Genomic DNA, 42,748 nt, shown 5'->3' with positions numbered 1-42,748 from the left:
TACTTAACGGTTGCGGTTCTTGAGGAAGATTAGTATAAAAATTTCATTTTGTAGAAAAGGGGAATGGATATGAACATCAAAACGCAATTAGAAAATATCGTTTGGCACATCCAAACAAACAGGGATGTCATAGGGGATAAACAAACACTGGATGATGTATTGATCTCCTTAAAGAGAATGGTAAGGGATGAAGAAAGTAAAAGAGCAGCTAGCAAAATCTAACTGCTCACCCAAGAAAAACAGAGGAAAGATAACCATGTGTCTACAGTATTGACGGAATATTGAGTTTTATTCAGGGGGGGTAGAGGGAAATGAAAGTAAAAGTAACGTTTGAATATGAGTTAGAGGATAAACAAAGGGAACAATTCGAGGACGTAAGAGCTGAAGAAGGTGAGGAAGCGGCGTTTTATTTCATAGAGGATTTAGTAAGGAAAGAAATAGAAGTTGCTGAGGCTGTAGAAGCGGAATATAAGGAGGACTCAAAATGAAAGATGTAAAAATCGAATATATTGGTGAAAAAGCACGCATTACAGTTGATGGACAAGAAATAGCGGTTGCTACTCACATTATGGCGAAATCAGTAGCAGAAAGTTTGTTAATAAGTTTAGATCAAGCTGGAGCAATTAATCTATCAATAGAAAACTAAACCAAATAATCCTTTGAATAGAAAGCGAGGTTAAAAGAATGGAAGATAACATGATGCTATTAGGCGCAGATGGAATGTGTGGAATGGAGTTTACGGGGAGTAAGGTCAATGTATATAACGATGCAGGATACGTGATGGAGAGTATGACAACAAGGGAGCATGTTCAAGAAGTTATTGATTTTCTTGAAGAGTGTAAAGGACAGATGGAATAGAAAGTGAGGTTAGGAGAAATGAAGACAGTATTTAAATGCGACAACGTTAAAGAAGACTATATGGAAGTAGTACAAAAACCAGGACAAATTAAATTGGAAGTAGTTAATGGAAACACCGAGAACTGGATATGGCTATCAGAAAAGAATGCTAAGAAATTAGCTAAAACGATAAACAAAATGTTAGGAAGAAATGACAATTGATTAAAAATAGAAAAACAAAAGCACGTAAAAAGAAAGCTCCGAAGATTAAGAGCAATCCAATCATGATTGATGGTATACAGTTTGATTCCAAAACTGAGTCGGAGTATTACATGCACTTAAAAGGCAGGGGTGACGTCACTCGTATAGAGTGCCACCCTAGCTATATATTAATCCCTTCTTTTGAGATTAAGAGCAGCATAACGAAGTCAGGGAAGTCGAAAAAGGCAGCAATGAGGTTTACACCTGATTTTAAAGTAACGTACTCAGATGGGCATGTAGAGGTCTGTGATGTTAAAGGACATAAGAAGGCAATCAATGAAGGATTTCCGATACGTAAGAAGTTATGGGAGTACTTGAATAAACAGGAGTTAATCGTTGTGATATGGGACAAGAAGTTAGGTGAATGGACAAGATCATAAAAGGGAGATGAGTAAATGATTCCAAGATACAAGGGTACAAGAGAATTCATGCTGTATATGAAAGAACCAGGTTTCGGGAGCAATCAGTATGTTTGGATATTCGATGTATTTAAGTATCATGAGTTAATGCAACATTTAGAAGAAGGTTGGGCTATCCATGACGAGGATAAGAGAGCACTAGCTTTACAGAGAACAACAGCTTAATGGATAACGGAACAATGCTTCACAGTGTGGTGGGGGCTGTATTGTAAGCATCGTTCCCTTATTCAACAATGAGATATTAAAATTTCACGTACCTTATGTGATGTTAAAAAGACAAATTCGAAGTAGGGGGATTACAGATGGAGCAATTAGCATTCTTTCCAGAGATTGACGACAAGACGCAAAAAACAATTGAAAAAGAGGTGATAAAGGTGCTAAAGGAATACCGCGCCTTAAAAATCAGAATGGAGAACCAACAGGAAAACAAACTGGAAGGAATCAGCTTATTCCCTGAAATTAGAGATACAAGAAAGATAAGTGACATTAAGTTCAGACAAATAGATAAGGCACTAACGTATTGTTTAGACGAAGATGAGGGCGAGATCATCAGGAAGAAGTATCTAAGTAATAAGAGGTTAAAAGACGAGGTTATATATGAAGAAATTGGGTTGTACAAGAATGCGTACTACGCGAAGAAGAGAACAGCATTGCGTTTAATTGCTACATCATTAGGAATGATCTAAATAAGAAAGGAAGATGTGAAATGTTATATAGACACTATAAAGGCGGTTTGTATCGTACATTATCAGAAGTTGCTTGCCACAGTGAAACAGGAGAAGAGATGGTTGTATATATGTCTGTTGAAACAGGTAAAGTTTGGGTTAGACCTTCTAAAATGTTTCATGAATCAGTTATTGATGATGGTTCAATAGTACCGAGATTTAGGGATTTAGGGAGGTTTCAAAGTGAAAAAGTGGGAGAAAAATAGGACAAAATTAGAGAGGTTTTTAGAGAACTTTGACAATCAAATCAACGGTATTCTTAATGTACAAGCCCTTTGACAACCGCATATCGAAGAGGATTAGTACACCTATAAGTGAAACGTTCTTATGCGAGAATGTCACGGTAACGTATACCGCATAGTAGGGCGGGCAAGGCGGTAAGAACCCGCGTTAAGACGAAAAGACCAATGAATGTATAACAATGACATATTCCAGTGTGGCGGGTGTGAGATAACTCGCATTCGTCATGCTGTTTCTAATTTGTATCAATCGATCAGTACAGAATCCACCTTCTGTATTGAATATTGATATAAAAATCAGTATTCCTGTTATGTTGATTTCTAGAATGGGGGGTTGCTCATGATTGAGTGAACTCGTTCTAAAAAGTCACACGTTATAAAATGGTTGTATACGTAACTTGAATTATCACCTATAGTAATTACTCACGATTTTTACTATTGGGATAAAACAGGGTGTAAAGAGACTAGTCACCTCTTTACTCTAGATAATAAGACGGATAATTCCCCTGTCCGCGTGTCCCCCTACTAATCTTGTTATCTAGAGTAAGGCGGTGGAAAAAAGGTAATAACCGTCTTGATTTAATTATAAAGATTGATTCCCTTTATATTTGATAATATTTATATTTCATCTGTCACGGGACGAAATATAACAAAAACGGTTTGCGAAGGCGATAAGCTGAAGTATTGACCACTTACACAACAGAAGGTAGGCACCATGTTCACGAAACACGAACGCAAAAGACAGGGTTCGACTCCCTAATGCTGTTGTGACTCTATGGAGTATAAACGAGAAATGGTTTCGACTGTTTCTCCTTGGTTCAATACAATTATCACTCGAGCTTATAGGAATGATAACTCCGCGGTAAATATCTTATAAGGGTAGTTATATTGTCCAAGGAGAAGCTGTTGATATCAGCTAAAGATTATAAAGAGCATATTCTTGCTCTTCTCCCAGTCACCGACACAGGGCGTGTAGCCATACTAGTTGATGCGGTGGCTTGGAGAAGGTTGAGAGTACCTCACCTCAATCTTGAATGAAGAGATACTTATTGCCATTTGTTTTCTCTCTTTTCTCCCATCCCCTTGAAAGCTGTCACTTCGGTGATGGCTTTTTGTTTTGGTTAATTAAGGAGGAGAGAACATGCACAAAAAGGATATAAGACTATCAAGAAGATACTTAGCAAATCCATATCAAAAACAATCGTTTTTAGAACGACTTAAAATAAATAACTCAATTGATCTTAGAAACAATAAGGTTATTACTGATTTAGGAAATGGATATTCAGAGATCATACCTATAGACATTAATAAACGATTTACCAATTAAGCATCCATAACGGGTGCTTTTTTCTTTGTTATATAGAAATTACACATTAAACGTGAATATGAATGAAATGGATATTTGATTAGGAGGATGAATGATGGCTAATCATCCTTCGCATGTATTATCGATATGTTACAAAACAAACGAACACAACGAACGAAAGTAGAGGAGGGTAATAGTGGAATTATTAAAATGTGATAATTGTGAGAAAGAAATGACACATAACGATAGCTTTTTCGAAATGAAATGGCATCCCGAACGTTTCTTTGGTCAAGTTACAGATACTGAGAGATATTATAATTTCATTGATGGCGGTCCTCGTATTTATCATTTTTGTGATACGAGATGCTTATCTGAATGGGCTAACAAGGAAAAGTAGAGGGGTGAAACAGATGGACTTAGAGTTATTTAAAGAACAAGTTAATAAGAGAATGATTGAAAAGCATAGGATGATGCTGTTTGATAAAGACGGGTGGATAACTTTTATGTATGAATGCCTTTCTGTATATAACGAGAACCGTGAAAAAGAAATATGTAAGTCTGTTGCAAAAGAGATGCGAACTGCACAAAAGTATAGATAGTTAACAATGTGAAGTTTATGCAAGAAATAAGGAAAAATGAGTGGTAGAAATACTGTTAAATCAACGATGTATAAAATGTGTATAACGGTATAAAACAAGAATCGCTTAACCATGCGTATTTCCCATGTTAATGACTGTCATATAATAACTATTATGTAAACTAAAACTGTAGGGTCTATTCATTTCCCTGTATAAATTAATTACATCTATAAAAATTTAAAAATAAGATTCTTTTCATGGTATTCTTGAAGAAAAGAGGTGATGTTGTGGACATAACACAAGACATCGATAAAATCATTGTTGAGGGTGAAGAACTTCCGTTTGTTAAAGTTAAAACTTTACATTTGACTGTTGACCATTCCGTAGTTGGAATAATCGTTAGAACGCATGAGAAGATTAAGAAGTTTTATGATGCTCTTTGGTCGCAAGATGAAGTAGCGCTTACGGTTAATTACAAAAATGGTTCGTTTCATTACAAAGTATCTAAAATCATAACAATTAAAGATGGAATTAATGGACAATATGAATATCATTTCTTTGGAGTATGATGTAAACGAGGTGATTATATGCTGATTTATACAGTAATGAAGTGTAATTATGATGATACTGATATTGAATTGGTGACTATTAATAAAGAAGAGGCGTTAGAAAAGTTTAAATACTGTTTAAAAGCATTTAGTTATGCTGATTTTACTTTGCAAGTTTGGGAAAACGGCAAAAAGTTAATGGACATTTGGTATTCGAAGGAAAAAGGTGAGTATCAAAAATATAACAATCAAGAAAATGAACTATTTAAAGAAATAGTAAAACAATTAAAGTAGCCTAAAATCTGCTTTTTATTTTATAAAGGGATTACCGTAAGGAGTGAGACGAATTACTTCCTATTAATATAGAAGGTGGTGGGTGATGTGAAGTGAAACAAAAACACGAGTTAGCTCAAGAAGATTACATGCAAGGCATGAAGTATAAGGAACTGGCTGAGAAATATGAGGTCAGTATTAATACAATTAAGTCCTGGAGAAAAAGGCACGGTTGGAATCGGAAAGGGGTGCACCCAAACGATGAAAAGGGATGCACCCAAACCAAGAAAACAGGTGCACCCATTGGCAATAAGAATGCGGTGGGTAATTCGGGCAATAAGAACCCGAAGTATGGGAATAAGAACGCTGTTGGGCATGGTCCGCCAAAAGGAAATGACAATGCAGTTACTCATGGTTTCTTCCGCAAACACTTCCCAGAAGATGTTGCTGATTTAGCTGCTGAGATCATGGAGAAGAATCCAATTGATATGTTATGGGAAAACATAACGATTCAATATACGGCTATTATTAGGGCCCAACGATTAATGTTTGTTAAAGATCAGGAAGACATGAGCAGAGAGATTAAAAAAGAAACAGATATGGGTACCGAGTATGAAATACAATTCGCTTGGGACAAACATGCTAACTTCCTAAACGCTCAATCAAGAGCAATGAGCACGTTATCTTCTCTTATCAGAGACTTCGATAAGTTAGCTAATATAGATGACGAGAGACGTGCTAAATTGAATCTGATGAATGCTCAGATAGATAAGTTGAAAGCTGATATAAATAAAGAAGATAAAGATGTATTGAAAGTACAGATTATCGATGATGTACCACGGGATGATGACGATGCATAACGTTATTAGTACCAAAGAACTTATTGGCGGTGGATACAATCGCTTCTGGCATTGTAAGAACTTCTATAGAGTTTGCAAAGGTTCTCGTGGTTCTAAGAAGTCTAAAACAACTGTATTAAACTTTGTTAAACGAATCATGCAATATCCCTGGGCTAACTTATTAGTAGTTCGCAGATACTCCAATACATTAAAACAATCTTGCTACACTGATTTAAAATGGGCCATTAATCGATTAGGAGTAAAAGACCTATTCAAGTTCAATGAATCTATGCCGGAAATAACATATAAACCTACTGGACAGAAGATATTATTTCGTGGATTAGATGATCCGTTGAAAATAACATCTATTACTGTTGATGTGGGTAATTTGTGTTGGGCGTGGTTTGAAGAAGCTTACGAAATAGAAGACCAACATAAACTCGAAACTGTTGTTGAGTCTATTCGTGGTTCTTTTGATTCTCCCGACTTCTTTAAACAGATTACAGTTACATTTAACCCTTGGAGTGAAAACCATTGGCTTAAATCTTATTTCTTTGATGAAGCTACACAAGCCTATGATACATTCGCTATTACTACTACTTATAAATGTAATGAGTGGTTAGATGAACAGGATAGAGCACGTTATGAGAGTTTGTATATAAAGAACCCTAGACGTGCAAGAATCGTTTGTGATGGTGAATGGGGCGTTGCTGATGGTCTTGTATACGATAACTTCCAGGTACGAGACTTTGATGTTGATGAAATAAGACAAAGAAGAGATGTGCAAAGTGCATTCGGACTCGACTTTGGTTATACAAATGACCCAACTGCATTAACTTGTTCTTTAGTTGATGTGAAGAATGAAACTATTTATGTATTCGATGAGCACAGTCAAAAAGGCATGAGTAATAAGAAGATAGCCTCAATGATTGAAAAGAAAGGATACATGAAAGAACGTATTACAGCAGACTCAGCCGAGCCGAAGAGTATTGATGAACTTGAATCACTTGGCATCAGAAGAATTGAAGGAGCGCGTAAAGGTAAAGACTCCATTAACAATGGTATTCAATTCATTCAAGGTTTCAAGATTGTAATACATCCTTCTTGTGTCGAGTTTATAAAAGAAATCAATAACTACATTTACGATACAGATAAAAAGACAGGGAAACGTCTTAATACTCCTATTGATGACTTTAACCATCTAATGGATGCATGGCGTTATTCTCTTGAAAGATTCTTAGTTAAATCTGGCGTGAAAGTACTTAACATTTAAGGAGGTGAGGAATTGCGAAGTGAGTTATATGCGAATAACAACGGTATTAAACTTACTACAATGCAAGAGAAGAAGCATTTGTATAAGATAAGGAACAATGCGTTTGATCCGAATGAGTTCATTAAAGATTTCATTGATATCCGAAACGAACGATTACGTAAATACAAACAATATACGACTGAAAAGAATGCTATTGATAACAGGGAAAAGCCTGACAGTGATTTAATTAAGGTTTGGAACAAAATACACAATAGTTTCTTTAATTTAATCGTAGATCAGAAGGTTGGTTATGTATTTGGTAATCCTATTTCTTATCAGATTGAAGAAGAAGTATCCGACAACGAAAGAGAATGGGTAAAAGAATATCTATATAACCAAGATGTATTCCTTAAAGATATCGAAACAGGTACTCAGCAAGCTGCATGCGGTGTTTCTTATCGTTTATTAGATATACAAACACAACTGATACCAAGCGCGTTAGAAACAGTAGCTAATTTGAAGAATGTTAACTCCTGGGATGCTTATGTATTAGGTCATAAAGAAGCTGCTATTGTCTTATCTGAGGATTATACAGACAAAGGACATACACAGATACTTACACTCTACACAAAAGATTTAATCCTTGAATATCATTCTGCAGCAAGTGAAGTAAACGGAATGATAGGATTTGATATTGCTGGCGGCATAAGTAATTTACTTGGTGTTGTTCCTGTTTTTGAGTTTAGAAACAACCAAGAGATGCACAGCGACTTTGAAACTGTAGAAGATCTTAACGATGCATACGATAGAATGATTTCTTCTGGTGCTGATGAAGTTGAACAATTCCGTTTGGCTTATATGCTTATTACCGGCGTTGATATTGAAGAGGATGAAGCTAAAGCATTATTTAAGAAAGAGACAGGTATTCTTAATATACGTAATCCTGAAGGTAAAGCAGAGTTCTTAACTAAGATGATGCCTAAAGAGTTCTTTGAGTACTTTGTGGGACTACTCGAAAAGAACATATTCCGTTTCTCGAAATCAGTTGATGTGAATGACGAAGCCTTTGCTGGTGGTAATGAATCTGGTGAAGCTCGTAAATGGAAACTGATTGCTCTTGAGTTCAAATCTAATCTTACTGAATCATGGTTCGAAAAAGGATTACGTGACATGTTTGAAGGGATTGTTGCTTATATGCGTATTAAACAAGGTATGAATAGCATTGTAAGTTCAAACATATACGCTGACTTTACTCGTACATTACCAGTTGATTTAGGTTACTTAGCTGATACATTAACGAAATTAACAACTATCTTATCCGAACGTACCGTACTCGGAATGATTCCTGCTATTGATGATGTAGATGCAGAGATTGAGCAGAAGCAACACGAACGGGAAGAGAAGATGAAAGAGATGGACAGTTTCGGTGATTTTGGGCAGGTGAATACAAATGACCCAGGACAAACAGGAAAAGTACTGGACGATGAGAAAGAAACAGATAATAAAGGTAGCGGACAAACACGTTGATGATGGTTTATTACTGTATCAAGCATTCTTTCAAGAAAAGTTAAACGAAATAGAACTGCTTATCCAGGACTATTACGATAAATACGGTAAGAATAACGTAATTGAGTATTATAAGTTGATGCAAGAAATGAGTGTAAGTGAAAGAAAAGACTTATATTCAAACTATCAGGATCTTATCGCTAGGTATCCGCAGCTTAATAACTTTACAGAGATTCGTTATAGCTTCTATAAGTTACAAAGATTAGATGGCCTTATGGTTAATATAATGTACAAGCTCTATGAAATGGGAGCTATGGAAGAAGAAATACTAAAAGACAAGCTATCTCTTACTTACCAGGAAACATATTATCGTAATCTATATGACAATGCTATGTATTACGGAATGACTGGCACTTATCATGCTGTTAGTGAAGAAGTATTGCGAGCAACGTTATATAAGAAGTGGGTAAAGAATCAAAACTTTTCTGATCGTGTTTGGGGCAATACAAAACAATTAACTTTATATCTGCAAGATGAACTCCCTAAAATGCTTTCTACTGGCACAAGTTATAAGGAAGTAACTAAACAACTCCGTAATAACTTTGATGTTAAATGGCATGAAGCAGAGCGGTTATCAAGAACAGAGAGTGCATTTATCACTGAACATGCTACACAAGATGCTTATAAACGAGATGGTATTAAACAGTATCGTGTCTTATCTACATTAGATAGAAGAACATCTAAGATATGCCAAGATCAAGATGGTAAAGTATATGATCTCGATAAAGCGGTTGTCGGAAAGAACTATCCACCGTTTCATCCTCATTGCAGAACAACTACAATTAGCGCTACTTCTAAGATTGAATATAGAGCGATGAATATAAATAGAGGATATGAACGCGTTCCTGATATGACTTATAAGAAGTGGGAAAAAACGTATGTTAAAGCAGCCTAATAAGGTTGTTTTTTATTTTGGAAAGGATGATATAAATGAAAAACACAATTACACAAGAAGATATTAATAGTATTTTAGAAAAGACACATTGGACAGTAGAAGAGTTTCATGGCAAATGTACTGTAGTTGTAGCTAAATTACCAAATGGATTCATTCTAACTGAATCAAGTGCATGCGTAGACCCTGCTAATTACGATGTGAATATTGGTATTGAATGTTGTAAAGAGCGAATTGTTAATAAGATTTGGGAACTAGAAGGATATCGTTTGCAATGCGAACTATCTAAATAATAATTTGACCTAGATAAGTCACTAAACTGTCTATTTATTATGAACAAATACCGAACTATTGGGGCTTGTACTCAATGGGGCGATAGGAGGAAATACACATGTTTAAGAAAGAACAAGAATTACCATATAGATTGAATTTACAATTCTTTGCTGAAGGTGAAGAAGGTGGCGAAAATCCTGGCGGGGGCGAAGAACTCGGTGGGGAAAAAGCTCCAGAATTCACATTAGATCATTTCCAAAGTTTCTTAGATACAAATGTTGATGCGCAAAAGGTTGTTCAATCCCGTGTTGATAGTGGTGTATCTAAAGGCGTTGAGTCATTCAAGACTAAAACAATGCCGGACCTTATTCAAAAAGAGATTGCGAAGCGTACAGAAAAAACACCTGAGCAAATTGAAATGGAAGAAATGAAAAACGAAATTGCGAAGATGAAATCAGAAAACATTCGTAAAACTATTGAAACAGAAGTTGCAAAACAAGCAGATAAATTAGGTATTGATGCTGACTTTGCCCTTACTTTCTGCATTGATCCAACTTCACTAGATAACACAATTAAAAATGTAACTAAGTTCAACGAATATGCAGAAACATTAGTTTCTGAGCGTGTTCAAAAGAGCGTAGATGAACGTTTTGCTAACAATTATGCAAAAGGTGCTGATTTAACATTACCTAAGACAAATGAAATAGGTAATACAAGTAGCCTATCCATTATCCAAAAACAAATGATTAAACAATAAGGAGTCGATAATATATGAAAAAAACTGCTGATTTACTTTCCGTAGAGAAAATTGATTTATCTGAGGCTATTGCTTACGCTTCACCAATGGATACACCATTTACAACATTACTATTACAAAATGGTTTAACTGCCGATTCAACAAGCACTGAAATCTCTTGGAGAGAAGCCGCTCTTGATTCAAATCGTAAAGGCCCTCAATTAGAAGGTGCAGATGCTATAGGAGCAAACAAAACAACTCGTGAACTAATTAAAAATAACCAACAAATTTTCCAACGTACTGCTGAAGTATCTGGTTCATTAGAAGCTGTAAAAGTTCCTGGTGTTCCTGGTGGAGAAATGGCTTCAGAAATTAATGATCGTATGATTGAAGCGAAAGTAGATTTAGAATGGTATGCCTTGCAAGGAACGAAAGCTGATGAATCAGGTGCAACGCCTCGTCAAATGAATGGACTTATTAACTTAATTAACTCGAAAAATAAATTCGCTCCTACTGGCGGTAAACTTTCTGCTGAAGATGTAATTAAAGCGTTCCGTTTATGCTGGGATAAAGGTGCCGGTGGGGACAAATTAGTTCAATGTGGTTCAACTGTAGCTGAATTTATCGATAAGTTATTCAAAGTGGATAAAGGAGTTGTAATTCCAGCTATCCAAGGCGGCGGAAATATCATCGGTATCACTGTTGACGTAATTCACACTCGCTACGGACGCGGTAACATCGTATTAAACCGTCACATGCCTGATGGCGCTTTAACAGCAGTTGATTTAAACCAAGTTAAAATTCGTCCATTACGTAAAATGGCAGCTGAACCACTTGCTAAAAACGGTGACTCTGAAAAACGAATGATTGTTGGCGAATACTCACTAGAACTTAAAAACAGCTATGCTGGAGCGGTTATTAGCGGTATCACAGGCATTGTGGAACCAGTAGCTCCAACGCAACCTTAATAAAGGAGGAATAATATAAATGGCAGCTAAAAGCAAAACAGTATATAAAGTAATTGCGCCTAAACCATTCACGTATGTTGCTACGAATTATTTCGGTGGTCTTTGGGCGGACGAAAAAGGCTTATTTGTAACAGAGGATGAAGAAACATACAAATATCTGCTTACATTCGCAGAGTTTAAAGACATTACGGGTATTTAATCATGCTAACACGAATTAAGATTCGTTTAGGGATTACTGATAATGCCCAGGATGATTTATTAAATGAATTGATTACTTCTATACGTGACGTTATATCGTTGCGTGTAGGGGTAATTACATTCCCTAAAGTGCTAGAATCAATTGCTGTTGAAGTAACGATTGCTGCATATAATCGTAGGGGTTCTGAGGGTGCTTCTAGTGAAGCGGTAGATGTAATATCAACTTCTTATATTACTAACTTACTAGAACCGTATACAGAGCAATTAGAGAACTTTAAAAAGGGATTAACACAAGGAACTGAGGATGCAACTGGTTCAGGTCGAAGTGGAGTGAGGTTCTTTTGAGATACGATACAAAGGTTGAGTATTTTATTCACGAAATCACTACCAATGAAATGAACGATAAAATACCAGTTGAAAAGTCTATTGGTGTATTCGATAGCTTACTAACACCATTTTCTTTACAAGAAACTCAAGCATATGGAGCTACTTATACAAACACTAATGTAAAGGTGTTGTGTAGGGATCCACAATCTTTTAATGCTCGTACTCTGAGGATTGGAAAACAAAAGTACGAGATTCTTGAAAAGAAAGATTATAAGAAAGTGTTTCTATACATTTGTAAAAAGGTTGTTGGTAAAAATGTCAATTCGAATTGATGTTAGTGGATTTGGACAACTTGCAGCAAATATCGGTAGATACAATAACCAAATGAAACAGAACGTTAAAGAGGTTGTTGATACTACTACAACAGACATTCAATCACAAGCGAAAGCAGAAGCGAATGTCGATACTGGCGATATGAGACGTAAAATCGAAAAGAAGCCCACCGTTTCAGCAGGTGGCACAATTAGAGGTAGCGTCCAATCATTAGCTGAATATACAGTCCATGTTAATTATGGTCATATGGTTAGAGCTGGGCAAATATTCTTTGACCGGAAATCTAAGTCTTTTAAACGTGTGAAAAGAACAAGGTTTATCCCTGGTAGTTACTTCTTCACAAGATCAGTAACAAAGGGTAGAAGTGAGTTTTCAAGAGAAATAGGAAAGGCGTTGAGATATGATGGTTAACACTAGAGATACGCTTACACCTTTCCATATTGCTTTAGTTCAACGATTAAAACAACATGGAGTGGAAGCTTCATTTGATTATAACGAGGACGAAGAAGGGGATATGATATTTCCATTCGTAACCTTTGAAATACCTGCAATCGAAAATAATGCATCTAAAACGACATTTGGTGATAAACCTCTTGTCGTTTTTTATATTGTCGATGAACAACCAACAAACGGTCGTTTGTACGATATCAGAGCAAAGATTATACAGGCTCTAGAAGAGGATTTAATCCTTTCTAATAACTTAACATGTTCGAATCAGAAAACAGATGATTCGGGTGTTATACGAGATCCAGAGAACGGATTCAGAACAGTTCGTTTAACGTATCAATTCTATATTGAAGGAGTGAAATGATTTGGCAGAAGAAGTAAAAGTAAAAGTTACCTCTTATTTGGGGGTTAAGAAGATTGTTCGTATTTTTGATTTAAGTACTGGGAAAGTTTTAGCAATTGGCGGTCAGAAAGAACACACGATGAATCGTACTGCTGATACAATCGATGTTTCTACTAAAACTGGTGGAATTCAAAATATGGAAGAAATCATGGCGAAAATGGGCGTTACTGATTGGAAGCCTAAAGAATACAACGATTACAAAGAGTACATTCAAGGGCAAAAAGAATGGAGTGTTGATGTATCCGGAGCCTTACCTGCTAGTGATGCTGCATATGACATTCTAGAAGCCGCGTACGAAAACGGAACTCCTGTCGGTGTGTCTGAATTAGATTTAGGTCGCATGAAAGAGAAAGTCGGTATCGCTATTCCAACTGAGCTAAGTGAAGAAGCTCCAATTGATGATTTAGCAGGATATTCTTTATCTCTTACTGGTACAGGACCACAAGTTGGCCGTACTTATGTACCAACTCCACCAGCTGGAGATTGATCATGAGTAATCAAAAATTCATCCCCTCTACTCAATTAATAGTAGATGGGGATATTTATAATTTGCGACTATCTCGATACATGCGAATACAGTTAGAAAAAGAATACAACATGAATGTACAGCGTTACTATTCCATGATGTGTGTAAATGGGAATGTAGTAGATGAGTACCAATTTGCAGCGGTAGTTTGGGCTTTATTGCGCGGTGGCGGTCAAAAGGTATCAAAAGAAAGAGCTTGTGACATTATTGAAGAAGCGGTAAATGATGAGGAATGCGGTATCATTAAGCTTTTTGAATCAGTGTTAGAAGCTCTTTCTGCTGCTTTCATGAATGAAGAACAGTTCAAGGAGTACAAAAGGCTCATTGAGGTTTATAAGTCGTCAGAAAGCGAAGATGACACCGAAAAAAAGTAGATAATGACGAGCGTGACTTTTCAATAGCTGTTCTTGATTTTGGCATAGATCCAGAAGTGTTTTGGAATATGACTGAAAGAGAGTTCTTCACACTTGTCATTTATGATCTACGAAGAAAAGAGAACGACATGTTACGAATGAGAGCAGTTGTAACTAATGCAATGTACAACATGAATCGTGGTAAAAAACCATTCAAAGAGTTCCCATTCGAAAACAGACAGTCACAGGTTAAAGTAATCAAACAAGCAGCAGATAAAGATAAGCTATTTGCTCAATTCGGTGGGCAGGTGAGCTTTTAATGTCAGGACATGAACAAATAGGTGTTGATATAACCGTAAATAACGGACAAGCTGTATCTGAATTACGAAGTTTCCAACAGGCAGCAGAACAAACAGGAAGTAAAGTTGAACAAGCTTTTAGTAAGATTGGAGCTATTGGCGATCAGTTGACCGTCGGTGTTACTACCCCTTTAGCTGCTGTATCGGCTCTAGGATTCAAAACAGCAATGGACTTTGATAAATCACAAGGACAAATACAAGCCTCTTTAGGTCTTACTGAAAAAGGCGCTGAGAACCTCAATAACATTGTTAAAAAGGTTTGGTCAGATGGTTTTGGCGAAAGTACGGAAGAAGCTACACGTGGATTAGAAAAAGTTTATCAGAATATGCGTGATGTTCCTCATGAAGAACTGGAGACAGCTACAAAGAACACCTTAGCTTTAGCTAAAACGTTTGATGTAGATCTGAATGAAGCTACTCGTGGTGCCGGTCAATTAATGAGTCAATTCGGATTATCTACAGAAGAAACCTTTGATTTATTAGCTGCTGGGGCACAATCAGGATTGAATTATTCAGATGAATTATTTGATAATCTTTCGGAGTACGCTCCGTTATTCAAACAAGCAGGTTTCTCTGCTGAAGAAATGTTTACCATACTTGCTAACGGAACGGCTAGTGGATCGTATAACCTAGATTACATTAATGACCTTGTTAAAGAATTTGGTATTCGTGTTCAAGACGGTTCTAAGGGTGTATCTGATGGTTTCGGAGAATTATCAAAAGAAACGCAAGGTGTATGGAAATCATTTAACGAAGGAAAAGCGACCTCTGCTGATGTATTTAAAGCTGTTACTGGTGACTTGAAAAATATGGACGACAAAGTAAAAGCTAATCAAATTGGTGTAGCTCTTATGGGAACGAAATTCGAAGATATGGGAGCAGATGTTGTTTTAGGGTTAAACGACATTAATGGTGGATTAGGCGATACTAAAGGCGCTATGGACAAGCTAAGAAAAGCACAAGAAGAGACCTTCTCTCAAAAGTGGCAAAAAACATTAAGAGAAGCGCAAATCGCATTAGAACCTCTTGGGAAAATGCTTCTAGATATAGCTATGGATATTCTACCTAAGGTTTCCGCTGCTGTTAAATCAGTGACAGAATGGTTTGCTAACTTATCGCCCGAAGCGCAAAAGACAGTGATTGCTATTGGCGGTATTGCTTTAGCTGCTGGTCCTGCTCTTTCTATATTAGGAAGAATGGGTGGTGTTATTGGTGGCTTGGTTGGTAAACTAGGTAGCTTCGCAACCGCCGCTCGTGTTGGCGCAACTGCAACTGCTGCTGTTCAAGGTGCTTCTGGTGCTGCTGCTTTAGGAATGGGTGGATTAGGTACCGCTCTTGGTGGTGCGGTTATTGCCGCTGCTCCTTGGTTAATTGGTGCCGCTGCTATCGGCGCTGCTGGTTATGGAATCTATAAAGCTATGACACAGGAAGCTGTTCCAGCTGTCGATTTATTTAAAGATCGTGTTAATTTAGCTGCTGACGGTACTGTACAAAGTGTAGATAAGATTTCAAAAGGCACACAAAAGGCTGTCGGCGCATTTATGGAACTGTCGCAAAAGACAGGTACAGAATTAACAAATATGTACGCTACGCAAACGGCTATCAATGAAGAGAACATGCCTAAGATTGTTGGTCAATTCGATGAGATGAAGAATCAAATCATTGCAGGATATGACAAACAAAAGAACGACGCTGTTACGAAAACGACAGAAATGTTTGCGGCGATGGGCGCTATCACAGATCAAGAGAAAGCAAGTATCTTAGAAAAAATGACTGGTTATTATGACCAACAAAAGCAAAAAGCTCAAGATAACCAAAATCAGATCGTTCAAATTCTGAATACAGCTAAAGAACAAAAACGAGCATTAACTACTGACGAATACAATCAGTTAATGCAGTTGCAAAGTAACTATCAAAGTGAAGCAGTTAAATCTCTTTCTGCTAACAAGACAGAACAAGAAGTGATACTTCAGAATTTAAAAGACTCAAAGAGTCGTATGAATGCAGAAATGGCTTCTGATGCAATTCAAAAGATGGAAAAGCAACGTTCTGAAACTGTAAAAAAAGCACAATCTGAGTACGACGACAAGATTCGTATCATTACTAAAATGCGTGATGAAATGGGCGTTATTTCAGCTGATCAAGCAGATACAATGATTGCCGATGCAAAAAGGCAACGAGATGGAGTGGTTGAAAAAGCTGATGAAATCAAGAGTCAGGGTATCGATAAATTGAAAGGCGCTTACTCAGACTTAGAAAATCAAGTTGATACAAGCACAGGCAACATCTTAACTTACTGGGATAAAGTGAAAAGTTGGTGGGATGGTTGGCAGCCGGTTGCAAAAAACATAGCGATAAACGTAACTAAAAATCTACCTGGTCCTATTGGAGCTCTAGGTTCTTTATTAGATGGTAACGCAAACGGAACACCTTTCTTCGGCGGTGGACTATCTCGTGTAAATGAACGCGGTGGAGAGATTATGAATCTACCTCGTGGTACACAGATTATCCCTCACGATTTATCAAAACGATATATCGATAGAGCAGCTGGTAAAGCATCAGGAGGAACAGGGAGTTCCAATGTTAATAACGTGAATCTTAGCTATTATGGTAACGACCCAAATGACGCTTATAGAATGATGGATATTGTTGACGAAGAAATGAGCAGGAGAACAAGCATGAATAATCTATTTAATGGGGTGAGGTGATGAATCTCATTATTAAAAGAATTAGTGGTGAAGAATATATATTCAGTCGAGAGAATGGATTTATCGTAAGAGATTTTATCCCTTCTCCACCTGTTTATAGAACAGATATAGATGATAACGAAAATCGAAATGGAGAAATCGACAACGGTACAGTAATAAAAAGCCGTCCTTTGGATGCCTTCGTTTTTTTTACCGCTTTAGATTACTACGATTTCACTTTAAAAAGGAATGAAGTATTGAAGTGGTTAGATTCTAGAGAATACTTTTATATCATCGATGACAGGGAACCGGGAAAACGTTGGAAAGTAAAAGTCGAGAATCATACATTAGGCCAATTGAAATCTACAGCTGGTGAATTTCAAATTACTTTTAAATGTTATGAGGGCTTAGCTGAATCCATTGGTACTACAACGGATCCATTCACGTTTGATAACGAGCTTTGGCAAATAGGCCAAGGGTTAATTGCAGAAAATACAGTGTATACCCATGAAACCACTAGATTTAGAATTTGGAACGCTGGCGATGTTCCTGTTGACCCTTGTGAAATGCCACTTTTAATTACAATACATGGTGCATCTAACAACCTTAAAATTCAAAATCTAACTACTGGAGACTCATGGCAGTATTATAGTTCTACAAGTTCTAGCGACACAATCAAAATAAATGATGTGCAAGCCTTAAAAAACGGGATTAGTATTTTTAGTAATACAAATATGGAAGAAATAACAATAGCTCCTGGATGGAATGATTTCGAAATCTCTGGTATAACAGGCGCATTTGAAATTAGCTTTGGATTTCGTTTTTATTACTTAATGTAAGGTGATGAATAAATGATAATAAAGGATTGGAATGGAAATACTGAACGACTTACAAATTATACGATACCGTCAAGAAAACAAGGCGCAAATGGTAGTACTTTCACTATTTCCACTACGATTACAAAAAACAAGAAAAATCACCACTCGTATGGAATGGTTATAAATGAAAATATAATTATTGATGACGATGGAAATGAGTACATCATAAAGAATCATAATGAAATAACGAAAGGGAATACCGTTCAGGTTAGTATTGAAGCTGTATATAGACCTTATATACAATTATTAGGTAATGTAGTCTATGAAAGAGTAAACGGTGCTTTAAGACTTTCTGAAATAGTTAGTTTTTGTTTAAAAGGAAGTGGCTTTACCTACACCGTCAATGCCAATGGATTACCACTATCAGTGGAAGTCCAAAATTTCGGATTTAGTAACTCACTTTCTTTATTAAGACAAACCATTGAAAAATTTGGTGCTGAATTAGATGTTATTGGTGAGCATGTTTATATTGGTCAGGAAATTGCTGAATATACAGATGAACAGTTTAGATACAACTATAATATCAAATCTCTTAGCAAAACAATTAACACCAATGGATTTTCTACGAGAATAAAAGGTTTCGGGAAGAAAAAAGAAGATGGAAGCTATGTTGTGGAAACTGAATACACTTCTCCATTAGCTCAAACATATGGAATTCAAGATGCTGATCCGATTGAAGACGAAAGATACACAGATCATGAAAGTATGTTAGAAAGATTAAAGCAAGAATTAAATGACCAATTTCCTATATCTTTAAAGCTATCTTATAGCCAATTAAAACGTTCCGGCGCTGACCCTTCTAAAATCAAAAAGGGAGATTATGTATGGTGCATTATTAAACCATTTAATATAAAAACACGGGTTAGGGTTATAGAAATTGAAGATTTCCCTGACAAACGTTCTAAGATAAAAAGAAATCCAATCTTCTCCTTATCTAACATACAAGAAAAAATGTCAAACACTGTAGCGCATTTGTCATCCGGTCAACGTGTCGCAAAAAAAGACATCAACGATACAAAAGTAACAGTAATACAAACACAAAAAACGGTAAATGCAGCGGTTGAAAAAATTGAAAATAACACAGTTGATCTAACAGACATGAAAGAATCATTAGAAGGAATGGATAACGTTTTGGGTGAGTATGAAAAAGGGATACTTGCGAACTCTCAAAATATTACTACCCTTAACACCAAATTAGATGAATGGATAAAACAACCTGTACTTTATCCAGAATTGAAAGGTAAGAAAGGGAATTTTCTTGGTGACAGCCTTACAAGTGCTTACGGTACAACTAAATCATACTGGCAGTATATTTGCGAAAAATATGAAATGACAGGTAGAAACTATGGGATAAGCGGCACATGCATATCTGGTATTTCAAATTCATCAGGAGAAAGCATGGTGACAAGGTACTCCAAAATGAATACTGACGCCGATTTTAATGTAGTATTTGGTGGCACAAATGATTATTGGCAAAATATGCCGATGGGGGCATTCACTGATCGAACAACAGATTCATTCTATGGGTCACTTCACTTGTTGGTGGATGGTCTTATAACGAAATATCCAACAAAGGGGTTACTATTTGTAACACCTTTTTGTTTTTCAAGATCAAAAAATTCTATTGACTTTTATGTGAAAGATTATGTTAACGCTATTAAGGAAGTAGCTGAGTACTATTCAGTTCCAGTTTACGATGCATATGCAAATAGTGGTTTGACTACTACAAATGCAACATTAAAACCATTAATCGCAATCGATAGCGTTCATCTAAATGAAAAAGGGCACTTGATACTCTCCAAACGTTTGGAGAGTTTTTTATTGCCTTTAATTTTATGAAGGGAGGAAAATAATGTTTAAATTAAATCGTTGGCCAAATACATGGATGCAAAGGGATTTTCGAAACGATACAAATCAAAACTGGCAGACCATTGAACAAGGATTAAACTTCTTAGAATTATTGAATTCAAAAACAAAAGAAGAACTAGATAAACGGATTGATAATTTAATCATTCATGATGGCCAAAGTGATGCTGAAGTTATCGATATGCGTATTGATATGAATGGAAAAGTGTATGATTTAGCTGGGAAACGCGTAGCAGCGATAGAAAAAGACCTCGCAGAAAGAGAAATTAATGTGGGAGCGCTCCGTTACTTAACCGATACAGCCGCTATTCAAACGGCACTCGACTCTGCGAAAATGAACGGACGTGCCTCCATATTAATTCCTGGTGGCATCTATCGGATTACTCAAACGCTAGTTATTTATGCCAATACTCACATTAGAATGGATAACAATACAATTATATTACGAGCTCATTCCGGAAACATCATGATGAATGGGGAAAAGGGTGCAGAGTATAGCGGCTACAACGGAAACGGAAATATCACAATTGAGGGTGGGATTCTTGATGGTAATGTAAAAGAGTTTTATTCAGGATTTACTCAGTTTGATCTAGCCAGAGCGGATAACGTTAATCTTAAAGATGTAACTTTTAAAGATACTTTAGAAGCGCACGCGATTGATATGAACGCATGTAAAAATGTATCCATTAAGAAATGTAGATTTATAGGATACAAGGTTCTTGAAGGTTCCGATGGCAATCCTCGTGAAGCGATTCAGATTGCAGAACATACCAAAGATGGATTCCCCGCATTCGGAATGTATGATGCAACCCCTTGTTTAAATATCACTGTAGAAGATTGCTTTTTTGGAAACAGTGGAACGGAAGGGATGAACCCTTGGCCAGTAGGTGTGGGGCATCACGCTGGAGTACATGACGTTTTCAATAAGAATATTAAAGTCTTTAAGTGTATTTTAGAAGGCATGACTTATGCTGGTGTACGTATTATGAAATATCAAGATACCTTAGTGAAAGATAACACATTCACAGGATGCAAAATTGGTATTCTTGTGACTAACGTTGCTGCAAATTCATATAGTTCACAACGACCAGATGGATCTCAATCAGGACGCTCACAAGCAGGGAAAAATGCAAAAATTAAGGATAATACTTTTAGAAACTGTGAAAATGAATGTGTTAGAATCTCCTCGTATGTCCAAGAAGATAATGATTCAAGATTTGAAGATATTATTATTAGTGACAATACTTGTGAAAATGATGCGATAGGAATAAGCAAAACCAGTGCAATTGCAGTTACTTGGGGTAGAGACGTTAAAATTAAAGGGAATACGATTAAAAACTTCTATCGAGGCGTGCATTTAAACTTTGTTGGAAATGCAAATATAGAAGATAACACATTTGATAATTTAACAACTGAAGCTGTTTTTGTTAATGAATTCGATGCAGAGTATCGCAAGAAAGATCATACGTATGATATTAAAGTGAAACATAACCGCATATCAAGGACTGGAAGAGCAGCTATTTTCATTCAATATGCGGATGGTTTAAATGTTTCAAGTAATAAAATATATTCCCCATCATTATCAGGTCATGGTGACTATAATGGAATTTTTATATCAAACACTTGTAAAAACGGAATTGTAGAAAATAATGAAATAACCAACGATGAGAATGGTATAAAACCAAGATATGCAGTAGAAGTTTCCGGTTCATGTATTGATATTCGAACACTTAATAATAAAGGTGAAGGTGTTCTTGGAAAAGTTATTACATCTAATGTGAATAACTTTGAAGGGATGTATTTGCATAGTACATCTGGTACAGAAAGAATTCAGATTGGTTATAGTTTCTTCAATTCTTTCAAGTGGATCGATGCGGTGTTGCAAAATGGTACAACTGCATATTCAACAGGATTACGTCCACAATTCGGGAAAGACGAATTCGGGACCGTCTACTTACGAGGTGCAACAAAAGATGGAGCTCTTGGGCAAGCCTTTTTCACATTACCTGAAGGATTCAGGCCAACTCGTAAGCAAAATTACATTGCGGTAAAAGGCGGTACCAATACGATTGCAAGGATTACTATTACGGAAAATGGAGAGGTTGTGGTTGAGTCCACATCTAATTCAGAAAAACCGTTAGATTACATTGTTTTCGACTTTAGTTTTAAAGCGAAATAAGGAGGTGATGCAATGCAAATCGTATATAAATATGATTCTAATTTTATGTATGTAGAGCCTATTTTGCTAGAAGCGTCTGTAGTGGAAGGTGAAGAAGTATATCAAGTTCCAGAAAACTGTACAGATGTACAACCAATAGATGGTTTGTATTTAGCTAAATTCGATACTCGTAGGCAAATGTGGATTGAATCCGCTTCTCAAGAATATATAGATCAATTACATGAAAATCATATGCCACCAGATGATATTGAATTATTAAAAAAGCAGAATGCGGCACTTATTTTAGATGCAGTAAAAAAAGATAAACAAATTGCAGATATGAGAAAGCAACAAGCATCTTTAATCTTGTCTTTAACAGAGAAGGGGGTACTTTAATCATGTTAGATTTTTACGAAGTATGCACAATGTATTATCCGGAGTTTTATTCTAAAGAAGATGTAGCGATATTTGTACAATGCAATAAAATCACCCCTGAACAGTATGAACAAATTACTGGAAGTGTATATAAACCGTAAAGCGTGCAAATAGCAGGCTTTTTTATTTTTAGAAAAGGAGATGAAAAGATGGATCGTATTGATGTATTAGCGAAAACATTTGTAGTTACATTTGGTGCCTTTTGTGGGTACTTTTTAGGAGGGTGGGATACGACGTTGAAAGTTTTAGTAATCATGGCAGCTATCGACTATATAACAGGCGTATTCGCAGCAGGATATAACGGGGAATTGAAAAGCAAAGTTGGATTCAAAGGCATCGCCAAAAAGGTGGTGCTTTTTCTTTTGGTTGGAGTCGCAGCACAATTAGATACAGCGTTTGGCAGCAATAGTGCAATTCGTGAAGCGACAATCTTTTTCTTCATCGGAAATGAGTTGCTATCACTATTAGAAAATGCTGGGAGAATGGGAATTCCGTTACCTTCAGCGCTAACAAATGCAGTTGAAATTTTAGGTGGTAAGCAAAAACAAGAAATTAAAAAAGGAGATGTTGAGTAATGGAAATTAAAAAAATATTAGTACCAGAAAGTCGTTATGAAGTTTTATGCCCGAATGCAATGAACCCAACAGAAATTACATTCCACAACACTTATAATGATGCTACAGCATTAAACGAACGCAATAATGTCGCTAATAATAGTACAGGCACTTCGTTCCATATCGCTGTAGACGACAAAGAAGCAATTCAATTAATTCCTTTTAATAGAAATGGTTGGCATGCAGGTGATGGTAATGGACCAGGTAATCGTAATAGTATCGGCATAGAGATTTGTTATTCTATGTCAGGTGGAGAAAGATACCGACAAGCTGAATTGAATGCAATTCAAGTGATCCGTCAGTTAATGGATATGTTCAATATCCCAATTTCTAAAGTTAAAACACATCAAGAAAGAAACGGGAAGTATTGCCCTCATAGAATGATTAATGAAGGACGTGTACAATGGTTTAAACAACAATTAGTTTCTGGTGAAACAATTCAAATTCCAGAAACGCCACAAATTCCACAACCATCAATTACAAGTGGGACAGGTATCGTTTATATTACTGGTAAAAACGTGAACTTACGAAAAGGACCAGGTACTCAATATGATTCAATTAGAAAGCTAAATGCACCTGAAAACTATAAAGTATGGGGACGTTCTGGAGGATGGCTTAATTTAGGTGGCGATCAGTGGGTTTACGAAAACTCAGAGTGGTTACGTTTCGAAGCGGATGGACAATCATCCACAACTTCGCAACCTTCAAATGAAGGTGTTGGTGTTGGTGTAGTGACTATTACAGCAGATGTATTGCGTGTTCGAACTGGTCCAGGAACTAACTATGGCATCGTAAAAAATGTGTACCAAGATGAAAAATATCAAACGTGGGGATGTAAAGACGGTTGGTATAATGTTGGTGGCGACCAATGGGTTTCAGGTGAATACGTAAGGTTTGAAAAGTAAAAACAAGAGCCGTCCTGTCGGGCGGCCTTTTTTATTTACATATCCCAAAAATCATCCGCTTTAACCCTTGAATCGAATTCCCTCAACACCCTCAATATCTTCTGCATTGTCTTTCTCGTTGGCGATCTGTCATGATTATTAGCTAAATCTCCTACAGTATTCCTACCTAACCCTGATTTTCTTACTAACCATTCTTGTTCTATTCTATGTTTATCTAAAAACTTCCCTAATGGCGTTCGTTTACTTCTAAATCTCCACACCATTCTCACTCCCTATTAAAATTGTTATCTACAGTAATTGCCTAAACGCACAAAAAATAAACCCCTAAAAATAGGGGTCTAAAAATGGTGCGTGAACGACAATGTTTTACGAAAAACGTCTTTTCAGTAAGGAGAGCTTCTTTCCAGGCTCTTCAGCATAAAACTTCATGTAGTCACACATTAAGATGTTAATCAGTTTATCAGCTGTATAACCATGTAGAGGAAATGAATGAGACATATCTGAGAAAAACACTTCAATCCGTCTCAATGTCCTTCTATCAATCTTCACAGTGATTGTTCCATATCGTTCATCATTTTCATTGAATTCTAATTCATAATCCGTATAATGCTTCTTACTTTCTAAGATTTGATATAGCTGTTCCATACTATTCTTGGACCTTATATGTTCAAGAAAGTCTTCAACAAGTATTTCAGCTAGATCACTAGCGTTACACTCATAATCTTCTTCTTCCATATCTTCAATTATGATGTTCATCCGAAATAAGTAGATTTTTAACATCTTAACTTCAAATCTGTATTTCTCTTTTAGGCCCCATTCAATCTTTGTACGTTCCCACCAATTGTTTGCGCTCATGAGTTGTATTTCTTTTGTCATCACATCATATTTGCTATACATGTTGTCACTCCCTACATTGTACGTAATGCAAAGCAAAGAATACGGGTTGCAGCTGCTCTTTGTGATATTCCCCATTCAATTGCTAACTGGACAAGCTTAGAATGTGTTTCCTGCTCCAATTTCGCATGGATGTACTTCTTAGTGTCTTTATATTCGTATGCATGTATTTCGCTTATATAATCGATTCTGAGATGTTCTGTGATTAATTTGGACATATATTGTGTAGTAGTTATTCCTTGTTGGAAGGATGAGGTTCTTATTAGTTGTCTTTGTATTTCATTTACGGGGATTTTTACGTCTTTCTTTTTATCAGAACGAGTTTTACGAGGTTTTAGGTTTGTTATTGTAGTAGATTGTTTTCGAGGTTCAAACATAGGGTTAACATTACTCATGATGCTCCCCTCTTTCGAAAATTAACCTCCTCCCTCTCATTTATCTCAGGGACACTTTTCCATAATTCCATTGTTCCATGAAAAAAGAAGTCGAGAGAGAGGGAGGAGGTTATTTTCTTTAGATAATTATTTATAAACTAAAGTCGCCATCTTTAGATAATTTAGGCCTTTTCTTTTTGGGTGCTTCTTGTTGCGTTTGTGGTTCTTTTACTGCAATAGGTAATCCTGATACATTCGGCATATGAATGCCGCTACTTCCACCATTACTCGCAATATAATAACGTATTGCATGTCGTACAGTTTCCGACTTTCTACTTCTTGGAATCTTTTTTAACCACTCATGAATATCTTTATCCAGCTGATCGTCATAACTTAGCTGATAAATTTTATTCGCCATCTTCTTCACTCACTTTAAACATTCCGTATTTGAAAAATCCTTCTGCATTTGCTTGTTGTGGTTTCTCTGCTACCTTCACACCACCAACTAAATCTTCAATAGCGCTTGCAAATAATTCTGCTCCGCCGCCAGTAATGATAATTTCATCGAAACGGTCAAACGTTTTCCATGCGTTTTTAATACCTTGTTTAATCTTTTCAGATACTTGGAATACAGCTTTCGGCTTAATCTCTTCAAAATCAATGATATGACGTTCTGAAAGTTTATATTGTCCTGACTCAAAGAAAGGTTCAACATGATAGTATTCCACTTTTGCATTAGAGTTTTGAGAATTGATATAGTCTGCAATTTCTTGATAAACATCTTTCATTCCGGCTTCCACAGATTTGAATTCATTCTCACGACGCAATCCATTAATTGAGTCTAAATCTGTTGTTCCAGTTCCAATATCAATTACACCTACACGAATATCCTCATAACGATCATCAGCTACAAAACCATCTGTATCTAAATATTGGCCCATTACTGTTCCAATTGGTTGAGGTAGAATGATAACTTCTTCCACGTTAACTTTCACTGTTTTTCCATCAACTTTTACTGTATGTAATCCCTCAAATACTGCTTTTAAATCATTCGCTGCTTCTGTTCCGATTTCATTACTAGGTACGCCTGTGATTACAATTACTTCATCTGTCGGTTGTACTTTACTTTTAAGAGCAAGATCAGCAAGAGCGATACTTGTTAATACTTTGTATAAAGGTTCTTTGTATCTATTTTGGAATCCATAAGTTGCAAATACATCTTTTACTTTTGTGATGTCTTTCCCCCAAACATATTCGATACCTTCAATTTCATAAGTCTTTAATTTCGTCTTTTTACCTGTAATTGATTCTCCTACATCCTTTTTAAAAGCCACTAATGAAGGTAATACTCCAGCTGCAACTTCACTTCTACCTTTAATGTTTCCATTACCGTGGTCAATTACTAATACTTTTTTCATCAAATACACAACCTTTCTAGATTCGTTGTATAAAACTTTATTATTTATAAATTGATTATACAACAAGCGAACTGTTTTTCAATTAAAATATTAAAACTCTACACAATCATACTATTAAACTCTAGTTATTTTTATTCCTGATAATTTTACGAATCCATTTTCTTCGCAAAGGCTTCGCTAAATCAACAATAGTGCATATAGCGAGGTAAGGAAGACATAGGCTTGTCCTCCCTAAGATTCGTTTAAATCCCCTATAAACCGAAAAATCTCTTTTACACAACAGATATGGTATGTGAAATTTCACTTATAAAAGGTTATCCGAAAATAACCTATGCTCTTTTATATTTATTTAATACTTCTTCTAAACGTTTGCGCTCTTCTGCTAATTCATCGTCAGATTGTTTTCGTGAAGTATCTTCATCATCTTTATTTTTGACCCATTCAGGTAGTAGCTCTGTTCTTGCTGTTTTATTAGAAAGTGATCTGGATCGTTTAACTGGAGCTGCGCTTTTACGTGAGTTGATGTATTCCGTTTCAACTTTCTCAATATCATCAAAACATTGCATTCCTTGTTTTTCCCACTGTCTGATAATTCCTTTTATCGTTGCTATGTAATTAGTTGTATCTTTATCTGCTAATCGTTTTATAGATTCGTTTAGAATGTCTTTTCCATGAATAGTTGTTAAAGACTCTAATTCTTTTTCTACATATCTAGTCGGTTTTTCTAAGATAGCTAGTTTGAAAAATTCTAAAGGTGATAGATCTATACTTACATACTTACTAAAGTAATTTAAAACATTAGTAATTGCTTTAGTATTATTATTAGGATTCTGTACGGAATCCTTTAAAGGTTTCTCTGTGGAATCCTTTGATAAAGGTTTCTCTACAGAATCCTTTACATCTTTTTTAGGTCTTCCGCCTTTGACCGCATAGAACTTAGCTGCTGATTTATAATCAGTTTTCCAATCACGAACTTTTTCTAAAGGTTTCACCATACGATTGAAATCATTGCATGGATAGCGGTAAACAATAATGTTCATTGGTTTATGGCCTGTTTTTTGTTTTCGTTCACCTTGGTATTCAATTAAATCGATTAAGCCGTACTCCCAAAGTGGAATAAGTACCTTCTGACGGAAATACTTTTCTTTTCTTCCTAACTCGTCCCAAATAGACGCAAGAGCACGAGGTACTTTATCGTATTCTCTTTGTTTATTACTTCGATCAGCCATTGTATACAGCTTTAAATAATCACAGTATGCTGATTCTCCTAATTTATCAATCCAATCCATTGCAGCCACAAAGTGATGTTGCGGTAATCTTAATTCTTCTTTTGAAACTTTACCTTCAGTAACAAACATAGGCGTTTCAGCTAATAATTGACCTACAGACATAATAAAAAATCCTCCATTTATTGCCCCGACAAAATTTGGGTACAACGAATAGAGGATTTGTAGTTTACGTTTTTTTAAAGTTATGATACTATTTAGGTATCAACTTAATTTACGTATGTACAAAACCTCTGTTTCCGGTTTTTAAATGGTATCTGCCGCCAAGCTAAACGCCATCTAAAAACTTCTGTCGGGGGTTTTTTTATTTTATATAAAAACATTTGTTTTAAAATCTAGTTATCTACCCTCAATCTTAACAGAAGATTGTTGAAAAAAGAAGACAAAAAGAGAAGACACTCGAATTGAGTGTCTTTTTTTATGCCGTTTTTTCGATAGATCCGTTTTCTAAAGTACGGAAAGCCATTCCACCAGAAACAAACTGCAAAATAGCTGGGATAAAGAATACTAAAGCTGATAGTAACAATGTTATTAATCCAATTACAATCGATATTACTCCGTATACTTTATTGTTCATTGTATTCACTAAACAACTGAGAACTAATGCTACGATCTGTAATAAGAGAACAATAATAGATGTAACGAACAATCCGTTATCCTCTGTCACAGGCTGATTACCAGCCCAAAACATAACAATAAAAGAAAATACAGTTCCTAATATTCCTCCGATTAATCCAGTCACAAACTCAGGGGTACGTCTTTTCATATATGTTTTTCCTCCAATATGTAAAATGTAAGATTTATAATCAAGCATAACAAATCCAGTTACAACTATCTTGTCATATTTTGTCGAATGCAAATAAAAAAAGAGAGCATTTTGCTCCCTTGCCACAATTGGTCAAATTATGTTAAATTTTACCACTAGTCATTGGAAAAGTTTTCTTCTAAAATGAAATCGAATCACAATATTTCATTATTCTCACCTAAGAATCTCACGTAATAGTCAAGTTGCTTGCAAAAACTCTCTCTTTGGCTTTCAGACAACGCTCCATACGTTTTTTGAACACTAGAAAGAGTATTATGTAGCATTTCATCATCCATAGCGCCAGTACGCCCTGTAAGCACGTCTAACGTTACGTTGAAATAGGAGGCGAGACGAAACATTGTCGTAAGATCAGGTTCAGAAAATCCATTTTCATAGTTATTGATTTGGCTTCTGCTGAGATTTAGTTCGTGAGCTAAATCCTCTTGCCTTAATGACGGACGACTTTTCCTAAGTTTTTTTAAAGTTTCACCTAAAGTTTTCATACTATCAGTATAGTTATATGAATATCGATATACTATAAATGATAGATTTATTGTCAAATGTAGTATAATGATATAAATTTAATCTCAGTCTCGAAATAAATAGAACAAAAGTTCGATTGTATGGTAATATATGTACATGAGCTTTTAATACGTCATTGCATATTTTATTCCGTTTAACATGAGAAACGTTGATATATAGCGTTTCTTAAACTTTCTCAACAATTGTCTGATAATCGTATGACTGAATGTTGGGAAATTTGTGGTATTATGAAAGTAACTAAAAAAACGGACGTAAAAAAGACTCACAGCGCGTACTAAGGTGCAACGAACACCATAGTACCGCTTTCCCTAATCCGACTAGGGAAAACACTTACTGCAAGTCTTACATAAATTATATCACATCTCATGAATGTAGTGGCGCGTTTTCCTTTAAAAGTTAAAAATTGGGTATAACGTGTCTTTTGTTCCGAAAAAAGGGGAGCAAAACAGTGCAGAAATTATTAATTAAAATGAAAGATGATTTATTTGCAGCTGGTATTACTAATAAGGAATTAGCAGGACATCTTGGGATAAACGAAAAGAAGGTTTCTTATTATCTCAACGGTAATACACAATTTAGTTTTCAATGTTTTTCAGACACATTGATTCATCTGTACAAGCATAATCCAGAAATAAGAAGAACATTCTTATTTGATTATTGCAATAAAATAAAAGGAAATAAAAACTTAAAAATCGGTATGGAATTTGCTCACGCTAGAGGTGAATTTGATTTATTAGAAGCACTGATAAAAAAAGCTGATTTATCGAAAAATGAAGTTACAAAGGAATGGGCTGAAGTCTATCGCCTTCTATACAAAAGAAGTAAAAACAGTCTTGTTGGAAAAGCACTATTAACAGAGGTTGAAAAAAAGAGAAAAACCGTAAAAAGCACAGAAATGAAGTTACTACTCGATATTGTGTATTGTTACGGTGTATACGATTCTGGCGATTATCGTTTCTTATACGGATATGCAATTGATGTGAAAGAAAAGATTCAAAATGAAATAATCGAGAAAGAAAAATTTATAAGACAAAGTTTCATTATAAAAATCAACGAAAGTATACACGCTACGTATCTTGCGCTCTGTAAAATCGAAAAAGTTAGAGAATATGCTAAATACCTAATGAATTATCTTGGTGAACCGGGGAAATATCCAATACCACAAGCCAGTGCGTTATGTGTGTTAGGTGAGTCCTATATTTTCGAAGACTACAAAAAGTCGAAAATGTATTTAGAGCAAGCAATCAGAACGCTTGGTGATTCATTCAACGAAAAGATGGAAGAGAAAAAACGCTTAATCATGAACACTTTAAACTTTCTTAAAATATATCATGGTAAAGATTTAGATGAAGTACATCCAACAGATCCAGCGGAAGTAGCTTTTTTAGAAATCAAAAAAGGCAATAAAGAGAAGGCTATTGAAATTTTAAACGGATTAGAAAAAGAAAATGGGAAGCTATCAGCTTTCCAACTATGCTACATGGGAATCGCTAAAGAGGATAGAAAATTGATAGAAAAGTCGCTAAAGAAATTCGAAGAAATCGGCAACATATTTTATGCGCAATTACCTAAAATATACTTGGGTATCCTTTGAAAAAATGGTATAATTGTCTTATAGGTAGGTGAAAGCATATTGAAAAAGATTCTATCGATTTTATCCGTGTTAGCAGTTCTTGGAGTGTTTTTATTAAATTCTTCTGATGTTGTTAAAGAACAGCCGAAGCAAGTTGGCGCTACTGACACAACTCAATACAAAATGATGGTTGATCCAGGCGGCGGCGGAGCTGGCTGATTATAATAATATATATTTAAATGGCATTACCTCAATGAGAGGTAATGCCATTTGTAGTTTTTGGGGAAATCCTATTTTTGAAGAAAAAATACAAAAAGGTAATCATTGTGAATAATTCACAAACTGCATAGATAAAAATGAGGGGGATAAAGTATGTTAAGCAATGTTGAAAAGGATAAATTAGAGGTTTTAATAAATGCGGCGAATAAAGGGGACCAACAAGCTATAACTTACTTACAAACATTGTTCGGTCATGTGAGCGAGTTTGAAGAAGCAAATAAAAAAGAGAGGATTGTTAGCATATAATTGCTATCAATCCTCTATATTATCTACCATGCCGTTTAACATTTTGATAATGAATCGTTGTTGTTCTTCAGGTAACTTCTCGATTCTGTCTACAGCAGTATTCAGTTCTATTTTCACTTTAGATGTCTCATTTTCACCAGAGCTTCTATTATCTGTTCTTCCCATAATGTAATCAACACTAACATTACCTTTCTTGGCGATCTTGTTAATTGTTTCTACTGAAGGATTTTTTCTGCTTAGTTCTATTAATGATATTAAAGACTTACTTACTCCGATTGATTCTGCAAATTGACTTTGACTCATTTTTAATTCAGCACGTATTTCTTTAACACGTTTGCCGATAGCGTTCTCCATTTAAAATTCCCCTTTTTATAAAGAAATTAAATACCATTCTATATATAAATTAACATTACCGACTACTCTAAGACAACCTTTTTCGTTTTTTTAAAGAAATTTCAAATTAGGGGTTTACTAAGAGTAGTCGATAGTGTTATTATGAATTCAACGAAACAAACGAGGGTGATTCAAATGACTCAAATGATAAAGTTGAATACAGAAAGAGCCAGAGAATTAAGAGAAAACCATGGATATACCCACGGTTATGTTGCTAAACGCCTCAATTGTCATAAGAGTGCTTATGGACATATCGAAAGAGGTTTTAGGCAACCAAGTATAGATAAATTAGGGAGATTATCAGAGCTTTATGGTGTTCCTACAGATGAATTACTAATAAAAAGTACACTATAGGTGGAATTTTTTTTGGAACTATCGACTACCTACAGTAACCGATTAAAAGGAGGAAAGAAAATGAATCAATTACAAGTTGTGCAGCATCCAATTAGTCATTTGGTGTTTATGGAAGGGAACGAAATTGTAACTGACAGTTTAACAGTTTCTGAGGTGTTTGGAAAAGAACACGCAAAAGTTATTCGTTCTATAGAAGAGCTACAATGCAGCGAAGAATTTACTGAAGCCAATTTTGGCGTAAGCGAATATAAGGATCGTAGTGGAAAGCGAAATAAGAAATATCTTCTTAAGCGTGACGGACTCATGTTCCTGGTAATGGGATATACGGGGGAAAAGGCAGCACAGATGAAAGAGTCATACATAAACGAGTTTAACCGAATGGAACAACACATTAAACAACAAATGCATCCACTACAAATGATTAACATCATGACAACGGAAATGATGAATCACGGTGATCGCTTAGGGAAGTTGGAACATACAGTACAAGAACGAATGACAGTAGATTACAGCCAACAACTTTCTATTAAAAATGCAGTCGCACGCAGGGTATACAAGCTTTGGGAAGATGGAAAAATCAATCAAGCAGTACATGACAACAAGAAGAAGTTATTCTCAGCAATATGGAAAGACGTAAAAGCAGCATTCGCTGTAAATAGTTATTGCAACATCCGCCAAAAAGACTTCGATGAAGCTTTATCTTACATAAATGCATGGCGACCAAGATTAGTTTAGGGAGATGTGATTATGAGTCAGTTAAAAGAAGCAATCGAAATCTTAGAATCTACGTTTACAGATGGAAGAGATCGTTATCCTGGGACCATAACTAATGAACATGGGACATTCCCTTGTATTACAAGTAGAACTGAACATCTAGAAGTACTAATAGAAATGGCCTTGGATTTATTACACGAACATGAACAGGAGGCGGTTTAAGATGGAAAGCTCACTATCCCTGATAATTGTCGCGTTAGCTATATGTTTATCAGCGTACTTAGTCCACAGAATAGATGTTGCAGCAAAGAGAGCAGGATTGCTTGAAGATGACAAATAAACAGCAGCGTGATGAATACGAACAAAAGAAAATCTTGTGGATCATAAAGGATTTAAGAGCTAGAGGGGTAGATAACAGCGCAGATAAGGTTGAGAAAATGCATAAGGAGTTTATTACTCTAGCTAAATAGGACAAGCCTTTGCTTGTCGAAATGTCCAGGAACTACATAAAACCTAAAGTGCTTGGTTCCCCCACCAATACAACTGTTCCTGGATGTTTCGATGCGTGAAAGCATCAGACAAAATAAAAAGACCACACTACGCCTAATGTGGTCTGGAGAAAAGAAATGTAAAACTTTCTACTTACATTATACCAAATCTTTTCTCCTAAAAACAAGGAGGAAGTTAATCATGATAGATAAGAGAAAAAATGCATTCTACAAAATTACATTACACTTCTTTATTCGTAACAAAGGAGTTAGAGAAATTAGTGAAACAACTGTTTACAGCAATCATAGTGTAACCTCAAAACGCTTTATCGATTTTGCTAAAACACACGTGAGACAGATCAAAGGATTCGAAGGTTTCTTAGAAGACTGGGCATCGCAACAGACTGTTTCAAATGAACTATTTTGCAAATAAGAGAATAGCGAGGAGGAATGAAAAATGATTGAAATTCAAGAGAAACAAGTAGAACGCGCAATCGAAACTTTGAAGCAAATGTCCGACAAAGAAAGTGACAGTGTTAAGAAGTTAGATATCGACTATGTAATCACAGTTTTAACAAATAAACCACATGGCGGAATGCCTTTCTAGGAGGAAAAGAAACTATGAGACTTTATGAATTAACAAATAACTATAACGAACTACAAATGATGATCGAGGATGGCGTAGATCCATCAGCATTGGAAGATACATTACAAGCGATTGAAGAAAGCATTCAAGATAAAGCGCAAAATATCGCGTTACTAATCAAAAACCTTGAAGCAGATACAGAAGCTATTAAGTTAGAAGAAAAGCGATTAGCAGAACGTAGGAGAGCAGTAGAAAACAACTGTAAGAGCTTAAAAGATTACTTGTACCAGCAAATGACTTTATTAGAAGTCAAACGTATCAAAGGAACAATCGTAACAGTGGGTATTCAAAAGAATCCAGCAAGCTTAGATATCGCAGAAGATGCAGTAGTTCCACCAGAATATATGGTCCCGCAACCAGCGAAGGTTGATAAGAAATCATTACTTGCAGCGGTTAAAGATGGAATGCAGTGGGATGGCATTGTGTTGAAACAATCAGAAGGAGTAAGGATTCGATGAAACAAATACAAAAAACCGTTTTGGATGAGATAGCAGTTGAAAAAAGTGTTTCAGAGCAAGAGATAGACGCAATCGTAAAAGCACTTCCTTCTATTAGAAATATACAACTACAAAACTTGATGAAAATTCGCGTCGAGGTTCTGCAAAAGGATATTGAAAAATACGAGAAGATGCTAGAAACGGGTGAATTTCAATGAATAAAAGCGAAACGATTACTGAATTAGCTAAAGCATTAGTGAAATTCAACTCAGAGGTTAACAAAATTGCTAAGGATGCCGACAATCCTTTCTTTAAAAACAATTATGCAACGCTAGACACGATTATAGATGAAATTAGACCAATACTTTCTAAACATGGATTAAGCATCATGCAAATCCCAAGCGGTGACGGTCAAAATGTAACTTTAAAAACACTTCTCTTACATGAGAGTGGCGAATGGCTTGAATCAGACGAATTAACAATGAAGCCAGTTAAAAACGATCCACAAGCAGTGGGAAGTTGCATCACATACGCTCGGCGCTATTCACTAGCAGCATTCCTTAGTTTGAACACAGGTGAAGATGATGACGGAAACGGTGCTACTTACGGAAAAGGTAACAAACCTAATCAGAAGAGTAATAGTGGGCAAGCTCCAAATAAGCCACAAGGCAACAGTAGTGGCAGTGGTAATGGAAAAGCATCAGAAAAACAAATGAAGATGATAAAAGCGAAGATAAAGAATGTTAGTAAATTAGCTAGAGAACAAGGTTATGACACTAAAGATTCTGATGTAGAAGTGACATTAAAGAACGATATGAAAACTCAATTAAATGTAGATGATTTTGATTCGAAAATGGCATCTAAAGCAATTGAATTATTAATTGGTTGGGAAGGTCAATATAGCCAAGCAGGATAAGGAGATGAAAACCCATGCTGAATCCACAAACTATATCAAATGTCGTCCTCCCAGCATGGGTTTACGAGGATGCAAAAACAGAACAAGAGATTAAGAGGAACGCTTGCAGGTATATCAATCGCATACCAAAGCGTTATCCCGGATATAAGGTTTTGGAAGTAAATGACGGTATAGCAAAATGCGAAAGGTGTGAAGGTTGATGTTCCGAGTTCCAGTAAGACGAGGTTCAATGACAGAAATGTTAAAAGCGGTTCGTGATTTAGAAGCAAGAGGCTATGACTATATAACGCCAATCAAACGGGTGTACAGAGCGGATAAAACTTATCACTACGAAGGAAAATTCAGAGGTAACAATAAGATTCGATTCGCAGGAATGGAAGACCTTGTAAGTTACGAATGTTGGATGAAGAAGGTGAACTAAGTGAGTTATAAATACGAAAGCAATATACACTACTTTAATGTTTGTATGAAATTTCTAAAGAAAAACGGTATTGGATTAGACACACAAGAGCGAGCAGAGTTGAAAATGATGACAGATAAAGTATTCCAATTTAATGAAGATTACACTGATGTAATTTACAGGTTGGAACTTCGCGAACCAACTAGAATTTTAACTTACTTGCTTAATTCATCTACAACGGGAGAAGAATTTGAAGAGAATATCGATTACTACAAATTCGTACACAATCTATATTTAGAAGCTGTTACAACAGACGAATTAAACGATGAAGCTAAAGATTATCTATATGCAAACTATTACAAGGGAATCACACCTCAAAAACGTGTGTATTTACCTAAAGATAAAGGGTTTAGAGAATATACAGACACGTTCATTAAATTACAAAAAGACTTAGCGAAACGAGCTGGCATTTACTTCTTATACGATGAAAATCGTCAATTGATATATATCGGAAAAAGCACATCTAATTTAGGAGATAGAATACCAAGTTCGATAAAAGAAAGACAAGCTAGCTGCTTTTCTTACACGCTAACCGAAACAGTAAGTGATGCTCATATTTACGAGATGTACTATATCACTACTTTAAAACCGAAGTTGAACACTGATGGACAGACAAACGACTTACCAACTGTTAAACTTCCAAATCTAGAATTCACAGGTATACAAAAAGCTTTCAAAGATGGCGTTACGGAGGTTTCGTTAAATGGCTAAATACAGACACGTACAAACTACCTTTTGGTCAGACCCAAAGGTATCAGAAGAAATGACACCAGAGGATAAATATTTTTACCTCTACTTAATGACAAATGAGCACACAAATCAAATTGGAGTTTATCAGATAACGAGAAAACAAATGGCATTTGAATTAGGTTACTCAATTGAAAGTGCAAAAGCCTTATTAGATCGGTTTGTGAATCATCATGACTTGGTAGTTTATAACGAAGAGACAAGAGAACTTTGCATACTGAATTGGGGTAAATACAACCTTAACAAAGGTGGTAAGCCAATTGAAGATTGCATCAAAAAAGAACTTAAAGGTATTAAAGACTTATCATTGGTGCAGCTAGTATTGGAACGAACGAAAAACACTGCATTAGTACAAAAAGTGAGTGTTTATGCGGGTCTTGACGATACGTCCCACGATACGTCCACGATACGGGGACAAAAAGAAAAAGAAAAAGAAAAAGAAAAAGAAAAAGAAAAAGAAAATAATATTACGTCCTCTTCTAACGAAGACGACAAGCCGGCACCAATTCCTTATAAGGTTATTCTTGATTACTTAAATGAGAAAGCAAAGAAAAATTATAACCACCAAGCAGAAGGACATAGAAAATTAATTCGAGCTAGATGGAATGAAGGGTACTCAATTGATGATTTTAAAAAAGTGATTGATAACAAAGTGCCACAGTGGTTAGGACAGTTCGATAGAAACGGTAAACCTTTAACACAGTATTTAAGACCAAGTACATTATTTGCACCATCACATTTTGATAATTACTTAAACGAAACGATAGAGGGAGAGACGATCAATGGAAAAGTTGGGGGACATAATGAAGGATTTAATGAAGCGAGCGGAAGTTATGCACAAAAAGGCACTGGAAGAGGAATCCAACCGACCAGCGGAAGAGGATTCGCTCAAACCATCGGTTGATTGTGAAATATGTGGTGATAAAGGGTACACATTCATTAAAGAACCATCTGAATTTCTAAAAGGAAAATATGTTGATGTTGCTATCGAATGTGAGTGCTTAGAACGGAAAAGTTTAAAATCTCGTTTCAAGTACGCAATGATTCCATCTGAGTTTGAAAATGCACGATTCGATAACTACATAAGAGAGGCAGAAGTGCAGAAAGTTTTATATGACGCTATGATCGAGTATTTGAAAGTCTTTAACGAAATTAGAGATTCAAAGATGAATAGTATCGGGTTTATTGCATCAGTGGGTGAAACAAGATTAAAAAGTTTGCCTCCAGGAGAACGAAATAAAATGCGCCAGGAGAACAATTCGTACGGATTAGGTAAAACTCATTTGCAAATAGCAGCAGCTAAGTATGCATTGAATAAATTCAAAGTCGTAGATGAGCGCACAGGACGTTTACGTGGAGCCAGAGTGTTATGTGTCCAGGATGTAAATATCATGGCTGAGATACAAAATGCAGCGTTCCTGAATGACAATAAGAAGCGATTAAATGAATTACTTCATGATTTATGCACTTGTGACATTCTTGTGTGGGATGACATAGCAAAATCGAAGTACAGCGAGTTCAAAGAGGACATGTATTACAAAATCATTAATGAACGATATTTACGGAATTTACCGATTTGGTACACAAGCAATGAAGACTTAGACACATTGGAAGACAAGATTGGATTTGCGGCAGCTGATCGTTTGTACGGAATGAGTAAGAAGTACTTGTACCAAGTTAAGGGAGTTAGTTACAGAACAGCGTAAATAAGGGGGAAATGAGAAATGGCAAAGGTAACGGTTGAATTAACAGAAAAACAGGTTGAGTTCTTAAAATTATTTAGCGAAAAACAATACGAAGGTGCAGAAGACAATAAATACACATGTGACGCTTTGCATGTAGTTCAGAAAAAAAGAGACCGATTCATACCGTATAGCGAAGACATTTCGGATTACTTTGATCCAGATATTTTAAAGTTTTGTGTTGATGAAGAGCATGAAGGTTGGTATGAGGAGGAAACAGAAGCAGTTAAACAACGTTATGAATGGATAGAGGAAGAATGTCCAATTGAAATAAAAACGTTCGATGATCTGCAATACAAACGAGTTACTGGAACAGATGGGGAAGAAAGATTCATTATGAATTTCGATGATTACTTTAAACATTATGGAATAGAAAATTACGACATAGCTTGGGTAGAAAAAGAATGGGAAAACGTAGCGTTCTTCTTCATCTTAGAAGAAGCTAAGCACTATCTAAAATATCAAGCTCATAATCTAGGTAAATCAAGAATCTACACTTATTCTGCTGGCTATGACAATAGGGGAGATTTTACTCACTTCCGTGATTTGTTATTGAAAATGGGACAAGTGCTAAATAAGGAATCTAATCAAAAAGAAACAGCAACTGTTTAAGAATATAAAGGGGGAATAACAATGTGTGCATGTAACGGAACGGGAGTAATTAGAAATGATATTGGAATGGGTATGTATCAATTCGGGTCATGTGTTTGTGAAGCGGCAAATATTACACCCGAAGAAGTGGACAGAAGACGTCAGGAAGTAATTGAGAGATTGAAAGAAACATATCGCCTACAACAGTTAGAGAAAGCCGGAATAGTAGCATGAAGCAATTAACACTGGAAGATGTTGTTGGAAGTTTCGATTACTCAGCAAAGAGTACTTCAGAGAAGTTTTTGCAGCGTGACACAAGCGTCATAACGTACTCGGTTGAGTTTTACGATAAGGATGATAAATGGAAGCTTAGATGGTTCGAAGCGAAGTCAGAGAGCGAAGCCATGGGAATGGCTAAAGATAAATACGGACGGATTCAAATTATCGATACTTATATATCGGACAGATCGTTAGCTGAAATTATGGCATTGGATTAAGAGAGGGGAATAGCAATGTACTTCATTATTTTGGACGAACATTATAAAACAGCTGAATCAAACGGTATTAACAGAAGACGGTTGCAGGAGCGAGTATACAGATATGACTGGGATATAGAAAGAGCGACAACGCAACCACTTGGCACAAAGAGTATGGACTTTGATAGAAAACATGGACAGTGGATGCATATAGCAGAACAAAATGGCATCCAGCGATACACATTCTATAGCCGATTAAAACGAGGTTGGTCTTATCATTTAGCAGCAACGAAGCCACCAGGAAAACAAGGGAATCGCTACGATGAAAACGGAGAATTAAAAGAAATTATCTAGAGGAGGGAAAGAAATGGCTTTAGATCGTTGGTTAACTGATGAGGAACGCGCAAGAGCAGCGGCTAATGGGATATGTAGAAGATTACTTAACTACCGTGTTTATAAAGCGGAATGGGATTTGGAGTTAGCGCTAACAGCAATTCCAGGTACAGTGAGACATAGTTCCGAAGGTGAATACACTAAATGGATTAAAGTTGCTGCAGAAAACGGAATAGGAAAAAGAACCTTTTATAACCGATTAAATGGTGGATGGAGTTGTCATGAGGCTGCAACAAAACCGGTTAAAGGCAGGAATAAATCATCAAAAAGTAAGGAGGTAACATCGTGAAATATTATAACCACGTGATAACAGATGAAGAATATGAAACAGCAGAAAAAAACGGTATCAGTAGAGCGAATGTTTTCCAAAGAATTAATGAACGAGGATGGGATGTAGAACGAGCTATAACAGTGCCTGTTAGAAAACAAAAGAGCGTTGTAAATAACCAAGTGTTATTACTCGCTAAACGCAATGGAATTAGTCATACAACTTTATATGGAAGAATTAAAGCTGGTATGGATCCATATGAAGCAGTGACCAAACCAAAGGAACACAACAAATGGGAAGCGTTTATAAAAATGGCGCAGGAAAATGGAATAAGCGCATCTTCATTTTACGCAAGAATTAGTAGAGGTATGGATCCTTACGAAGCGGCAACAAAACCATCAAAGAATAGGAAGTTTTCTACAGAATATAAGGAAGAATTGAAAATCGCTAAAAGTAACGGAATTACTTATCAAAAGTTTTATAACAGGGTTATGAATTTAGGTTTCGACCCAATGGAAGCAGCGACGAAAAACACGATCGAAAGAATCAGCAACGCGGCTATAGCGATTAAAAATGGAATAAGCGAAAACACATATTACCAACGCATCTATAAAGGGTGGAGCAAAGAAGATGCAATGACAATTCCAGTAGTGAAAAGTAAGAGGTATTTTGATCGTGAACAAAAAGCGAATCTACATAGAAGTACTACTGCATAAAGGGATTTACAAAGAAGAAGATACGGGACGTCAGCTGTATGAAATGAGTGAGCAGGAGTTATTCGAATTGATAAAAGGAGATGGGGAGAATGAATAAAACCACTGTAATAGTAAGTACATGTGATATAGATAATCCGTTTATTTATGAAGTTCATGGATATATGACACTGGAAGTTATGGAAGAAATACAAAATGATTTAACGGAACAGGAACAATTAGAAAACGAAATTTTAGAAGGTTATAAATTAAATTACGATTTAAAAGTAGAAGCTACTTATATAGAAGGAGAAACGCAATACGGTAGTGGTGAAGGTGATATCAATAGAATTCCATCTTACTGGAATCTAAAAGTTATAGAAAAAATCCCACAAAAAGGAGAGGAAGAACAATGAAATATACAGAGCATGGTACTTATGAAATAACTAAACTATTAGCAGAAGCGAAGGAGAATGAAGAAAATGGCAACTAAGATCACTATGTTTACGAAGGACAATTGTCCAAATTGCAATAGGGCGAAGGTTATGTTTAAAGAATGTCCAGTTGAGGTGAAATTGATTGAAAAGAATATTGAAACGGATCCTGATGCTTATCTTGAGTTTGTAGCTTTAGGAAGTAATTCAGCACCAACATTTAAATTTGAAGATGGTGTAATAGTACCTGGATTTGATGAAGGCAAGATCATGAACAAATTAGGACTATAAAGGGGTGTTTGGATGAAGGCTGAACATATCGATCTGTATGAACAAGCGCTGAATCACCAACAAGGACAAGCTAGTAAATGGTTTTGCGAGGTTAATAATTTAGAAGCGCAATTACAAATAGCGAAGTCACATTACAAGCACCACACGGAAGAAAGAGATAGATTACAAAACTTAGTTGTGAGATGGAAGGGGCAAAAACAATGTTAAACATTCAGAAGATATTCGAAGCACAGGACAAGATAGATCGTAAGGTTGTTGAGGTTCATGGATTGGAAGGGCAAAACTTAACTGGTGACGTAACACAGGCGTTATATACGGAGTTAGGAGAGTTAAGTAATGAGATTGGGTTCTTCAAGTACTGGAAGAAAAACAAAAAGGATGACAAGTCGCGTCAGTACGATGAATGGGCGGATTGCATGCACTTTATGGCTAGTTTGGGTAATAAGTACGGGCATGTTGATTACATTTTATCCCTGTTTTTAAAGAAAGATGACGTTTTACTTAATAAAAAAGATACACTTCCTTACCATCTTGCGTTTGAGGCTATCTATAAAGGTGAGTTAAACGATGAATTTGATTACGGAAATGCATTTGCAGCTTTAATTGTAATTGGATTGAAATTAGGAATGACATTTGAAGATATGGAAAAGGCGTACTTTGACAAGAACCAAGTTAACTATGATCGTTTAGCAAGCGGATATTAAGACCAAATTTGAATTTTATTAAGAAAGGTAGTTGCCGAAATGTTAACAAGTCTAGAGTGTCCATTATGCGGTAATAAGCTGTATAAATACAATCATGATGAATCGATTGATTTGGAATGTGAATTATTAGATTGTGACTATGAAAAACATATAGAGTTAGAAGATTTAATCGCAGAAAACTAAACAAAATCGTTATTTGAATAGAAAAGGAGAACTAAATTGTGAACTTAAAGGAGTACGTCGTTTATAAAGGTGAATCGTTCGTTTGTCTTGGGACTATAAAGGAATGCGCTCAACATATGGGCGTACTTCCTGAAACGGTTCGTTATTATACAACACCAGCTTATCAGAGGAAGTTAGCGAAGCGGAAGAGAGCGAGAAAC

Annotated in this window: 74 protein-coding genes; 65 read left to right on the top strand and 9 right to left on the bottom strand. The window is 35.9% G+C overall.

Features of this window, described 5'->3' with window-relative positions; all coding sequences use genetic code 11:
- Positions 1–69: 69 nt before the first annotated feature.
- The 37 genes from NSQ47_RS27945 (at position 70) to NSQ47_RS27765 (ending at position 24,201) form a co-directional block, all read left to right on the top strand.
- Positions 70–222, top strand: a complete 153-nt coding sequence (locus NSQ47_RS27945) for a hypothetical protein (RefSeq protein ID WP_341039020.1) — start codon at positions 70–72, stop codon at positions 220–222.
- Positions 223–311: 89 nt separating this feature from the next.
- Positions 312–488 carry a hypothetical protein gene (locus NSQ47_RS27940; protein WP_341039018.1) on the top strand — a complete coding sequence of 59 codons (177 nt, stop codon included), beginning with the start codon at positions 312–314 and terminating at the stop codon, positions 486–488.
- Positions 485–646 (top strand): hypothetical protein, encoded by a 162-nt coding sequence (locus NSQ47_RS27935; RefSeq protein WP_341039016.1) that lies wholly within the window; start codon positions 485–487, stop codon positions 644–646. Before NSQ47_RS27940 ends, NSQ47_RS27935 begins: the two co-directional genes overlap by 4 nt.
- Positions 647–684: 38 nt before the next feature.
- Positions 685–858 (top strand): hypothetical protein, encoded by a 174-nt coding sequence (locus NSQ47_RS27930; protein ID WP_341039015.1) that lies wholly within the window; start codon positions 685–687, stop codon positions 856–858.
- Positions 859–876: 18 nt separating this feature from the next.
- Positions 877–1,059 carry a hypothetical protein gene (locus NSQ47_RS27925; RefSeq protein ID WP_341039013.1) on the top strand — a complete coding sequence of 61 codons (183 nt, stop codon included), beginning with the start codon at positions 877–879 and terminating at the stop codon, positions 1,057–1,059.
- Positions 1,056–1,478 carry a DUF1064 domain-containing protein gene (locus NSQ47_RS27920; RefSeq protein WP_341039011.1) on the top strand — a complete coding sequence of 141 codons (423 nt, stop codon included), beginning with the start codon at positions 1,056–1,058 and terminating at the stop codon, positions 1,476–1,478. Before NSQ47_RS27925 ends, NSQ47_RS27920 begins: the two co-directional genes overlap by 4 nt.
- Before the next feature lie 15 nt (positions 1,479–1,493).
- A complete protein-coding gene (locus NSQ47_RS27915; RefSeq protein WP_341039009.1) occupies positions 1,494–1,682 on the top strand; it encodes a hypothetical protein in 189 nt (62 codons plus the stop codon).
- 137 nt (positions 1,683–1,819) lie between these two features.
- Positions 1,820–2,203 (top strand): ArpU family phage packaging/lysis transcriptional regulator, encoded by a 384-nt coding sequence (locus NSQ47_RS27910; RefSeq protein ID WP_341039007.1) that lies wholly within the window; start codon positions 1,820–1,822, stop codon positions 2,201–2,203.
- Between the two features lie 20 nt (positions 2,204–2,223).
- Positions 2,224–2,448 carry a DUF1653 domain-containing protein gene (locus tag NSQ47_RS27905; RefSeq protein ID WP_341039005.1) on the top strand — a complete coding sequence of 75 codons (225 nt, stop codon included), beginning with the start codon at positions 2,224–2,226 and terminating at the stop codon, positions 2,446–2,448.
- Positions 2,449–3,622: 1,174 nt separating this feature from the next.
- A complete protein-coding gene (locus NSQ47_RS27900) occupies positions 3,623–3,808 on the top strand; it encodes a hypothetical protein (RefSeq protein ID WP_341039003.1) in 186 nt (61 codons plus the stop codon).
- A 175-nt stretch (positions 3,809–3,983) separates the two neighbouring features.
- A complete protein-coding gene (locus NSQ47_RS27895) occupies positions 3,984–4,184 on the top strand; it encodes a hypothetical protein (RefSeq protein WP_341039001.1) in 201 nt (66 codons plus the stop codon).
- 13 nt (positions 4,185–4,197) lie between these two features.
- A complete protein-coding gene (locus tag NSQ47_RS27890; RefSeq protein ID WP_341038999.1) occupies positions 4,198–4,386 on the top strand; it encodes a hypothetical protein in 189 nt (62 codons plus the stop codon).
- Positions 4,387–4,652: 266 nt separating this feature from the next.
- On the top strand, positions 4,653–4,934 hold the full coding sequence (locus NSQ47_RS27885) for a hypothetical protein (protein WP_341038997.1): 282 nt from the start codon (positions 4,653–4,655) through the stop codon (positions 4,932–4,934).
- An 18-nt stretch (positions 4,935–4,952) separates the two neighbouring features.
- Positions 4,953–5,207 carry a hypothetical protein gene (locus NSQ47_RS27880; protein WP_341038995.1) on the top strand — a complete coding sequence of 85 codons (255 nt, stop codon included), beginning with the start codon at positions 4,953–4,955 and terminating at the stop codon, positions 5,205–5,207.
- Between the two features lie 92 nt (positions 5,208–5,299).
- Positions 5,300–6,046, top strand: coding sequence for a phage terminase small subunit (gene terS, locus NSQ47_RS27875; protein WP_341038993.1), 747 nt, complete (start codon positions 5,300–5,302; stop codon positions 6,044–6,046).
- The gene (locus NSQ47_RS27870; RefSeq protein WP_341038992.1) at positions 6,015–7,298 is read left to right on the top strand and encodes a PBSX family phage terminase large subunit; all 1,284 of its coding nucleotides are present in this window, start codon (positions 6,015–6,017) and stop codon (positions 7,296–7,298) included. The genes terS and NSQ47_RS27870 overlap by 32 nt, the downstream gene beginning before the upstream one ends.
- Positions 7,299–7,310: 12 nt before the next feature.
- Positions 7,311–8,804: a phage portal protein gene (locus NSQ47_RS27865; RefSeq protein ID WP_341038991.1), complete on the top strand. Its 1,494-nt coding sequence runs from the start codon at positions 7,311–7,313 to the stop codon at positions 8,802–8,804.
- Entirely contained in the window at positions 8,761–9,738 is a 978-nt protein-coding gene (locus NSQ47_RS27860; RefSeq protein WP_341038989.1) for a minor capsid protein, read from the top strand. Before NSQ47_RS27865 ends, NSQ47_RS27860 begins: the two co-directional genes overlap by 44 nt.
- A gap of 35 nt (positions 9,739–9,773) precedes the next feature.
- On the top strand, positions 9,774–10,028 hold the full coding sequence (locus tag NSQ47_RS27855) for a Gp49 family protein (protein WP_072770084.1): 255 nt from the start codon (positions 9,774–9,776) through the stop codon (positions 10,026–10,028).
- A 98-nt stretch (positions 10,029–10,126) separates the two neighbouring features.
- Entirely contained in the window at positions 10,127–10,765 is a 639-nt protein-coding gene (locus tag NSQ47_RS27850; protein ID WP_341038986.1) for a capsid assembly scaffolding protein Gp46 family protein, read from the top strand.
- A 14-nt stretch (positions 10,766–10,779) separates the two neighbouring features.
- Positions 10,780–11,712: an SU10 major capsid protein gene (locus NSQ47_RS27845; RefSeq protein ID WP_341038984.1), complete on the top strand. Its 933-nt coding sequence runs from the start codon at positions 10,780–10,782 to the stop codon at positions 11,710–11,712.
- Between the two features lie 19 nt (positions 11,713–11,731).
- Positions 11,732–11,911 carry a hypothetical protein gene (locus NSQ47_RS27840; protein ID WP_341038982.1) on the top strand — a complete coding sequence of 60 codons (180 nt, stop codon included), beginning with the start codon at positions 11,732–11,734 and terminating at the stop codon, positions 11,909–11,911.
- Between the two features lie 2 nt (positions 11,912–11,913).
- Positions 11,914–12,255, top strand: a complete 342-nt coding sequence (locus NSQ47_RS27835; RefSeq protein WP_341038980.1) for a phage head-tail connector protein — start codon at positions 11,914–11,916, stop codon at positions 12,253–12,255.
- Positions 12,252–12,569 (top strand): hypothetical protein, encoded by a 318-nt coding sequence (locus NSQ47_RS27830; protein ID WP_341038977.1) that lies wholly within the window; start codon positions 12,252–12,254, stop codon positions 12,567–12,569. Before NSQ47_RS27835 ends, NSQ47_RS27830 begins: the two co-directional genes overlap by 4 nt.
- Positions 12,553–12,981, top strand: coding sequence for an HK97 gp10 family phage protein (locus NSQ47_RS27825; RefSeq protein WP_341038975.1), 429 nt, complete (start codon positions 12,553–12,555; stop codon positions 12,979–12,981). The genes NSQ47_RS27830 and NSQ47_RS27825 overlap by 17 nt, the downstream gene beginning before the upstream one ends.
- The gene (locus NSQ47_RS27820) at positions 12,971–13,381 is read left to right on the top strand and encodes a hypothetical protein (protein WP_341038973.1); all 411 of its coding nucleotides are present in this window, start codon (positions 12,971–12,973) and stop codon (positions 13,379–13,381) included. Before NSQ47_RS27825 ends, NSQ47_RS27820 begins: the two co-directional genes overlap by 11 nt.
- A gap of 1 nt (position 13,382) precedes the next feature.
- Positions 13,383–13,907: a phage tail tube protein gene (locus NSQ47_RS27815; RefSeq protein WP_341038971.1), complete on the top strand. Its 525-nt coding sequence runs from the start codon at positions 13,383–13,385 to the stop codon at positions 13,905–13,907.
- A gap of 2 nt (positions 13,908–13,909) precedes the next feature.
- On the top strand, positions 13,910–14,320 hold the full coding sequence (locus tag NSQ47_RS27810; protein WP_341038969.1) for a hypothetical protein: 411 nt from the start codon (positions 13,910–13,912) through the stop codon (positions 14,318–14,320).
- 68 nt (positions 14,321–14,388) lie between these two features.
- A complete protein-coding gene (locus NSQ47_RS27805; RefSeq protein WP_153594215.1) occupies positions 14,389–14,619 on the top strand; it encodes a hypothetical protein in 231 nt (76 codons plus the stop codon).
- Positions 14,619–17,366, top strand: a complete 2,748-nt coding sequence (locus tag NSQ47_RS27800; protein ID WP_341038968.1) for a phage tail tape measure protein — start codon at positions 14,619–14,621, stop codon at positions 17,364–17,366. The genes NSQ47_RS27805 and NSQ47_RS27800 overlap by 1 nt, the downstream gene beginning before the upstream one ends.
- A complete protein-coding gene (locus tag NSQ47_RS27795) occupies positions 17,366–18,184 on the top strand; it encodes a phage tail family protein (RefSeq protein WP_341038967.1) in 819 nt (272 codons plus the stop codon). Before NSQ47_RS27800 ends, NSQ47_RS27795 begins: the two co-directional genes overlap by 1 nt.
- A 12-nt stretch (positions 18,185–18,196) precedes the next feature.
- Positions 18,197–20,062, top strand: coding sequence for a phage tail spike protein (locus NSQ47_RS27790; protein WP_341038966.1), 1,866 nt, complete (start codon positions 18,197–18,199; stop codon positions 20,060–20,062).
- A gap of 13 nt (positions 20,063–20,075) precedes the next feature.
- The gene (locus tag NSQ47_RS27785) at positions 20,076–22,268 is read left to right on the top strand and encodes a right-handed parallel beta-helix repeat-containing protein (RefSeq protein ID WP_341038964.1); all 2,193 of its coding nucleotides are present in this window, start codon (positions 20,076–20,078) and stop codon (positions 22,266–22,268) included.
- 12 nt (positions 22,269–22,280) lie between these two features.
- Entirely contained in the window at positions 22,281–22,643 is a 363-nt protein-coding gene (locus tag NSQ47_RS27780) for a hypothetical protein (RefSeq protein ID WP_341038962.1), read from the top strand.
- Between the two features lie 2 nt (positions 22,644–22,645).
- Positions 22,646–22,783, top strand: a complete 138-nt coding sequence (locus NSQ47_RS27775; protein ID WP_341038960.1) for an XkdX family protein — start codon at positions 22,646–22,648, stop codon at positions 22,781–22,783.
- A gap of 48 nt (positions 22,784–22,831) precedes the next feature.
- A complete protein-coding gene (locus tag NSQ47_RS27770) occupies positions 22,832–23,257 on the top strand; it encodes a phage holin family protein (RefSeq protein WP_341038958.1) in 426 nt (141 codons plus the stop codon).
- Positions 23,257–24,201: an N-acetylmuramoyl-L-alanine amidase gene (locus NSQ47_RS27765; RefSeq protein WP_341038956.1), complete on the top strand. Its 945-nt coding sequence runs from the start codon at positions 23,257–23,259 to the stop codon at positions 24,199–24,201. Before NSQ47_RS27770 ends, NSQ47_RS27765 begins: the two co-directional genes overlap by 1 nt.
- Positions 24,202–24,236: 35 nt before the next feature.
- On the opposite strand, the gene NSQ47_RS27760 is transcribed toward NSQ47_RS27765, so the two are convergent.
- From NSQ47_RS27760 to NSQ47_RS27725, 8 genes are all read right to left on the bottom strand, one after another.
- Positions 24,237–24,464, bottom strand: a complete 228-nt coding sequence (locus tag NSQ47_RS27760) for an XRE family transcriptional regulator (protein ID WP_341038955.1) — start codon at positions 24,462–24,464, stop codon at positions 24,237–24,239.
- 103 nt (positions 24,465–24,567) lie between these two features.
- Positions 24,568–25,098, bottom strand: coding sequence for a hypothetical protein (locus NSQ47_RS27755; RefSeq protein WP_341038953.1), 531 nt, complete (start codon positions 25,096–25,098; stop codon positions 24,568–24,570).
- An 11-nt stretch (positions 25,099–25,109) separates the two neighbouring features.
- Positions 25,110–25,490 carry a hypothetical protein gene (locus NSQ47_RS27750; protein WP_341038951.1) on the bottom strand — a complete coding sequence of 127 codons (381 nt, stop codon included), beginning with the start codon at positions 25,488–25,490 and terminating at the stop codon, positions 25,110–25,112.
- Between the two features lie 130 nt (positions 25,491–25,620).
- Complete coding sequence (locus tag NSQ47_RS27745; protein ID WP_341039024.1) at positions 25,621–25,887, bottom strand: hypothetical protein; 267 nt, start codon at positions 25,885–25,887, stop codon at positions 25,621–25,623.
- Complete coding sequence (locus tag NSQ47_RS27740; protein ID WP_341038949.1) at positions 25,877–26,887, bottom strand: ParM/StbA family protein; 1,011 nt, start codon at positions 26,885–26,887, stop codon at positions 25,877–25,879. Before NSQ47_RS27740 ends, NSQ47_RS27745 begins: the two co-directional genes overlap by 11 nt.
- Positions 26,888–27,216: 329 nt before the next feature.
- On the bottom strand, positions 27,217–28,278 hold the full coding sequence (locus tag NSQ47_RS27735; protein WP_341038946.1) for a replication protein: 1,062 nt from the start codon (positions 28,276–28,278) through the stop codon (positions 27,217–27,219).
- Between the two features lie 313 nt (positions 28,279–28,591).
- Positions 28,592–28,939 (bottom strand): hypothetical protein, encoded by a 348-nt coding sequence (locus NSQ47_RS27730; RefSeq protein ID WP_341038942.1) that lies wholly within the window; start codon positions 28,937–28,939, stop codon positions 28,592–28,594.
- A 194-nt stretch (positions 28,940–29,133) separates the two neighbouring features.
- Positions 29,134–29,481: a helix-turn-helix transcriptional regulator gene (locus NSQ47_RS27725; protein ID WP_341038940.1), complete on the bottom strand. Its 348-nt coding sequence runs from the start codon at positions 29,479–29,481 to the stop codon at positions 29,134–29,136.
- A 488-nt stretch (positions 29,482–29,969) separates the two neighbouring features.
- Here NSQ47_RS27725 and NSQ47_RS27720 point away from each other — a divergent pair, with 488 nt between their 5' ends.
- The 3 genes from NSQ47_RS27720 (at position 29,970) to NSQ47_RS27710 (ending at position 31,619) form a co-directional block, all read left to right on the top strand.
- Positions 29,970–31,115: an AimR family lysis-lysogeny pheromone receptor gene (locus NSQ47_RS27720; protein WP_341038938.1), complete on the top strand. Its 1,146-nt coding sequence runs from the start codon at positions 29,970–29,972 to the stop codon at positions 31,113–31,115.
- A gap of 39 nt (positions 31,116–31,154) precedes the next feature.
- A complete protein-coding gene (locus tag NSQ47_RS27715) occupies positions 31,155–31,313 on the top strand; it encodes a hypothetical protein (RefSeq protein WP_341038936.1) in 159 nt (52 codons plus the stop codon).
- Positions 31,314–31,466: 153 nt separating this feature from the next.
- Positions 31,467–31,619, top strand: a complete 153-nt coding sequence (locus NSQ47_RS27710; protein WP_341038935.1) for a hypothetical protein — start codon at positions 31,467–31,469, stop codon at positions 31,617–31,619.
- Positions 31,620–31,625: 6 nt separating this feature from the next.
- Here NSQ47_RS27710 and NSQ47_RS27705 read toward each other — a convergent pair whose 3' ends face one another.
- Positions 31,626–31,973, bottom strand: coding sequence for a helix-turn-helix domain-containing protein (locus NSQ47_RS27705; protein ID WP_341038933.1), 348 nt, complete (start codon positions 31,971–31,973; stop codon positions 31,626–31,628).
- A 174-nt stretch (positions 31,974–32,147) separates the two neighbouring features.
- Here NSQ47_RS27705 and NSQ47_RS27700 point away from each other — a divergent pair, with 174 nt between their 5' ends.
- From NSQ47_RS27700 to NSQ47_RS27575, 25 genes are all read left to right on the top strand, one after another.
- Positions 32,148–32,366, top strand: a complete 219-nt coding sequence (locus tag NSQ47_RS27700) for a helix-turn-helix domain-containing protein (protein ID WP_445662112.1) — start codon at positions 32,148–32,150, stop codon at positions 32,364–32,366.
- Between the two features lie 60 nt (positions 32,367–32,426).
- The gene (locus tag NSQ47_RS27695; RefSeq protein WP_341038932.1) at positions 32,427–33,101 is read left to right on the top strand and encodes a Rha family transcriptional regulator; all 675 of its coding nucleotides are present in this window, start codon (positions 32,427–32,429) and stop codon (positions 33,099–33,101) included.
- Between the two features lie 12 nt (positions 33,102–33,113).
- The gene (locus NSQ47_RS27690) at positions 33,114–33,302 is read left to right on the top strand and encodes a hypothetical protein (protein WP_341038931.1); all 189 of its coding nucleotides are present in this window, start codon (positions 33,114–33,116) and stop codon (positions 33,300–33,302) included.
- Positions 33,303–33,409: 107 nt separating this feature from the next.
- Positions 33,410–33,550, top strand: coding sequence for a hypothetical protein (locus NSQ47_RS27685; protein ID WP_341038929.1), 141 nt, complete (start codon positions 33,410–33,412; stop codon positions 33,548–33,550).
- A gap of 220 nt (positions 33,551–33,770) precedes the next feature.
- Positions 33,771–34,001, top strand: a complete 231-nt coding sequence (locus NSQ47_RS27680; protein ID WP_341038927.1) for a hypothetical protein — start codon at positions 33,771–33,773, stop codon at positions 33,999–34,001.
- A 24-nt stretch (positions 34,002–34,025) separates the two neighbouring features.
- On the top strand, positions 34,026–34,175 hold the full coding sequence (locus tag NSQ47_RS27675) for a hypothetical protein (protein ID WP_341038925.1): 150 nt from the start codon (positions 34,026–34,028) through the stop codon (positions 34,173–34,175).
- Positions 34,176–34,189: 14 nt separating this feature from the next.
- On the top strand, positions 34,190–34,672 hold the full coding sequence (locus NSQ47_RS27670; protein ID WP_341038923.1) for a siphovirus Gp157 family protein: 483 nt from the start codon (positions 34,190–34,192) through the stop codon (positions 34,670–34,672).
- Complete coding sequence (locus tag NSQ47_RS27665) at positions 34,669–34,869, top strand: hypothetical protein (RefSeq protein WP_341038922.1); 201 nt, start codon at positions 34,669–34,671, stop codon at positions 34,867–34,869. The genes NSQ47_RS27670 and NSQ47_RS27665 overlap by 4 nt, the downstream gene beginning before the upstream one ends.
- Entirely contained in the window at positions 34,866–35,567 is a 702-nt protein-coding gene (locus NSQ47_RS27660; protein ID WP_341038921.1) for an ERF family protein, read from the top strand. Before NSQ47_RS27665 ends, NSQ47_RS27660 begins: the two co-directional genes overlap by 4 nt.
- 199 nt (positions 35,568–35,766) lie before the next feature.
- Positions 35,767–35,988 (top strand): hypothetical protein, encoded by a 222-nt coding sequence (locus NSQ47_RS27650; protein ID WP_341038917.1) that lies wholly within the window; start codon positions 35,767–35,769, stop codon positions 35,986–35,988.
- On the top strand, positions 35,989–36,738 hold the full coding sequence (locus NSQ47_RS27645; RefSeq protein ID WP_341038915.1) for a hypothetical protein: 750 nt from the start codon (positions 35,989–35,991) through the stop codon (positions 36,736–36,738).
- On the top strand, positions 36,731–37,678 hold the full coding sequence (locus tag NSQ47_RS27640; protein WP_341038913.1) for a conserved phage C-terminal domain-containing protein: 948 nt from the start codon (positions 36,731–36,733) through the stop codon (positions 37,676–37,678). The genes NSQ47_RS27645 and NSQ47_RS27640 overlap by 8 nt, the downstream gene beginning before the upstream one ends.
- Positions 37,578–38,480 carry a DNA replication protein gene (locus NSQ47_RS27635; RefSeq protein WP_341038912.1) on the top strand — a complete coding sequence of 301 codons (903 nt, stop codon included), beginning with the start codon at positions 37,578–37,580 and terminating at the stop codon, positions 38,478–38,480. Before NSQ47_RS27640 ends, NSQ47_RS27635 begins: the two co-directional genes overlap by 101 nt.
- A gap of 18 nt (positions 38,481–38,498) precedes the next feature.
- Positions 38,499–39,128, top strand: a complete 630-nt coding sequence (locus NSQ47_RS27630; RefSeq protein WP_341038910.1) for a hypothetical protein — start codon at positions 38,499–38,501, stop codon at positions 39,126–39,128.
- A gap of 21 nt (positions 39,129–39,149) precedes the next feature.
- On the top strand, positions 39,150–39,341 hold the full coding sequence (locus NSQ47_RS27625) for a hypothetical protein (RefSeq protein WP_341038909.1): 192 nt from the start codon (positions 39,150–39,152) through the stop codon (positions 39,339–39,341).
- Positions 39,338–39,604: a hypothetical protein gene (locus NSQ47_RS27620; protein WP_341038907.1), complete on the top strand. Its 267-nt coding sequence runs from the start codon at positions 39,338–39,340 to the stop codon at positions 39,602–39,604. Before NSQ47_RS27625 ends, NSQ47_RS27620 begins: the two co-directional genes overlap by 4 nt.
- Positions 39,605–39,619: 15 nt before the next feature.
- A complete protein-coding gene (locus NSQ47_RS27615; RefSeq protein WP_341038905.1) occupies positions 39,620–39,937 on the top strand; it encodes a hypothetical protein in 318 nt (105 codons plus the stop codon).
- Between the two features lie 13 nt (positions 39,938–39,950).
- The gene (locus NSQ47_RS27610; RefSeq protein WP_445662111.1) at positions 39,951–40,265 is read left to right on the top strand and encodes a hypothetical protein; all 315 of its coding nucleotides are present in this window, start codon (positions 39,951–39,953) and stop codon (positions 40,263–40,265) included.
- Positions 40,262–40,960, top strand: a complete 699-nt coding sequence (locus tag NSQ47_RS27605) for a hypothetical protein (RefSeq protein WP_341038903.1) — start codon at positions 40,262–40,264, stop codon at positions 40,958–40,960. The genes NSQ47_RS27610 and NSQ47_RS27605 overlap by 4 nt, the downstream gene beginning before the upstream one ends.
- Positions 40,920–41,057 (top strand): Fur-regulated basic protein FbpA, encoded by a 138-nt coding sequence (gene fbpA / locus NSQ47_RS27600; RefSeq protein WP_341038901.1) that lies wholly within the window; start codon positions 40,920–40,922, stop codon positions 41,055–41,057. The genes NSQ47_RS27605 and fbpA overlap by 41 nt, the downstream gene beginning before the upstream one ends.
- Positions 41,050–41,352, top strand: coding sequence for a hypothetical protein (locus tag NSQ47_RS27595; RefSeq protein ID WP_341038899.1), 303 nt, complete (start codon positions 41,050–41,052; stop codon positions 41,350–41,352). The genes fbpA and NSQ47_RS27595 overlap by 8 nt, the downstream gene beginning before the upstream one ends.
- Positions 41,353–41,418: 66 nt before the next feature.
- Positions 41,419–41,661 (top strand): glutaredoxin family protein, encoded by a 243-nt coding sequence (locus tag NSQ47_RS27590; protein WP_341038898.1) that lies wholly within the window; start codon positions 41,419–41,421, stop codon positions 41,659–41,661.
- Positions 41,662–41,673: 12 nt separating this feature from the next.
- Positions 41,674–41,868: a hypothetical protein gene (locus tag NSQ47_RS27585; RefSeq protein ID WP_341038896.1), complete on the top strand. Its 195-nt coding sequence runs from the start codon at positions 41,674–41,676 to the stop codon at positions 41,866–41,868.
- Positions 41,862–42,365: a dUTP diphosphatase gene (locus NSQ47_RS27580; protein ID WP_341038894.1), complete on the top strand. Its 504-nt coding sequence runs from the start codon at positions 41,862–41,864 to the stop codon at positions 42,363–42,365. The genes NSQ47_RS27585 and NSQ47_RS27580 overlap by 7 nt, the downstream gene beginning before the upstream one ends.
- A gap of 39 nt (positions 42,366–42,404) precedes the next feature.
- Complete coding sequence (locus NSQ47_RS27575; RefSeq protein ID WP_341038892.1) at positions 42,405–42,548, top strand: hypothetical protein; 144 nt, start codon at positions 42,405–42,407, stop codon at positions 42,546–42,548.
- The last annotated feature ends 200 nt before the right edge of the window (positions 42,549–42,748 follow it).

Origin of the sequence: Bacillus sp. FSL R10-2780 (genome assembly GCF_038006125.1) — a bacterium.
Taxonomy (GTDB): domain Bacteria; phylum Bacillota; class Bacilli; order Bacillales; family Bacillaceae_G; genus Bacillus_A; species Bacillus_A cereus_U.
This window is presented reverse-complemented; position numbering and strand designations above follow the sequence as displayed.

Coding starts and splice junctions, on each gene's coding strand:
- NSQ47_RS27700 (WP_445662112.1), top strand. CDS start 32,148: ATGACTCAAATGATAAAGTTGAATACAGAAAGAGCCAGAGAATTAAGA.
- NSQ47_RS27810 (WP_341038969.1), top strand. CDS start 13,910: ATGAGTAATCAAAAATTCATCCCCTCTACTCAATTAATAGTAGATGGG.
- NSQ47_RS27625 (WP_341038909.1), top strand. CDS start 39,150: ATGTGTGCATGTAACGGAACGGGAGTAATTAGAAATGATATTGGAATG.
- NSQ47_RS27685 (WP_341038929.1), top strand. CDS start 33,410: ATGACAAATAAACAGCAGCGTGATGAATACGAACAAAAGAAAATCTTG.
- NSQ47_RS27575 (WP_341038892.1), top strand. CDS start 42,405: ATGTTAACAAGTCTAGAGTGTCCATTATGCGGTAATAAGCTGTATAAA.
- NSQ47_RS27860 (WP_341038989.1), top strand. CDS start 8,761: ATGAGAAAGAAACAGATAATAAAGGTAGCGGACAAACACGTTGATGAT.
- NSQ47_RS27635 (WP_341038912.1), top strand. CDS start 37,578: ATGAAGGATTTAATGAAGCGAGCGGAAGTTATGCACAAAAAGGCACTG.
- NSQ47_RS27785 (WP_341038964.1), top strand. CDS start 20,076: ATGTTTAAATTAAATCGTTGGCCAAATACATGGATGCAAAGGGATTTT.
- NSQ47_RS27760 (WP_341038955.1), bottom strand. CDS start 24,464: ATGGTGTGGAGATTTAGAAGTAAACGAACGCCATTAGGGAAGTTTTTA.
- NSQ47_RS27660 (WP_341038921.1), top strand. CDS start 34,866: ATGAATAAAAGCGAAACGATTACTGAATTAGCTAAAGCATTAGTGAAA.
- NSQ47_RS27870 (WP_341038992.1), top strand. CDS start 6,015: ATGATGTACCACGGGATGATGACGATGCATAACGTTATTAGTACCAAA.
- NSQ47_RS27670 (WP_341038923.1), top strand. CDS start 34,190: ATGAGACTTTATGAATTAACAAATAACTATAACGAACTACAAATGATG.
- NSQ47_RS27935 (WP_341039016.1), top strand. CDS start 485: ATGAAAGATGTAAAAATCGAATATATTGGTGAAAAAGCACGCATTACA.
- NSQ47_RS27805 (WP_153594215.1), top strand. CDS start 14,389: ATGACTGAAAGAGAGTTCTTCACACTTGTCATTTATGATCTACGAAGA.
- NSQ47_RS27905 (WP_341039005.1), top strand. CDS start 2,224: ATGTTATATAGACACTATAAAGGCGGTTTGTATCGTACATTATCAGAA.
- NSQ47_RS27585 (WP_341038896.1), top strand. CDS start 41,674: ATGAAGGCTGAACATATCGATCTGTATGAACAAGCGCTGAATCACCAA.
- NSQ47_RS27840 (WP_341038982.1), top strand. CDS start 11,732: ATGGCAGCTAAAAGCAAAACAGTATATAAAGTAATTGCGCCTAAACCA.
- NSQ47_RS27665 (WP_341038922.1), top strand. CDS start 34,669: ATGAAACAAATACAAAAAACCGTTTTGGATGAGATAGCAGTTGAAAAA.
- NSQ47_RS27650 (WP_341038917.1), top strand. CDS start 35,767: ATGTTCCGAGTTCCAGTAAGACGAGGTTCAATGACAGAAATGTTAAAA.
- NSQ47_RS27845 (WP_341038984.1), top strand. CDS start 10,780: ATGAAAAAAACTGCTGATTTACTTTCCGTAGAGAAAATTGATTTATCT.
- NSQ47_RS27680 (WP_341038927.1), top strand. CDS start 33,771: ATGATAGATAAGAGAAAAAATGCATTCTACAAAATTACATTACACTTC.
- NSQ47_RS27925 (WP_341039013.1), top strand. CDS start 877: ATGAAGACAGTATTTAAATGCGACAACGTTAAAGAAGACTATATGGAA.
- NSQ47_RS27855 (WP_072770084.1), top strand. CDS start 9,774: ATGAAAAACACAATTACACAAGAAGATATTAATAGTATTTTAGAAAAG.
- NSQ47_RS27580 (WP_341038894.1), top strand. CDS start 41,862: ATGTTAAACATTCAGAAGATATTCGAAGCACAGGACAAGATAGATCGT.
- NSQ47_RS27940 (WP_341039018.1), top strand. CDS start 312: ATGAAAGTAAAAGTAACGTTTGAATATGAGTTAGAGGATAAACAAAGG.
- NSQ47_RS27705 (WP_341038933.1), bottom strand. CDS start 31,973: ATGGAGAACGCTATCGGCAAACGTGTTAAAGAAATACGTGCTGAATTA.
- NSQ47_RS27630 (WP_341038910.1), top strand. CDS start 38,499: ATGGCAAAGGTAACGGTTGAATTAACAGAAAAACAGGTTGAGTTCTTA.
- NSQ47_RS27765 (WP_341038956.1), top strand. CDS start 23,257: ATGGAAATTAAAAAAATATTAGTACCAGAAAGTCGTTATGAAGTTTTA.
- NSQ47_RS27745 (WP_341039024.1), bottom strand. CDS start 25,887: ATGGCGAATAAAATTTATCAGCTAAGTTATGACGATCAGCTGGATAAA.
- NSQ47_RS27900 (WP_341039003.1), top strand. CDS start 3,623: ATGCACAAAAAGGATATAAGACTATCAAGAAGATACTTAGCAAATCCA.
- NSQ47_RS27800 (WP_341038968.1), top strand. CDS start 14,619: ATGTCAGGACATGAACAAATAGGTGTTGATATAACCGTAAATAACGGA.
- NSQ47_RS27850 (WP_341038986.1), top strand. CDS start 10,127: ATGTTTAAGAAAGAACAAGAATTACCATATAGATTGAATTTACAATTC.
- NSQ47_RS27910 (WP_341039007.1), top strand. CDS start 1,820: ATGGAGCAATTAGCATTCTTTCCAGAGATTGACGACAAGACGCAAAAA.
- NSQ47_RS27730 (WP_341038942.1), bottom strand. CDS start 28,939: ATGAAAAGACGTACCCCTGAGTTTGTGACTGGATTAATCGGAGGAATA.
- NSQ47_RS27880 (WP_341038995.1), top strand. CDS start 4,953: ATGCTGATTTATACAGTAATGAAGTGTAATTATGATGATACTGATATT.
- NSQ47_RS27825 (WP_341038975.1), top strand. CDS start 12,553: ATGTCAATTCGAATTGATGTTAGTGGATTTGGACAACTTGCAGCAAAT.
- NSQ47_RS27695 (WP_341038932.1), top strand. CDS start 32,427: ATGAATCAATTACAAGTTGTGCAGCATCCAATTAGTCATTTGGTGTTT.
- NSQ47_RS27780 (WP_341038962.1), top strand. CDS start 22,281: ATGCAAATCGTATATAAATATGATTCTAATTTTATGTATGTAGAGCCT.
- NSQ47_RS27740 (WP_341038949.1), bottom strand. CDS start 26,887: ATGAAAAAAGTATTAGTAATTGACCACGGTAATGGAAACATTAAAGGT.
- NSQ47_RS27775 (WP_341038960.1), top strand. CDS start 22,646: ATGTTAGATTTTTACGAAGTATGCACAATGTATTATCCGGAGTTTTAT.
- NSQ47_RS27795 (WP_341038967.1), top strand. CDS start 17,366: ATGAATCTCATTATTAAAAGAATTAGTGGTGAAGAATATATATTCAGT.
- NSQ47_RS27615 (WP_341038905.1), top strand. CDS start 39,620: ATGTACTTCATTATTTTGGACGAACATTATAAAACAGCTGAATCAAAC.
- NSQ47_RS27945 (WP_341039020.1), top strand. CDS start 70: ATGAACATCAAAACGCAATTAGAAAATATCGTTTGGCACATCCAAACA.
- NSQ47_RS27915 (WP_341039009.1), top strand. CDS start 1,494: ATGATTCCAAGATACAAGGGTACAAGAGAATTCATGCTGTATATGAAA.
- NSQ47_RS27735 (WP_341038946.1), bottom strand. CDS start 28,278: ATGTCTGTAGGTCAATTATTAGCTGAAACGCCTATGTTTGTTACTGAA.
- NSQ47_RS27620 (WP_341038907.1), top strand. CDS start 39,338: ATGAAGCAATTAACACTGGAAGATGTTGTTGGAAGTTTCGATTACTCA.
- NSQ47_RS27835 (WP_341038980.1), top strand. CDS start 11,914: ATGCTAACACGAATTAAGATTCGTTTAGGGATTACTGATAATGCCCAG.
- NSQ47_RS27770 (WP_341038958.1), top strand. CDS start 22,832: ATGGATCGTATTGATGTATTAGCGAAAACATTTGTAGTTACATTTGGT.
- NSQ47_RS27590 (WP_341038898.1), top strand. CDS start 41,419: ATGGCAACTAAGATCACTATGTTTACGAAGGACAATTGTCCAAATTGC.
- NSQ47_RS27930 (WP_341039015.1), top strand. CDS start 685: ATGGAAGATAACATGATGCTATTAGGCGCAGATGGAATGTGTGGAATG.
- NSQ47_RS27750 (WP_341038951.1), bottom strand. CDS start 25,490: ATGAGTAATGTTAACCCTATGTTTGAACCTCGAAAACAATCTACTACA.
- NSQ47_RS27725 (WP_341038940.1), bottom strand. CDS start 29,481: ATGAAAACTTTAGGTGAAACTTTAAAAAAACTTAGGAAAAGTCGTCCG.
- NSQ47_RS27890 (WP_341038999.1), top strand. CDS start 4,198: ATGGACTTAGAGTTATTTAAAGAACAAGTTAATAAGAGAATGATTGAA.
- NSQ47_RS27640 (WP_341038913.1), top strand. CDS start 36,731: ATGGCTAAATACAGACACGTACAAACTACCTTTTGGTCAGACCCAAAG.
- NSQ47_RS27710 (WP_341038935.1), top strand. CDS start 31,467: ATGTTAAGCAATGTTGAAAAGGATAAATTAGAGGTTTTAATAAATGCG.
- NSQ47_RS27610 (WP_445662111.1), top strand. CDS start 39,951: ATGGCTTTAGATCGTTGGTTAACTGATGAGGAACGCGCAAGAGCAGCG.
- NSQ47_RS27755 (WP_341038953.1), bottom strand. CDS start 25,098: ATGTATAGCAAATATGATGTGATGACAAAAGAAATACAACTCATGAGC.
- NSQ47_RS27595 (WP_341038899.1), top strand. CDS start 41,050: ATGAATAAAACCACTGTAATAGTAAGTACATGTGATATAGATAATCCG.
- NSQ47_RS27820 (WP_341038973.1), top strand. CDS start 12,971: ATGATGGTTAACACTAGAGATACGCTTACACCTTTCCATATTGCTTTA.
- NSQ47_RS27690 (WP_341038931.1), top strand. CDS start 33,114: ATGAGTCAGTTAAAAGAAGCAATCGAAATCTTAGAATCTACGTTTACA.
- NSQ47_RS27675 (WP_341038925.1), top strand. CDS start 34,026: ATGATTGAAATTCAAGAGAAACAAGTAGAACGCGCAATCGAAACTTTG.
- NSQ47_RS27790 (WP_341038966.1), top strand. CDS start 18,197: ATGATAATAAAGGATTGGAATGGAAATACTGAACGACTTACAAATTAT.